Here is a 57,671-nt window from a genome sequence, read left to right as displayed (position 1 = left end):
CTTTTGAAAACTTAGCGAGACCAAGCCCCATCCGAGACAAATAAATGCGTTACAAAGTGATGTTACGGGACGTTCTCGTTTTTACGGGCGCCGGGACTTCAGCCGCCAAAACGCCAACCACAAAATGCCCGCCACGAAGACTCCGGCGGCGGAATTTCCCGGCTGCGAAGACTTTTGGCAGTTGCGGTCGGCCAAGAAGCGCCATTTGTCGGACGGCGCGGTCGGGAACGCGACAGGCTGCTTGCCCCGCCGCCGCCGCCGGTCTAGACAATGATGAAAGTTAACGGTCGCCACAGTCAGGATTGAAGGAAAAGCTTTCGCGTGGCGCCGTGGCGGCGATGTTTCGGCCGGCGGCGCCCGCGTCAAGACAAGCAAGCTGAAAGGGCAGCACGAAAGTTCCGCGAGCGCGCGATCAAGGGATGTGTAACGGGCGAGCCCGCGCCAAGCGGAGGGGCCCCGCAATGTGGAGGAGGCGAAGCTGGACATTCACGAATATCAGGCCAAGGAAATATTGGCCAACTTCGGCGTTGCGACGCCCAAGGGCGCTGTCGCCTATAGTCCCGAACAGGCCGTCTATTGCGCCACCGAGCTTGGCGGCTGGCATTGGGCGGTCAAGGCGCAAATCCATTCCGGCGGCCGCGGCAAGGCCGGCGGCGTCAAACTGTGCAAGACCTACAATGAAGTGCGCGCGGCCGCGACCGAGCTCTTGGGCGCGACCCTCGTCACCAATCAGACAGGCCCCGAGGGCAAAGTCGTCCAGCGGGTCTATATCGAGGTCGCCGAACCTTTCGATCGCGAGATCTATTTGGGCTTCGTGCTCGACCGCAAAGTGGAGCGCGTGCGGATCATCGCCTCGCGCTTCGGCGGCATGGAAATCGAGGAAATCGCCAAGGATCATCCCGAGGAGATCCTCCAGGTGGTGGTCGAACCGGCGGTCGGCCTGCAGGCTTTCGAGGCGCGCGAAATCGCATTCGGCCTCGGGCTCAATCTCAAGCAGGTCAGCCGCGCCGTCGCCACCATGCTCGGCTGCTATCGCGCCTTCCGCGATCTCGACGCGACCATGGTCGAGATCAATCCCCTGGTGCTGACGCCAGACGATCGCGTTCTGGCCCTCGACGCCAAGATGTCGTTCGACGACAACGCGCTGTTTCGCCGCGGCAATATCGCCGACATGCGCGACCACTCGCAGGAAGACCCGCGCGAGGTGCAGGCCGCCGAGCATAATCTCAATTATGTCGGCCTCGATGGCGACATCGGCTGCATCGTCAATGGCGCCGGCCTCGCGATGGCCACGATGGACATGATCAAATATGCCGGCGGCAATCCCGCCAACTTCCTCGACGTCGGCGGCGGTGCTTCGCCGGAGCGGGTCGCGGCGGCGTTCCGCCTGGTCTTGTCCGACCGCAACGTGAAGGCCATTCTGGTCAACGTGTTCGCCGGGATCAATCGATGCGATTGGGTAGCCGAGGGCGTCGTCCGCGCCTGCCGCGAAATCGACGTCGACGTTCCGCTCGTGGTGCGCCTCGCCGGCACCAATTTCGAAGCCGGCCGAGAGATCATCGCGAAAAGCGGCCTGCCGATCATCTCCGCCGACACGCTCGCCGAAGCCGCGTCGGCGGCGGTCGCGGCGGTGGCCACGGCGCCGAAGCGTCGCGCAGCCGCGACCTGATTGGCGACCTGAATTTGGAATGACCTAACCCGCGACGGCCGGGGCTCCCTCTTGCGCGCGATCAGTGGCGCCGCCCCGCCGTTTTGTTTTGGCGCATTTTCTTGACGCGAATCTCTCTAGCTTCGCCGGAAAATGCTCTCCGCGAGTAGCCGATATGAGCATATTAATCGATGAAAACAGCCGGATCCTGGTGCAGGGCTTCACCGGCGACAAAGGCACATTCCACGCCAAGGAAATGATCGCGTGCGGGACCAAGGTGGTCGGCGGCGTCACGCCCGGCAAGGGCGGCTCCACGCATCTCGGCCTGCCGGTGTTCAACACGGTGAAGGAGGCGGTGCGGGCAACCGACGCGACCGCCAGCATCACCTTCGTCGCGCCGCCCTATTGCGCCGACGCGATCATGGAGGCCGCCGATGCGGGGATCCAGCTCGTCTGCTCGATCACCGATGGGATTCCGGCGCAAGACATGATGCGCGTGAAGCGCTATCTGCTGCGCTATCAGCGCGGGCGCAGAACCTTGATGGTCGGGCCCAACTGCGCCGGCATCATCAGTCCCGGCAAGGCCATGCTCGGCATCATGCCCAGCAACATCTACATGCGGGGGGCCGTCGGAATCGTCTCCCGCTCGGGCACGCTCGGCTATGAAGCGGCGGCGCAGATGAAGGACCTTGGCATCGGCGTTTCGACCAGCGTCGGCATCGGCGGCGATCCGATCAATGGCAGCTCCTTCCTCGATCATTTGATTCTCTTCGAGCAGGATCCGGAGACGCAGGCGGTCATGATGATCGGCGAGATCGGCGGCCCGCAGGAAGCCGAGGCCGCGGCCTGGATCAAGGACAACATGACCAAACCCGTGGTCGGCTACGTCGCCGGCCTCACCGCGCCGAAGGGCCGGCGCATGGGCCACGCCGGCGCGATCATCTCGGCGACCGGCGACAGCGCCGCCGAGAAATCCGAAATCATGAAATCCTACGGACTAACGGTGGCGCCAAGCCCAAGCGAACTCGGCGCCACGATGGCGAAGGTCCTAGGCGCGGCGCGGCCACACTGAACGGCGGGCGACCGCTTTCTAAAAGACCTATTTCCAAGAGCCGCCGAGACAGGCTCGGCGCTCTGAAAATGCACAATGCCCGGACGCCTTTCGCTCAACGCGATCGGACGGCGCCCGGCCCCTCCAGGGTTCTTCGCACGACAAAGGCCAGCAGGCCGAAGCCACGCGAACGATCGTCGCGAGCGGCTTCACGCAAATGGTCTTGAGCGGGAGCTCCCTTGCGGATCGGATCGCGGCGGAATGCCCTCCCCGCGGCCGCGATCAAACCATGGATTTCGACATGATCAACGCCGACATGATGAATGGAACGGGAAGCCTGGCGGCGCGTCCCGGCGGGCGCCTCCCATGATAGAGCGCGATCTCACCACCCCTGCCGGACGGATCGCCGCCGAAGCTGGCGCCGACTCCGCATTGAGCGGCGATGAAGCCGCCGACATCCTCTTTCAACTTCTTCTCGACATCGCCCACCGTCTGCATCCGGAGATCGAGTCGGTGCTGGTCGGCGACGCCAAAGTCGCCGATTTAACGCCGGAGTTGCTCTCCCGGGTGTTCCAGGTCCATGGAATCTGGTTCCAGCTGCTGGCGATCGTCGAACAGCATTCGGCCATGCGCGAGCGGCGGCATGTCGAGCGCGAGCTCGGCGCCGAGGCGGTGCAAGGCACATTCTCCAATCTGGCGAGCCGGGCCGCGGAGCTCGGCATAAAGGCGCCGGAGCTTCGCGACAAGCTCGCCTCGATGCGCATCCGGCCTGTCATCACCGCCCATCCGACAGAGGCCAAGCGCGTCACCGTTCTCGAAAAGCACCGCCGGATCTATCGGCTTCTGGTCGAGTTGGAGCAGCCGCGGTGGACGGCGCGCGAACGCGCCGCCCTGATCGACCAGTTGCGCGACGAAATCGAACTGCTCTGGATGACCGGCGAACTGCGTCTCGAGAAGCCCTCGGTCGATCAGGAGGTCGCCTGGGGCCTGCATTTCTTCCACGAGACGCTGTTTGACGGCGTTCCCGAACTCTTGAAAAAGCTCGATCGGGCGCTCCAGCGGTTCTATCCCGGCGAACGTTTCCCGCTGACGCCATTCTTCCAATTCGGCTCCTGGATCGGCGGCGATCGGGACGGCAATCCCTTCGTCACCAACGAAGTCACGGCCCGCGCCCTCACCGAAAACGCGCTGGCCAGTTTGCGCTACTATGACGAGCGGCTCAGCCAGCTCCTCGAAAGAATGTCGATCACCGAACGCGCCCTCCCTCCGCCGGACGCCTTTCGGGCGACGCTCGCCCGCGCTTTGGCCGAGACCGGAGAGGGCGATGGGATCGCTCAACGCAATCCCGGCGAACCGTACCGGCAATTCCTGTCCTGCATGCTGCGCAAGCTCAAGACGACCATTCTTCGCGCCGACCATAATTGGTCCGGCGGCGCCGCCTACTACGCCAATGCCGATGAACTGATCGCCGACCTTGCCGTGATGGAGGAAGCGCTGGGCGAAAGCGGCAGCGCCGCCCTCGCCGGCGATCTCGTGCGGCCCGTCCGTTGGGCGGCGGAGGTCTTCCGCTTCCGCACCGTCCGGCTCGATCTGCGCGAGAACACGACGCGGCTGACCCAGACATTGCAGGCGCTGTGGCGCGCCACCGCCGGCAAGAATGGAGGCGAGCCGCCCGATCCCGAAGGCGAGGCATGGAAGGCCTGGATCATGGCCGAACTGGCCCGGCCGCGTCAGGGTCTTGGAGCCGATCCCGCGTTGCCGCCGGAAGCTTTGGAGACCTTTGGAATGTTCAAGCTCGCGCGCGATCAGCGCGAGGAATTCGACCGCGAAGCCTTCGGCAGCTTCATTTTGAGCATGACCCGCTCGGCCGCCGATGTTCTTGGCGCCTATCTTCTGGCCAAGGAGGCAGGGCTGTTCCGCGACGCCGCCGGGGTCGAGGCCTGCACCCTGCCGATCACGCCGCTCTTCGAGACCATCACCGATTTGCGCGCCGCCCCGGCCATCATGCGGGAATTGCTGGCGCTTCCCCTGGTGCGGCGCAGCGCCCGCGCCCAGGGCGGGGTGCAGGAAGTGATGATCGGCTATTCCGACTCCAACAAGGACGGCGGATTCCTGTCCTCGAATTGGGAATTGGCGAAGGCGCAAACCCGGCTGACCAAGATCGGCAACGAAAACGGCGTCGCCATCGCCTTTTTCCACGGCCGCGGCGGCTCCGTCAGCCGGGGCGGCTCGCCCACCGCGCAAGCGATCGCGGCGCAGCCGGCCGGCTCGATCCGCGGCGGGTTCCGGGTCACCGAACAAGGCGAGGTCGTATCGTTCAAATACGCCAATCGCGGCACTGCGGCCTATCAGATGGAAGTGCTGGCGGCCGGCGTGTTCGAACATGCGCTGATCTCCGAGCGCGAGGAGGCGCTGACGCCTCGGGCCGAGTTCGACGAGGCTATGGAGGCGCTGTCGGGCACGGCGCATGCTGCCTATGTCGGCCTGATTAGCCACCCGGGGCTTCTGGCCTATTTCCAGGCGGCGAGCCCGCTTGACGAAATCTCGCTGCTCAATATCGGCTCGCGCCCGGCGCGCCGCTTTGGCGCGCGCACCTTGAGCGATCTCAGAGCCATCCCTTGGGTCTTCGCCTGGTCGCAGAATCGGCATGTCATCACCGGATGGTATGGGGTCGGGAGCGGAATCGCGAGCTTCCTCGACGTGCGCAAGGAACGCGGGCTGGCGCTGCTGCGCCGCATGTTCGCGGAGTCGCGCCTGTTCCGACTGATCATCGGCGAGGTCGAAAAGACATTGTGTCTGGTCGATCTGGAGATCGCCCGCGACTATGCGAGCCTCGTCCCCGACGCCGAAGCGCGCGGCGCCATCTTCGGCATGATCGAGAACGAACTGGCGCTGACCCGCGACATGATCCTCCACATCAGTCAGGAGGGCCAGATCGCGGAGAGGTTCCCGGCCTACCGGTCCCGCCTCGAACATCGGCTGCCGACGATCAACAAAGTCAATCGCGAACAGGTCGAGTTGCTGCGCGGCTTTCGCGCGTCAACGAATGAACTGGCCAAGGAAGCCTATAAATCCAACCTGCTGCTGTCGATCAACTGCATTGCCAGCGGCCTTGGCGCCACCGGCTGAGACCGGCCGGGCCATCTGCAACAAGCACCCGAGAGAGAGGAACAAAGGCCATGAGCTTCACCATCATCGAACAGGCGACGCCGCGCCTCCATCGCTCCGAACTCGCCGTTCCGGGGTCGAATCCAGGCCTTTTCGAAAAAGCGGCGAGTTCAGCCGCCGACATTATCTTTCTCGACGTCGAGGACGCGGTCGCCCCCGATGACAAGGAGCAAGCCCGCAAGAACATCATCGCCGGGCTGAACGAAATCAACTGGGGCGCCAAGACCATGATGATCCGCATCAATGGTCTCGACACGCATTACATGTACCGCGACGTCGTCGATATCGTCGAGGCCTGCCCCCGGCTCGACATGATCCTCATTCCGAAAGTCGGCGTTCCAGCCGACGTTTACGCGCTCGACATGCTGGTGACCCAGATCGAGGCGGCGAAGAAGCGCGACAAGCGGATCGGCTTCGAGGTGCTGATCGAAACCGCGCTCGGAATGGCCAATGTCGAGGCCATCGCTCAATCGAGCCCAAGGCTCGAGGCTATGTCCTTCGGCGTCGCCGATTATGCCGCCTCGACGCGGGCGCGCACCACCGTGATCGGCGGCGTCAACGCCGATTACGGCGTGCTGACCGACAAGGATGCGAAGGGCGAGCGTCAATATTACTGGGCCGATCAGTGGCACGCGGCGCAGACCCGCATGCTGGTCGCCTGCCGCGCCTATGGCTTGCGCCCGATCGACGGGCCGTTCGGCGATTTCTCCGATGCCGATGGCTTCACCGCCGCGGCGAAGCGCGCCGCAGTGCTTGGTTATGAGGGAAAATGGGCGATCCATCCCTCGCAGATCGAACTCGCCAATGCCGTGTTCACGCCCTCCGAGGCGGAGGTTACGAAGGCCCGCCGGATCGTTGCGGCTATGGCGGATGCGGCGAAGGCCGGCAAAGGAGCCGTCTCGCTCGACGGCCGTTTGATCGACATCGCCAGCATTCGCATGGCCGAGGCCCTGCTGGCCAAGGCGGAATCGCTCGGCGTCGCTGGCTAAGACACGTCTCTCATTTAGGCGTTGAGCTTGACCCGGATCAATGCGGCGTTCCGCCATTGCCGTATCGATCCGCTCAAGCGGACCTTGTCCGCGCGCGGCTTGGGCATTCCTATATCGCCTTGTTTCAAAGGATAATCTGAACCGCAAGGGCCGCGCCATCGGAACCTTGCGTCTAGAGAATGTTCCGAACAGAACATGCTCCAACTCGTTGAATTTGAGCGATACCTTTTCGATCAGATGATTCCATCCGATCGGGAAGCGCTCTCGGTCAAGTCCAAGCTGCTCCAAGCGCTCCGGAACCTGCGGCGCGCGTTATCGCCCGCCAACAACGAGGATAATTCAATGGATTGGGATCATATCGAAGACAATTGGAAGCATTTTTCCGCCACGGTCAAAGAGAAATGGAACAAGCTGACCGAGGAAGAGATCGCCGATCTGAAGGGCAAACGCGAACATCTGGAAGCCAAGATCCATGAGATCTACGGCCACGCCAAGGACGAGGTCAAAAAGGACGTAGACGCCTGGTTGGGCGCTCTCAAGAAAAAATGACGGCGGCGGAGGCAACCTGCGCCCGTCTCTCCGGGGCGGAACGATAGTCGCCGCCTTTTCGCGGCGGCGCGGCATGACGCGGGCAGACTATCGGCTGGCGCGAAGACCAAACTCCTTCGCGCCAGCGGTGGGCCAAGTTCAGTATAGGACGTTGAACGGCGCCAGCCCGGCGAGCCGCTAAGCGACTTTTGCTGGGCATTGTGACGCCTTGCGGCCTATCCTTATTTGAGCGCCAAAGCTTTGCAATTGGCGACGACCGACGTCGTTGCCGGCGAATTCAACTTGGTGAAGACCACGCCTTCGGAGAGTTTCTCCTCGCCCTTGGCGGAAGACCCGGTATCATACACAAAATCGAAAGCATACTGCTTGTCGACCGGTCCGCCGGTTGGATTATTGACCCCAACCGGAACGACGACGAACCCGTTGATCTCAGCTTTTTCGCCTTTCGAAACCGTAACTTGTCCGGCGGCAGTAACGCCCAGAGCCTGCGCAAATCTCGGATCCGTGGTCACAAAGCGACGGTTCCATTCCCACACATTCCCGGCCTTTTGCTGCGGCGAGGATTGGTCCACATAAAGAAGCGCTGGATCGAAGAAGAAACCTTTCGCGGGCTTGGAATTATCCACCGACTGAATTTTGAAAATGGCGAATGCTTCGTCAGCCCCGGCGGTCACCGGGCCGCTCGAAGCATCATATCCTTTGCATAAGCCAATTTGGCTAAAGGAGATATTCGCAGCCGGCTCGGGACCCCGATCGCATCCAGAAAGGGAGATCGACAGCGTGACAAGCATCGGAATTGACACATAGAACAACCTTGACGTTTCCATGATACACTTTCTCATAAGACTTGGTTAACTAGCAGCGTCGCTGAACAGGACAGAACAGGGCCAGATCTCTCTATGCGGACCGGGGCCAGGCCTATCGGCTCGCCCATTCAGCCCCAGTTCTGCGATGGATCTTCCCGGCCGGCCGCCGATAATCGGAACCACCGCTGGACGCCAGCCTTCATTTTCCTCTTTGCCGGCTGGCCTCTCACTGAAACGTTCAAGCTCGCCCCAACGCGCCAAAAAAAGCGTGGCTCAGCTCAAGTCAAGAGGCCAATCGAGGCGACTTGGACTATTGTGGGCGGCTTCCAGCTTTTCTGGATCGCCAGACCGGCCCCGCGCTGACAAGCGAGGATCGAATTCAGGTCTCCTTCACGCCCACGACCATCGAATTTGGCCCGTCCAGGCTCTGCACCTGAGTCTTTGAAAAGCCAGCCTTCCGCATCCAGCCGATGCATTCCGCGCCGGTGTAATCATAGCCCGCCGGCGTTTCGACCAGCATGTTGAGGCTCATCAGAAGGCCGAAGGCGTTTTCGCGGCGCTCGTCGTCAATGATCGCGTCATAAGCGATGAGGACTCCGCCCTTCGGCAAGGCCGCGTAAGCCTTGGCGATCAGCGCCTCTTTCTGGTCTAGCCCCCAATCGTGCAGAATATGCCCCATGATCAGGACATCGACCTGCGGCAGCGGATCGACGAAGAAATTCCCAGCCTGAAATTTCAATCGGTCCGCGACTCCATTGGCCTCGACGTATTTCTCGAAAACCGGTCCGACCGCCGGCAGATCGAAACCAACGCCGGCAAGATGGCGGTGCGCCTGCACGATCGCGACGCCGAGCCCGCCCTCGGCGCAGCCAATATCCGCGAAGGACCGGTAATCGCCCCACGGAAATGCGGCGGCGAGAGCATGCGCCGTCGGCAGACTGACTCCCGTCATCGCGCGGAGGAACTCCTCCAGAACCTTGGGATCGGCGTAGATCGCCACAAATGGGTCCTCACCGCCGCTTTTGGCTTCATTCTGGGGCTTGCCGGTGCGCAGCGCCTCCGTCAATCCGCCCCAGAACGGATAAAGGCGGTTGTTGGCCATCTCCAGGAGGCCGCCGACATACGAGGGTTTGTTGCGATCCAGGAAGAGATCGGCGTCGGGCGCATTGGCGTAAAGGCCGTCGCGCCGATCGAGCATCCGCAGCGCCACCAGGGCGTCAAAGAAGTCGCGCGCACCGCGCTCGTTCAAGCCTAGTTTTGACCGAAGCGCCTCGAGGGTTTGCGGTCCCGAGGCAAGTTCGGTGAAAAGGCCAAGCTCGACCGCGCTAAGCAGCGTTTTGGAGCCCCAAAATCCCATGCCGAGTTGCAAGATCGCAGCCGGCGTCGCCGAATCCGTTGCCATTATTGATCCCCCCATATCGCTTGCAGCAACCGCCTTTCGACCCCGCCTGTGGCAGAGGCGCCGCGGCGCGAAATCGACTTTCGAACGCAGCGCCTTAGCGCTGCTTGCAGCGGCGATCAAGCGCCTTTATCCGCTTTGCAGGCCCGCCCTCATCAAGGACCGAACAGGCGCCGAGAATCCGCTCGCATCCAGGCTTCAAAACTGCAACAGAAATGCCATCGACGCCGCCTTGAAAAGCGAACCGAAAATGCGCTCCCTGGCAATTCCATTGGGTCTTTGCCTCGCCATACTTGTTCCGATCGCCGGACGCAGCGAGACAGCGCGTCCCTGGAGCGGAAGGATCAATGGCTATGACGCGTATGTTCCAGATCTGAACCAGCCGATCCGCGCCGCCGCGATCAATAATGGCGTCCCCTGGCTCCCTGACAGCGATCCTGATTGGCGCGCGGTGGCGATGCAGTTCAATTGCATTCAGCTCGATATCCCACTCGATTATTCGGCGCCGGACATCAGCGCGGACCGGATCATCGCCACGCTAAACATTGCCGCCAAGGACATAGCAGGCCATGCCGAGATTCAATATGTTCCCGTGATTCTGTTTGGCTTTTCCGCAGGCTCCGCCGCCGCCGCCATCACCGCATCGAGCCCGAAGCTCTCCAACCCCGATCCCGAGAAGCCGCCGCAACGCGTGCTGGCGGTCGTCGCGCTCCACGAGATCAGCCGGCCGCCCTATCTTCCGCCGCTGTCGACTCCCCATCTCGTGCTCTCGGATCCGGGCGATAAATATTCCGGCTTGCTGACCAATGTCGAGGACCTGACGCCCGCTATTTCCCACGACGCCTTCGCCCGCAATCGCGCCGCCGAAGGCGCGCCGCTGACGCTGATCAGTCAGCCCGGCCATTGGCATGGAGGATCAATTTTTGGCCTTCACAACAAGGTAGATTACAAATTCGCTCGTGTCTGGCTCGAGGAGGTCTTGAAGTTGCGTCTACCGGCTGAGGCGCCGACCAACGCCCCCGCGATGATGTCGAACTGGCGGCATCATCCCGGCTGGCTGGGAGCCTACGACGTCGTGATCAACGCCAACACGCAGCCGTGGGGCAATCAGGAGCGCATGAGCAATGTCGCGATTTCTCCGCGGGCTAGCTACGGCGATCGGCGTCCCTATATCTGGCTGCCCAGTGAATATTGCGCGAAAGTCTGGCGGACCTATGCCAGCACCGGAAGCATGCCCTCTCTCACCCCGGAGCAACCGACGGTTGCGGTCAACGCATTCGCCCGCACCTATCGGGCGGCGTTTTTCACCCTGCTGGCCCGTTCCTTCGGCGAAAGGCGGCTCCAAAAACTCTCCCCAATCTTCGGCGAGCGATTAAAGCCGACCCGCGATCAACCGATGCGCGTCGTCGCTGGCGCGAAACCGGCTCTCGGCTCCACACCCGATCGATGCCGCTTTGGCCCCTTTGGCCCCTTTGGCCCCTCCGGCGAACGATCGCTGATCGTGACCTTTGACCGCGCGATCGTTGCCGGGCAAGCCGCAATCGGAGCCGGATCGGCTGCCCTTCGCGGAGCGCCGATTTTCTGGTCCAACACGATGACGATCAACCTCGCCAATGTGGCTAAGGCGCAAACGCTTCAGGTCGTTTTGTCGAATATTACGCCGGCGGACGGCGGCCCGCCGATCGAAGCGACCGTGACCTCGCTTTGTCCATGAAGTCCAGGCGTTTTCCTTTACGGCAGGGATTCCCGCAGGGTCGACGCGCTATGGAACAAACGATAGGCGAAATACACGCAGATCGCGGCGACATAGATTTCCGACACCACCAAAGAGGCCACGATCCCATCGATCTGCCATAGCTTTCCAAACGCCCACGCCAGGATGAGCGAGAACGCGCCGCCGACAAGCGACCAACCCGCCAAGCCGACATGTTGATTTGTGGACAGCAACAACACGCGGGGGATATGGCTGAAGCCGCTGACCGCGGCATAGGCCAGCATCCATGCCATGAGACCCGGCACAAAGGCAATTTGACCATGTGTCCAGACTTGCAGCAGCCAGGGCGAAACGAAATAGAGCACAATGCTCAACGCCAATGCCTGAGCGGCGCCCAATAGAGCGGAGTGGCGATAGAGTTTTTCAACCGCTTGCGGGCCGCCCCGCCCAAACAGCCGAGCGAACTCCGGCCACAAGGCGTGACTGAACATTCCGGTCAATTGCACCGCGACGCGCGCCAAAGTCCGATAGGTTGTGAAGAGCGCAACCGTGGTCGTGCCCGCGAGCGCGCCAACCAAGAGCGTCACCCCTTGAAAACTGAGGGCGTTGACCAGCGGAAACGCCATAAAGGACACCGCAGGCCGGATCATGATCAACAATTCGGATTTCTGCGCCAGCCGGGTTCCCCAAATGAGACCATGATCGCCGCTTTGAGCGAGGATGACGCCAATGCCGGTGCCCATGGTGCGCGCCAACAGGCCGCAAATAGCCACGCCTGCAAAATTGCCGAATAAGACAAGGCCCAACAGGTAGCCGGCCCATTCGCCGAGGCGAACGGCATTGGCCAAGAGCGTGCCCATGGCGTAACGGCCCGTCGCCTTGAACGCCGCCTCATATAGACCTCCAAACATGGCGACCAGAATTTCCAACAGCAGCGCCGCCAAGGCGATCCGCTGATCTGTCGAGATGAAATCGGACAAGGGGACGAAGAGCGCCGCCGGAGTCATCAAGACCGCGAGGGATCCGCAGACGACCATCATGAAGACTTGCGCGGTCTGAAAAATCCGATTGGCTTCAGCAACGTCAGACCGCCCCATGGCCATTGTCATTTTATTGCCTGCGGCGTGCACCATGCCCACGTCCGCCATCGCTAAAAAGGAAGGCAATGCCGACAAAATCAGCCAGGACCCATAAGTAGCCGTATCCCAGTACAGCAGGAACATAGGTAAAGAAAAAATTTGTATTACGATGGTGACAGCTTGACCAAACGCATTGGCGCCAAAACCAGAAATTATCCTGCGCATCATCACCGAAGTCATCCTTCAAGCAGTACGGCATCCATCTCAAGTCGAAGACGCAACGACAAACCCTACATCTGTCCAACGACCCCGCCGCGGCTTCAGCCGGCGCGCTCCGGCGCTTTCAGCCGGGAACATGCGCGCAAGACCATGCGCCCAAGGGCATGACGCCAAAAAGGTGCGGACTTCTTAGATGGAATCATGCATCAAAAAATAGCGAAGAGAGCAAGCGCTGTTCCGCTTATAGCATCATGCGCCAGGCGCCAACCGAGGTCGAGAGCCCGTTGCCAAGACAGATAGAGGGAGAGCATTGCGAAAGGGCATTTATTTCGCCCTTAAGTCAAACGCGTGACGATCCGGGCACAATCAGGACGTTCGCGCGACCGCGTCGCTTCTGGGATCGTCCTCAAACCTCCACGGGCGTCGCGGCCATGGCGATCATCCTTTTCACCTCAGGGAGACAGGACCCGCAATTCGTCCCGGCCTTCAGCCGCGCCCCGATCGCATCGCTCGAATTTGCGCCATCTGCGATCGCCATCAGGATGGCGCGCGATTTGACACCGAAGCAGGCGCAGATCGTCGGGCTGGCGTCGAAATTGGCGGAGGCGCTCCTGCCGGCGAGGAGAAAGCGGCGCGCGGCGGCGTCGAGCCGCTCCAATCCCCAGGATTCGCTAAGACCGCTCCATGGCGGGATCTCGCCCTCCGGCCCAAGAAACAAAATCGTCTCCAGACGTCCTGCGACGATCCACGCCGCGCGAAAAGTCCCGCGCCTTGGATCGTTGTATCTGGCCTGTTCGGCGGGACGCAAATTTTCGCCGAGCGCCTCGACCAAAGCCGCGTAGGATTCATTCGTCGCGATCCGCGCGGCATAGCCGCCCTCGATCGCGCTCCACGCCCATGCCGAATCGCCGGGAAGCCGCAGTGTGTTGCGCGCAAGAATGAAGCCATGCGCCGCATAGGAAACCGACGCCAGCCTCGCAGGAACGGCCTTCGAATCCGGCTGCCCCGACACGGAATCGGTGAATCCATGAACCAGCGCGCCGATGCGCGCCGGCCCTGCTGTCGCATCGCTCCAGTGAATTGGCGCGAAGATGCGGCCGGGAACCTGCGCCTCGGTGACGGCGACGCGCAGGACGGCGCTTCCATATGCGGTCGCGACCCGCGCGAACCCGCCGTCAACCAGATCGAGCCGGCGCGCATCAGCAGGGTTCACCTCGACAAATGGATCGGGCGCATGGCCGGCGAGGCGAGGCGAGAGGCCGGTTCGCGTCATCGTATGCCATTGGTCGCGCACCCGCCCGGTGTTCAAAAGAAATGGAAATTCGACGGTTGGCGCGACAGCGAGCGCGGGCTCCTCGATCGCAGCGAAGCGGGCGCGGCGAAATGGCGTGAAGAAGCGCCCATCGCCGAAGAGCCGCGCCCGCCCGTGTGGGGCGCCCAAGGGGGCGGGCCATTGCAGCGGCGCCAGCGCATCGTAAGCAGCGTCGCTCAGTTCGGCGAGAGCGCCGATATCGAAGCTTCGGGCGCCGTCGTTTTCAAAGCCGGAAAGCGCGGCATGTTCGCGAAATATATCCGCCGGACCGGAATAATCGAACGCTTCGCCAAAGCCCATCCGCTTGGCGACTTCGGATGCCGCCCACCAGTCCGGCTTCGCTTCGCCAGCCAGGGGCAGGAAAGCCCGTTGACGCGAGATCCGCCGCTCGGAATTGGTGACCGTGCCATCCTTCTCTCCCCAGGCCGCCGCCGGCAGCAACACATGCGCGCCAGCTTCGATCGTATCGGTCGAGCGCACATTGTCCGAGACAACCAGGAGATCGAGCCGGGAAAGGGCTGCCCGCGCATCGTCGGCGCGCGGCAGGCTTACCGCCGGATTGGTGCCGATGACCCACAAGGCCTTGATGTCGCCGCGCGCAATGGCTTCGAACATGGGGACGGCTTTAAGTCCCTCCGTCCGCGCCATGCGCGGCGCGCCCCAAAAGCGCCCGACGCGGTTGATGTCTCCAGGTGAAAATCCCATATGGGCGGCAAGCTGATTGGCGAGGCCGCCGACTTCGCGCCCGCCCATGGCGTTCGGTTGCCCGGTCAGCGAAAAGGGTCCGGCGCCAATCTGGCCGATGCGGCCAGACGCAAGATGGCAGTTGACGATGGCCGCAACCTTGTCGACGCCCTGCCAGGATTGATTGACGCCCTGGCTATAGAGCGTCACGACCCGTTCGATCCGCAACCAAAGATCGAAAAACTCCGCGATGGCGCCTGTATCGACGCCGCATTTTCCGGCGGCGGTCGCGATATCAGGCGCGATGAGGCGCGCCTGGCTCAAGGCCGCGTCGAAATTCTCGGTATGGGCGCCGACAAAGGCGCGGTCGACGCCTTGGCTGTCGGCGAGATGGACGAGAAGGCCACAGAACAAAACGCCGTCCATGCCCGGCCGGATCGTCAGCGCGAGATCGGCGGTCTGCGTCGTCGCGGTCCCCCGCACGTCAATGCTGACGATGCGCGCCCCGCGCTTCTCGCGCGCCCGAACCATGCGCTGGTAGAGCACAGGGTGGCACCACGCCGCGTTCGATCCTACGAGCACGAGGAGATCGGCCTCGTCGAGGTCTTCATAACATCCCGGCACCGTATCCGACCCGAAGGCGAGGCGATGGCCGGCGACGGACGAGGCCATGCAGAGCCGCGAATTGGTGTCGACATTGGCCGAGCCGATGAAGCCTTTCATCAGCTTGTTGGCGACGTAATAATCCTCGGTCAGCAATTGGCCGGAAAGATAGAACGCCACAGCGTCCGGACCATGCCGGTCGATCACGCGCTTAAATCCATCCGCGACATGATCGAGGGCCGCGGCCCAGCTCGCCCGCTTGCCCTCGATCATCGGATGCAGAAGCCGCGTTTCAAGCCCTAGCGTCTCGCCGAGCGCGGAGCCCTTGGAGCAAAGCCGGCCGGCATTGGCTGGATGGCTTGCATCGCCAGCGATTGCCGCGCCGCCAAGCCCATCGGGCGTCGCGACGACGCCGCAGCCAACCCCGCAATATGGGCAAGTCGTGCGCACGCCCGGCGCCGGCGCGTGAACGTTCATCAATAGACGTCCGTCTGATAGCGGCCGCCTGCGCGCAGCTCCTTCAGGAAGGCCTTGGCGGCGGCGGCGTTCATGCCGCCATATTCGGCGCAGATCGTAAGAAGCGCCGCTTCGACATCGGCCGCCATGCGCTTGGCGTCGCCGCACACGTAGAAGTGCGCGCCTTGCGACAGCCACGACCAGAGCTCGGACGCCTCCTCGCGCATCTTGTCCTGCACATAGACTTTCCGCTCGCCATCGCGCGACCAGGCGAGGGAGATTTTGGCGAGCGTCCCTGCCGCCAGGAAGCCGGACATCTCGTCCTCGTAGAAATAGTCTGCGTCGCGCCGCTGATGGCCGAAGAACAGCCAGGCCGGTCCTTGCGCCTTGGTCGCCACGCGTTCTTGCAAAAAGGCCCGGAAGGGAGCGACGCCGGTGCCGGGGCCGACCATGATGATCGGGGTTTTTCCATCGGCCGGCGGCGCAAAGGCATGGGCGCGCTGGACATAGGCCTTCACCGGCGCGCCCGGCTGCAAGCCCGCGGCGAGAAAGGTCGAGGCGACGCCAAGGCGCTCGCGCCCAGCGATCGAGTAACGCACTTGATCGACGCAAAGCGACACCCTGCCGGGGTTGGCCTTCAGCGAGGAGGCAATCGAATAAAGGCGCGGCTGCAGCGGCTCTAGCGCTTCGACGAAGGCCTCGGGATCGGGCCGCAGCCCGGCGAATTTTTCCAGCGCCGCGAGCACGTCGAGCGTCGCGGCGTCGCCGTCCGGATCTTCGCCTTTCGCCAAGGCCTTCGCCTTCGCCCGACGCGGGCCGCCAGTGATGTAGGAGATGAGCGAGAACAGCATGTCGGGCGCGGCGCCCAGCGAAACATCCTCCATCAACACGCGGCGGAGAGTCTTATCCGCGACCGGGAAGTCCTCGGGCGCGCCGATCGCTGCGATCACGCGATCAACGAGCCCGGGATCGTTGCGCGGAAAAACTCCAAAACTGTCGCCCACTTCGTAATCGAGCCCCGCGCCCGAAATATCGAACTCAACATGGTAGGTCGCCTTTTCGGAGCCTTCCCGATTGAGCCTTTTTCGCGAAGCGAAGATCGCTTGCGCCGGGGCGTTTCGCGAGCGGCCGGGACGCTGGTCGGCGTCCCGCGATTGCGCCATCGCCTTGGTCTCGGCTTTGAGCTTGGCTTCATCGGGATCGATCGCGCCGCCGCCCATTTCCTCGACGAGGCCTTTCAACATCCGGGCGGTTTCCTTCGCCCCCGGCGCACAAAGGTTCAGACGGTCCTCGGCCTGCGCTGCGATCGCGTTCGCGTAATCCTCGCAATTATAGCCGCATTGGCCGCAGTCCTGTTGCGCCATCGCCGCCATCATGCGCCGCCGCATCGGCCGGTCCGCGGCGAGCTTCATCCGTTCGGGCAACGGCAGCGTCTGATCATGCCAAGGCGCCCCGTCATCGTCTGGCGCACTGAGAGGCGGCTCGCTCTCATTGGCGGGGACGGCCGTAGCCGGCGCTCCGTCAAGCGCGGTGAGCCCCGCAAAAAATCCGTTCAGCCAGCCGCGTTGCTCGGGGCTGAAAGGCGCGGTCTCCGGAATGATCGGCGCGATCGCGGAAGAGCGTGAAATGGCGTTCATGCGTTAAGCCCCTCCGCGAAAGCCTTGAGCGCCGCAACCTCGCGCCGCGCGGCGAACTCTTGAAAATTTTCCGCCGCGCTGGAGCGCTGCGCCTGATAGGCCGCGAGCAGGCGCAGGACCGCATTGGGCGCATCCTTGGCCTTCACATCGCGCAAGATCTCGCGCCCGATCGCGCCAGAGCCGCCATGGCCGCCTCCGACAACGATGTGATATCCGTCCACCGTATCGCCATCCTCGTTCACCGCGACGCGGGCGCCGATGAGTCCGATGTCGCCGATGTAGTGCTGCGCACAGGAATGGTGGCAGCCGGTGAGATGGATGTTGACCGGTTGGTCGAGCGCGATCCGCGATTCGCACCAGGCGGCAATCTCTTCGGCGTCGGCCTTCGTCGCGGCGGCGGAAAACTTGCACCCTTGCGAGCCGGTGCAGGCGACGAGCCCCGCGCGAATCGAGGAGGCCCGCCAACCGAGGCCGGCGGCTTCAATCGCCGCCTTGGCTGCGTCCAAATCTCGTTCGGAGACGCCGGAGATCAACAGATTCTGCCAGACGGTAAGGCGCAGATCGCCATCGCCGAATTCGCGCGCAATGGCCGCCAGCGCGCGCATCTGCGCGCAGCTCATCCGCCCGACCGGAAGGACCACGCCAAGGTAGAAAAGACCCGGCTGCCTCTGCGGATGCGCGCCGATATGCGCGTGTCGATCTTGCGCCGGGCGCGGCAGGATAAAGGATGCATCGACGCGGGTTAGCGGGCGGCCGAGGCGCTCCTCCACTTTGGCGAGAAAGCCGGCAAGGCCGCGTCCGTCGCTCGCATAGCGGTCGAGCACATATTTCAGCCGCGCCTTGTTGCGATTGGCGCGGTCCCCCTCGGCAATGAACTGACGCACGATCGCATCCGCGACATCGGTGGCCTCGCCGGGCCGCACGATGACGCCGGTCTCGCGCGCCAGATCCTTGTGGCCGGTGATGCCGCCGAGGATCAGCTTGAACCAGACGCCTGGCTCGACGCCGGCGCCCGCCGCGACCTCCACAGCCTGGAAGCCGATGTCATTGGTGTCTTCAAGCGTCGGGATCGCCCCGCCGCCGTCGAAGGCCACATTGAACTTGCGCGGCAGGCCTGTGAGCGCGCGCTGGTTGAGGATATGAAAATGCCATTCGCGCGCATACGGGCGGGTGTCGATCAATTCGGCGTGGCCGATGCCGGCGGTGGCGTCGCCAGTCACGTTGCGGATATTGTCGGCGCCGGCGCCGCGCGAAGTCAGGCCGAGATCCTGCAATCCCTCGACAATGCAGATCGAATCCTTCGCGCCGATCTCCCGGATTTGCAGATTGGCGCGCGTTGTCGCATGCGCATATCCGCCGCCGAACCGCTCCGCGAGATCGGCTACTCCCGCAAACTGCCAATGCGACAACACGCCATTGGGGATGCGCAGCCGGCACATGTAGCTGTCTTGCGCCGGCGCCACATAGAAAAGCCCATGATAGCGCCACCGGAAATTGTCGGCCGGCTTTGGAAACTCACTTCGCGCAGCCTGATCCCGCAGTCTCGGATAGGCGTCGAAGGGATGTTCCTCGCGTTTCCATTTTTCCTGGTCGGCGAGCTTCTTGCCGGCCTTCGTCGCCTCATCCTGGGCGAGAAAATGCGGCGCATCGGGCCCGATCGGCTTGGCCTCGGAGCCTGCAAGGCCAAGCGCCGATAAGCCTTGTTTCTTGCGCGCGGCGTCGAGGCCGAAAACGAAGCCTTCGAGATAGCGCTTCTGATCGGGGGTGAAATCGCCGTTCATGGGGCGCCTCACGCCGCTTGCGCGAGGGCGAGCGCCGGCCCGAACGCCAGGAGATCGCGCATGTGGGAAACATCGGCGCCGGAACGGATCAGATCGAGATACCAGAGCCCGTCCGCCGCATCGCCAAACAGCACCGCCCCGGCAAGCCGGCCTTCCCGCAGAACCAGCTTCTTGTAAATTCCAGCTCCCTCATCCTCGAGCATAAGACAATCGTTCGACTCATTTTCGATGAATTGCCCAGCCGAAAAGACGTTGACGCCGGAGACCTTGAGGTTGGTTGCAAGGGTCGAGCCCAAATAGCTCGCGGCAAGATCGCCGGCGAGGCGATGGGCCAGGATTTTCGCCTGCTCATAGGCCGGCTCGACCAATCCATAGACATTGCCTCGGTGTTCGGCGCATTCGCCAAGCGCGAAAATATCGGGGTCGCTGGAGGCGAGCCCGTCGTCGACGACGATCCCGCGATTGACCGCGAGCCCGGCGTCCTTGGCGAGCTGCGCCCGCGGCCGGATGCCGACCGCGCAGACCACGAAATCCGCATCAATGAGACGACCGTCGGAGAGAGCCACAGCCCGCGCTCGCTCCTCTCCAACCACCGCCGCCGCATCAGCGCCGAGCACCACATCGACGCCCTTCGCTTCGATGGCGCGCTTCAGCAAGGCGCCCGCCCTCGCGTCGAGCTGGCGCTCCATCAATTGATCCATGAGATGAATGAGCGTGACTTTCACGCCCGCCTTGGCCAGGCCATAGGCCGCCTCGATGCCGAGAAGGCCGCCGCCGATCACCGCGGCGCGCGCGCCGGGCGCCATCATGGCGCGCATCGCCTCGACATCGGCGAGGTCGCGGAAGGTCAGGACGCCGGGTAAGTTCATGCCGGGCTTTGGCAAACGGATTGGAGCCGAACCGGTCGCCAGCACAAGCTTCGAATAGGAAAGGCGCGCGCCGTTGGCGAGCGTCAGCCTCCCGCCCTCACGGTCGATGGATGTGACCGCCTGCCCCGTGAGCGTCGTCGCGCCGCGCGCGCTCCACCAGTCTTGCCCCTTCAGCTCGATCGCCGATTCGTCGATTTCGTCGGCGAGCAGCGACGACAGCAGAACCCTGTTGTAAGACAAGCGCGGCTCGTCGCCAATGACGACGACGCTGTAGCGGCTAGGCGCGCGCTGCGTCAGTTCATCGACAAAGCGCGTCGCGGCCATGCCGTTGCCGACAACGATCAGAGTTTCGCTCATGGAATAGCCCTCGCGGCAAGCATCAAGGCGAACGTTTGGTCGGCCGCATTGGGGAGAACTCCAATGCGCAAGGAATCGGTCCGGCTTGACGTGATCGGACATCTCCGCGTTCAACCGACTCGTCGGACTCTACGCCGCTTCGACAACCCGGTGGCGCTCGTAGAGGAATTTCAAGACAGTCTCCCTGGCGCGGATATAGGCCGGATCGGCGGCAAGCTCGACCCGCTCACGCGGCCGCTCCAGCGGCACATCCAGCACTTCGCCAATGCGCGCCGAAGGGCCATTGGTCATCATGACGATGCGGTCGGACAGCAGCACAGCCTCATCGACGTCATGGGTGATCATGATCGCCGTGTTGCCAAGCGCGGCGTGGATGCGCATGACGCTGTCCTGCAGATGGGCTCTCGTCAGAGCGTCGAGCGCGCCGAAAGGCTCGTCGAGAAGCAGCACCTTGGGCTCCATGGCGAGAGCGCGGGCGATGCCGACGCGCTGCTTCATGCCGCCGGAGATTTCGGCCGGCTGCTTGTCCTTGGCATGGGCCATTTGCACGAGATCGAGATTATGCATGGTCCATTGATGCCGTTCGGCCCTCGACTTGACCCCGGCGAAAACCTTGTCGACCGCGAGCCTCACATTGCCATACACAGTGAGCCAGGGGAGCAGGCTGTGGTTCTGAAACACGATCGCGCGGTCGGGTCCGGGGCTGTTGACTTCGCGGTCCTCGAGCAGGATCGCCCCAGTGGTCACGCGGGTGAGGCCGGCGACGAGATTGAGGAGAGTGGACTTGCCGCAGCCGGAATGGCCGATGATGGAGATGAACTCGCCGCGCTCGATCGCGAGGTCGATGTCGGTCAAGACCTCCGACGTCGCGCCGCCGCGCGAAAAGCTCTTCGCCACATGATCGATCTTGAGATAATGGCGGGCCATGATGGCTCCTCCTTAATTCGCGGGCGCGCCGCGGGTGACGATTGAGCCGACCGCGCCAACGAGGCGGTCCAGCGCGAAGCCGGTGAGGCCGATGTAGCCCAGCGCGACGATGATGTCGGGCAGGCGCGAGGAATTCCAGGCGTCCCAAATGAAGAACCCAATGCCGACGCCCCCTGTCAGCATCTCAGCCGCGACGATCGCGAGCCAGGCGAGGCCAATGCCGATCCGCAACCCGGTAAAAATATAGGGAGCGGCCGCCGGCACCATGATCTTGGCGAAGAATTCGAGCGGGCTGAGGCGGAGCACCAACGCGACATTGCGGTAGTCCTGCGGGATGTTGCGAATGCCGACCGCCGTGTTGATGATGATCGGCCAGATGCAGGTGATGAAAATGACGAAGATCGCCGACGGGTTGCTGTCGCGGAAGGCGGCGAGCGCGAGCGGCAGCCAGGCGAGCGGAGGCACCGTGCGCAGCACTTGAAAGATCGGGTCGAGTCCGCGCATCGCCCAGACCGACTGGCCAACCAACGTCCCCAAGAGAACGCCGACGATCGCCGCCAATCCGAAGCCGATCATCACCCGCTGGACGGAGACCAGCACGCGCCAGCCGAGGCCGAGATCTTGCGGGCCGTTGTCGAAGAAAGGATGCTTGATCAGATCGCCCGCTTGCGTCCATACCTCGGACGGTGCCGGCAAGGCGGCGCCCGGCCGGCCGCAGAGAATCTGCCAGGCGATGAGGATCAGCGCGAGCATGATCAGCGGCGGAACGACATTGCGCGCGAGCCGATTGAACAGCGACATTGTGCTGGTCCAAAGCGATGGTTTGTTGGACGAGAAGCGCGCTTGTTTCGACTTGCGCTTGACGCCATCTGGCGCGGCGCCCGCTTCCCGCCGCAATGCCGTGAGGGACATGGAGGTCTCCGTTGTATTGCGAACGAACGATTGGCCGCGCATCAGGCGATGCGCTTGATGGCGAGGCTCTTCAGATAGGCCCCCGGGTCGGCGGGATCGAAGACCTTGCCGTCGAAGAAGGTCTCCTTGCCGCGCGAGGACGTCGCGGGAATGTCCGCGGCGCCAAGCGTCTTGGCGGCCTCGCGCCACAGATCCTCGCGGTTCACCTTCTCGACCAGCGCCTTGACGTCGGTCGAGGGATCGAACTTGCCCCAGCGGATGTCCTCGACGACAAACCATGCGTCGTGACTCTTGTAGGGATAGGACGCGCCGTCTTCCCAAAACTTCATGTAGAGATCGGTGCCCTTGGCAAACCGGCCGTTGCCGTAGTTGATGTCACCCTTCAACCGGCCGAGCACGTCGGCGACCGGCACGTTAAACCATTGCCGCTTGCCGAGAATGGTCGCCATTTCCTCTTTGTTTTCGAGCTTGTCGCACCATTGCTGCGCCTTCATCACGGCAATGAGGAGCGCCTTGGCGGCTTTCGGATTTTTGTCGACCCAAGCCGCGCGCATGCCTAGGGCCTTCTCGGGATGGCGGCGCCAGATCTCGCCGGTCGTGCAGGCGGTAAAGCCAATCCCCTGGTTGACGAGCTGCTCGTTCCAAGGCTCGCCGACGCAGAAGGCGTCCATGTTGCCAATCTTCATGTTCGCCACCATCTGGGGCGGCGGCACGACGATGGTCGAGACGTCCTTATCGGGATCAATGCCGCCAGCGGCGAGCCAATAGCGGATCCACAGATCGTGGGTGCCGCCCGGGAAGGTCATCGCGATCTTGACGTCTTTGCCTTCGGCCTTTTTCTTGGCGAAAGCGGCCCGCAGCGGCGAGGAATCGAGGCCGACCTTGGTATCCTTATATTCATTGGCGACCGAGATGCCCTGGCTATCGCAATTGAGCCGCGCCAGGAGATACATCGGCACGGGGACGTTGTTCTGCGTGACCTTTCCGGTCGAGATCAGATAGGGCATCGGCGACAGGATATGCGCGCCATCGATGCCATTCGCCTCCGAGCCGAGAACAAGATTGTCGCGCGTCGCGCCCCATGACGCCTGCTTGGAGATCGACGCTTCGGTCAGGCCGACCTCATCAAGAAAGCCCTTCTCCTTGGCGACGATCAGCGGCGCCGCGTCGGTCAGCGCGATATAGCCCAGCACCACCTTCGGCGTCTCAGGTCCGGCCGCCTCCGCGAAAGCGCCGCCCGGGAATGCGCTCTGCGCGGCGGCCATCCATGCGGCCGCGCCGGCGAGGCTGGCCCCGGATGTGAGAAGCGTGCGACGCGTCAGACTCGTCGCGCCGGTCGAGGTTCTGGCCTTCATGCCTGGGCTCCATCAAAAAAAAACGCCGCTGGCGAACCCCCGTTTAAGCGAGGGTTTGTCAGCGGCGTTGCTGGATTTAGGCCCATCGTTGGACCCAAAACAGACTGCGCGAGGCAATCTTATGTGGCTACCTATACGCAAGATGGATGCCAGCCGGGAAAGCTGTGTATTGGCGTGGGAATGCAAAGGCAAAGCACCCAGCCCCACGGCGACAAGCCGCATATCCTCGCGCCATTTTGCCCTTAGCTGAACAACCTGCGCGCTTGTTGTGCAGCCAGAACGCGCCTAGAGCCCGATGACTTTGGACGGAATCGCAACGCGATCTCGTCCAAAGTCTTAAATCCGCCTCTCATCAAAGAGTTAGAGCATGATGTCGGCCGAAAACCGGTTTCCACTTTTCGGCATCATGCTCTAGCCGCGCGGCGCAATCCCCATTGCTTTCAGATAAGAAGGAAGATCGTCGGGCGTAAACTCCGGCCCATCGAAGACAAGCGGCGCGTCGATGGGGCCGGCGATCGCAGGACCAAGAATCGGCTGATAGACAGCGGCCGCTGTCGCCGCCAGGACCTGCGAATAGGCGACTTGGCCGGCCGCCGCCATCTGGGCGAAAAGCCAAAGCGCATGGGAGCGATGCGCAGCGATCGCCGCCGGATCGAGCCGCAGGCCGGTGGCCGTGGCGGCCGAGACGCGCGGCGGCGCCTGATGTTCGGGAGGCTGGCTCTCAAGGATCTGGTCGATTGTCTCGGCGCTCACGCCGGGCTCGGAGACGGAGGCCAGCAGGACCACCAAGGCCGTGCGGTTGGAGGGCTCGCTCGCCCATTGCGATGCCTCGCCAATGGCGTGGGCGAGCGCGCTGGCCTCGGCTGGACGCTCCAAAACCCATTCGGCCCGAAACGCCAGAACCTTCTCGGGGCAATTGCGCACGATGGCGGTCCCTGAATGGAGGATCGTCCCGACGCCGGCGGCCACCGCCAGCGAATTCCAGGGCGCGCCGACGCAAAATCCATCCACATGGCCCTCGCGCAGCGTTTCGACCATGAAAGGCGGCGGCGTCACGATGAGCCGCACGTCATTTTCGGGGTCTAAGCCGCCCGCCCGCATCCATAGCCGCAATTGATAGTGGTGACTGGAAAAGGGGAACACATGGCCAAACGTCAGCGCCGCCTCTCCCTTTTCCTTGCGCTTCCGGGCGATCCCGGCCAGCGCCTTCGCCGTGACGCGGGGGTCGGCCAGATCGCCTTCCGCGCTGCGCTGCAGGGAATCAAAAAGCGCCCGCGAAACCGTGATCGCATTGCCGTTGAGCCCAAGCGCCACCGGGGCCACAAGCTGCGTCTGCATCTGTCCGACGCCGATCGACGAGGCAATGGCGGCCGGCGCCAGCATATGCGCGGCGTCGAAATGGCCGAGCGCGAGCCTGTCCCGGATATTGGCCCAGGAGGTTTCGCGCACGAGGTCGAGCTCAAGCCCGCGCGCGGCCGCGAAACCCTGCGCCTTGGCGACGTGAAGCAGCGCCGCGTCGGTCAGAGGCACATAGCCGATGCGCAGCTTCATCGTCATCGCAAGAGCTCCGCGGCGGTAATGATGGAGCGCGCTATATCGGCAATCTTCTTGTTTTCGTTCATCGCCGTTTTGCGCATGAGGGCATAGGCTTGCTCTTCGGAAATCGCTTTGGCGCGCATGACCAGCATCTTGGCCCGGTCGATCGCCTTCCGGTCTTCGAGCTGCGACTTCGTCCGCTCCAACTCGTCCTTGAGCCGGGCGAAAGCGTTGAACCGGCTGATCGTCATGTCGAGGATCGGCTTGACCCGATCCTTGCGCAGGCCGTCGACGATATAGGCCGAGACCCCTGCATCAACCGCCGCGTCGATCATCGCCGCATCGGAGCGGTCGATGAACATCGCGACCGGCCGCGCAACGGTGCGGCTGACCTGGAACATCTGTTCGAGAACGTCGCGGCTCGGACTTTCAAGATCGATCAGGATCACGTCGGGATCGATGACGCGGATCCGATCCAGCAGATCAGCCGTATCGTCGATGCGCACGACGCCCGAATGCCCGGCCTCGCGCAGACCCTCTTCAAGAATGGCCGCGCGCAGCGGGTTCTTGTCAATGACGGCGATGCGCAGGTCTCGGTCCATTGACTCTCCGGCCGCGCTCAAGATCGTCTCCAGACGCGCCGCGTCCTGATCCCATTGTCGAGGCTCGCCGTCAGTCTATAGGACGGCCGTCGGCCTGGTCCAATCGCACAAGGGCGAGCTAGAACTTTATTTTCATTTGGCGCTCGCTCGGCGTCCAAACCTTGCCCGTTCGCCGCCGCCATGCTTTATGCTCCAGCCGTAAAATCGACGCCAGTCGATCAAGTTGGAGGACGTTCAATGAAGGTTTCGGTTTCGCCGATCATGGTGTCCCTTGCGCTCGCGATCGGGCTCTGCGCGCCAGCCTGGGCGCATCAGGAGAGCGCCGGCAAATTGAAGATCGCGCATCCTTGGGTCCGCGCCTCGGCGGAAGGGGCGCCTGAAACCTATGCCTGCATCATCGAAATCAGCAATGAAAGCGACGAGCCCGAAACGCTTCTTTCGGCCACGATCGAGGGCGCAGGCAAGGGCGTCCTGTATGAATTGACCGAGGCCAATGGCCATTTCACCTCGAAGCCGCTCGAACAAGGCCTCGTCATCAAGCCGCATGGGAAGATCGAGCTGACGCCGACTACCTATCAATTCAAATTCGGCAAGGTGACCAAAGCCTTGAAAGAGGACACCGAGGTCCTCGGAACGCTGGTCTTCGAGAAACTTCACAGCGTGCCGATCCATTTCATGGTCGAATCGGACGACACCGCGCCGAAGGAAGATGCGGATGCGTCCAAGGAAGACCATTCCGGACACCAGCACAAACACGGCGAGTGACAATTGACGGCGGCTATGACGAAAACGGCCGGCGGGACGGAGTTCGCCGGCGAGAAAGCCGAGCGGCTTTTTTCGGGGCAGCTCAGCGCCGAATATGAAATGCTGAAGCTGATCTGCCCCGCGGCGGCGGCGATGAGCGGGCGGGTCGGAGATTTCGTCGCGCATATGCCCGCCGCGCCCGCGCGGCCGCTGAACGCCGTCGAGATCGGATGCGGCACTGGGATCACCACCCTGGCGCTGCTGCAAGCGCGCGAGGATCTCGTCATCGCCGCGCTCGACAATGAACCCGGCATGCTGAGCCAGGCGCGCGACAATCTGTCCGCCTTCATCGACCAAGGACGGGTGCGCCTTATCGAGGCGGATGCTCTGGCCGGCCTGCGGGCGCTTCCGACCGGAAGCATCGATCTGGTTGCGTCGGCCTATGCGGCGCATAATTTTCTCGAACCCTACCGCGTCAAGGTTCTGGCCGAGATTTACCGCGTGCTGGCCCCCGGCGGCCTGTTCGTGAACGGCGACCGCTACGCTCTCGACAATACGGCCGAACAGACGCGGCTGACCCAGCAGGAGGCGCGCCACTATTTCAAGACTTTGTCGGCGATCAACCGCCACGATCTCCTGGAGCAATGGGTGATCCATCTGTTCAGCGATGAATCGGCCGATCACATCATGCGACTCGGGCCATCCCTGGCGGCGATGCGGGCCATCGGCTTCGATCCGATCGACGTGCGTTTCCGCGACGGCGTCAACACGCTGCTGACCGCCGCCAAACCTGACGCGTGAGCGGCGCGAACGCATTCTGCGGGATTTAGGGGCAGCTCTAACTCTTTGTTTTATTGGATTATCTTAAAGCGAACCGATGGCTGCTTCGCTTGAAAATGCTCTAATCGCAACTGGATCCGGTTTTTCCCCTGGACTATAAGAAAACTGGCTTTCATAAGCTCGGGTTTTCTTGGGGTTGATGCGGGCTCGCCCGGCGCAACGAAATTGCGCCTGAGACGAGCATTCCGCGCCAAGCTGAAGTCAGCAGCCAAGATCAGTGGCCAGAACCATCCGCCAAGACAAGGCATAGCATATGGATAAGATTTTCCCGGATGCGCGTTCGGCTTTAGCCGATATCGTCAAGGACGGCATGACCCTCATGGCCGGCGGGTTCGGCCTTTGCGGCATTCCGCAAATCTTGATCGACGCCCTTCGCGATTCCGGCGTCAAGGATTTGACCGTGATCTCCAACAATGCCGGCGTCGATGGCGCGGGCCTCGGGCTTCTGCTCGAGACGCGGCAGATCAAGAAAATGGTTTCGTCTTATGTCGGCGAGAACAAATTGTTCGAGCAGCTCTTTCTTTCCGGCGAACTTGAACTCGAATTCAATCCGCAAGGCACGCTGGCGGAGCGGATCAGGGCCGGAGGCGCCGGCATCCCGGCGTTTTTCACCAAGACCGGCGTCGGAACCGTGATCGCCGAGGGCAAGGAACTGCGGGACTTCGACGGCGCGACCTATGTCATGGAGCGCGCGCTGGTCGCCGATGTCGCGCTGGTCCACGCCTGGAAGGGCGATGCGGAAGGCAATCTCGTCTACCGCAAGACAGCGCGCAATTTCAATCCGATGATGGCCTCCGCCGGGAAGGTGACGGTGGCGCAGGTCGAGCATCTCGTCCCGGTCGGAGAAATCGACCCAGACGCGATTCACACGCCCGGCATTTTCGTGCAGCGCATCATCCATGCGCCGAACATCGTCAAATTGATCGAGAAACGCACGACCCGCCCGCGCGCCGCGGCTTGAGGAGCACAGCAACGATGGCCTGGACCAGGGATCAGATGGCGGCGCGGGCCGCCAAGGAATTGCGCGACGGGTTTTATGTCAATCTCGGGATCGGCATTCCGACGCTCGTCTCGAATTACATTCCCGTGGGAATGGACGTGCAATTGCAGAGCGAGAACGGGATGCTCGGCATGGGGCCGTTTCCTTTCGAGGGCGAAGAGGACGCCGATCTCATCAACGCCGGCAAACAGACCATCACGGAACTGCCGACGACCAGCTATTTCTCCTCCTCGGATAGTTTCGGAATGATTAGAGGCGGCCATATCGATCTCGCAATTCTTGGCGCGATGGAGGTCACCGAAAACGGCGATCTCGCCAATTGGATGATCCCCGGCAAGATGGTCAAAGGCATGGGCGGCGCGATGGATCTCGTCGCGGGCGTCAAGCGCGTCGTCGTCGTCATGGACCATACGGCGAAGGGGGCGCCCAAACTTCTGCATCATTGCACTTTGCCGCTCACCGGCACGGCTGTCGTCGACATGGTGATCACCGACCTTGCCGTGTTCACGATCGACAAAGAGGGCGGAACCGGCATGACCCTCGTCGAACTCGCCGATGACGTCACGATCGAAGAGATCAAGCAAAAGACCGAAGCCACCTTCAAGGTCGCGCCGGAGCTTGCGGCAAGGGCGGCCTGACGCCGGGCGACGGCGACTTGCTCTCTACGCCACCAGCGCGAAGACCAGGACATCGACCCGCTTGGCTTTGGCGCGAAGCAGCGCGCGCGCCGCGGCGTTGAGCGTCGCCCCCGTGGTCATGACGTCATCGACGAGAACGATGGCGCGGCCCTCCACCTGCCCCGCCATCTCATCTGGCACGCGAAACGCCCCTTGCAGATTAAGCGCCCGCTGCGGGCGAGACAGCCCGACCTGGGACGCTGTCGGCTTGACGCGAATGAGCACGAAAGGATCGGCGCTCACGCCGCTCGCCGCCGAGACGGCTTGCGCCAAAGCGTTGGCCTGGTTAAAGCGCCGCTCGATGAGCCGACGCGGATGCAGGGGAATTGGAACGAGAAGATCGGCATCGACCAGAAGCTCGGCGCCGGCGCGCGCCATCCAGGCCCCGAGCGGCTTGGCCAGCTCCATTCGATCGCTGTATTTCAGCTTGTGCAACAATTGCCGCACAGGGCCATCCTCGAACCCCGCCACTGCCCGGGCGCGAGCATAGACCGGAGGGTTGGCGACGGCTTCCGGCGAAAGGAGGCCCTCGGCGCCGAGATCGGCCGCGAATGGCGTCCCAAGGCGCTCGCAAAAGGGGCGCTCGATGAAGCGCACTTTCGCCCAGCAGGCGGCGCAGAGCGAACCAGCGACATCGGTGGCCTGCCGGCAATTGAGACAAGCGGGGGGGAAAACAAGATCGGCGGCGACGCGCCCGAAGCCCCGCAAAATCGGCATGAGCGTCGGCAAGGCCCGCGTCGCGAAGGCCACACGGAGCCGGCCCGGAAGTTCCCGCAAAGCGTTTTGCGCCCGCAGCATGCATTTCACCTTTGGCGCGTTCGCGCATATTTGCAGTTAGAAAGCATATCAGATCCCGCGAAACTGGTCTAAGGAGCGCCGTGGACAGAACACCGACAAACATCTTCGATCGCGCCCTGATCCGCCGCAGGCTCGCCCGCGCGCGCCGCGCCGGCCCGGCTGATTTCCTGACCCAATATGCCATCGAGGAGCTTTACGAGCGGCTTGCCGGGATCAAACGCGATTTTACGGCCGTCGTTGAACTTGGCGCATCCACCCCGGAACTGGCCGCGCGGCTCGCCGACGACGGCGCGCGCCTCGTCTTGCGCATCTCCCCGCTCGTCGAGGAGGCCGGTCCGCGCGCGCTCCTGCGCCTCGTCGGCGATGAGGAGGCCTTGCCGCTGGCGCCGGAGCGGTTCGATCTCGCCGCGTCGGCGCTGGCGCTCCATCAGGTCAATGATCTTCCGGGCGCCCTTATCCAGATTCGCCGCGCGCTCAAGCCGGACGGGCTGTTTCTCGGCTGCCTCCTTGGCGGCCGGAGCCTTGCCGAATTGCGGACGGCCCTTGGCGCGGCGGAGAGCGAGCTTTGCGGCGGGATCAGCCCCCGCGTCGCGCCTTTCGCCGATGTCCGCGATATGGGCGCCCTTTTGCAGCGCGCGGGCTTCGCCTTGCCGGTGGCCGACAGCGAGCCCCTGACCGTGCGCTACAAAGACATGTTCGGGCTCATGGCCGATTTGCGGGCGATGGGCGCGACCAATGCGCTCGAAGCGCGTTCGCGAAAACCCGCGCCGCGCGGTCTCTTTGCGCGCGCGGCGAAGCTCTATGCCGAGCGTTTTAGCGATCCCGATGGGCGCGTGCGGGCGACGTTCGAGCTGATCTTTCTGTCCGGCTGGGCGCCCCACGAAAGCCAACAAAAGCCTCTGGCTCCCGGTTCGGCCAAGATGCGGCTGGCCGATGCGCTTGGCGCAGGCAAGATTGCGCCCGGTCGCGACGCTTGAATCGCTGGCTACTGCGCAAGCTCCCAAGTGACGTCAACCTCGGCCTGCAAGATCTGGACGCCGGATTCCACCGGGATGGCGGCTGCGCCATCGCGTTGCGCGGCCCTCGCCATTCCCATCGGCGCCGGCGCCCGGCCCGAAAAAGCCGAATGAGGCGCGATGACGAGAACGCGCCCAAGTCTCAACGCGAGCGCACTGACGTAGGAATTCGCCTTCCTCAAGGCGTCGCGCATCGCCTCGCTGCGCAAGGCGTCATATCTCACTTCCTTTTGCTCGAAGTCGAAGGCGATGCCGCCAAAATTATTGGCGCCTTTTTCGATCCATTTTTGCGCCAGGGCGCCGGCTTTCTCGACCTGCCTGAGCCGGACGCTGATGTCGTTGCGAGCGCTGTAGCCGCGCAGCGTCCGCTTCGTCGCGCCGCGCGCGTCCTGGGTCTCGTCATAGACCGGATCGAGCGTGACCGACAAAGTGCGGATGTCCCGCGACCCGATCCCGTCCGCCTTGATCTCTTCGACCACCGCCTGCGCGGCGCGGGCGTTTTCGCTCATCGCCTCGGTTGCGGTCCGGCGCTCGGTTTCGACGCCAAGCGAGATGATCGCAATATCAGGGGCAACCTCGGCGCTCGCAAAACCGCTCGTCGTGATCGAAGGCACGGTGTTTTTCAAAAGGAACTCCGCTGCGCGGACCTGTTTCGAAGGCGCCCCAGCGGCTCCCAGCAAGACAAAAAGGCCGAGGCAGGCGGGCAAAGCGCGAAAGAGGAGGGTTGGCATTCTGCGTCCTTTGGCGGGCTGGAGAGACCGGCGATCAAACTGGCGGCGCCGCAAAAAGAACCGGTTGGGCTCCGCGGCTTTGCGCCGGCCTGCACACGACTTTCTGGAGAAATCTTCGGCGCCATGGTAAGAACGCCCGATGAACGCGTCCAGTCTCATCGAATCCCTTTCCCCGCTTGCCCAGCCCACTGGCGCCGCCTTGCCGTCGCTGGCCGGCGCAACCCGGCTCCAGCTCGCAGCGGCGCTGGCCGAGGCCGGCGTTCCCGAACGCGAAATTAGGATGCGCGTCGCCCAGCTCTGGCATTGGATCTATTTTCAGGGCGCGACCTCTTTCGACGCGATGCTGAACATCGCCAAGCCGCTTCGAGCGGCCCTCGCCGAGCGGTTCGCTCTGACCCGGCCACAGGTCGTCGCCGAGCAGATCTCCTCCGACGGCACGCGCAAATGGCTGGTTCGGCTCGATCCAGCAGGCGCGGGCGACAAGGGCGCCGAGGTCGAATGCGTCTATATTCCCGAAAGCGATCGGGGAACCTTGTGCATCTCGAGCCAGGTCGGCTGCACTTTGACCTGCTCGTTCTGCCACACGGGAACGCAAAAGCTTGTTCGCAACCTAACATCGCAGGAGATCATCGCCCAGTTGATCATCGCGCGTGAAAAGCTTGGCGATTTTCCAGGATTGACGCCGCCCTCCGACGGACTGCTGCCGACGGAGGGCTCGCGCTTCATCTCCAATATCGTCTTCATGGGCATGGGCGAGCCGCTCTACAATTTCGACAATGTGCGCGATGCGGTCGGAGTGTTTTCCGATGGCGACGGGCTGTCCATCTCGAAGCGGCGGATCACAGTGTCGAGCGCCGGCGTCGTCCCGCGCCTGGAGGATCTCGGCCGCGAGACCGGAGCGATGCTCGCGATTTCGCTCCACGCCGTGCGCGACGAATTGCGCGATCGGCTGGTGCCGCTCAACAAGAAATATCCGATCAAGGATCTGTTGCAGGCCTGCCGGACCTATCCCGGCGCGTCCAATGCGCGGCGCATCACCTTCGAATATGTGATGCTCAAAGACGTCAATGACTCCCCGGCGGAGGCGCGCGAATTGGTGCGGCTCCTCAAAGGCGTCCCGGCGAAAATCAACCTCATCCCGTTCAATCCCTGGCCCGGCGCGCCTTATGAATGCTCGAGCTGGGAAAGAATCGAGAAATTTTCCGACATTGTGTTCAACGCCGGCTATGCGAGCCCGGTCCGCACGCCGCGCGGGCGCGATATCCTCGCCGCCTGCGGTCAGTTGAAAAGCGAAACGCAAAAGCTCAGGGCCAGAGCGCTGCTTTCCGCCGAGGACTGAAAAGGCCGCCGCTTCGCCGTGCGCCCCACCCGGCGAGCGCCGCCAATCCCACCGAGATCACTGCGTTCCATCCGGCGAGCGAGAGGCCCAGAATGCGGATCGCGACGGCGTCGCAACGCACCACTTTGACGGTTTGCAGTTGCTTTAGGAAATCCTCGACCGAGCGCGTGTGATCGAGAACGCCCGTGCAATCCATGGGCCCCGGCCAAAACCCCCATTCGACCCCGGCATGATAGGCGCCAAACGCCGCGCTCGCCGCGAAAATCAGGGCAAGGCCCGCGAAAGCCGCCGGCAACAGGCTCGCTGGCCCCTTTGCGGCGAGGAACAGGGCGAGGCCGGCCAAAGCGATGCCCGCGTAATAGGGAATGCGCTCCTTGAGGCAGAGTTCGCAGGGCGCATAGCCCAGCGCCTCGAAAATAAGGGCCCCGACGATCGACCCCGAGGCGACCAGCAGGATGACGAGAGCGATGCGAACCGGGGTCAGATTCAACATGGCCGCGATCACAGCACGCGCGCGGCGAGCCAGAACCCCACGATGACCATGACCACGAGACCGAGCAGAAACCAGGCAAAATATTTGTCGAGAAGCGCTTTGATCGGCTCGCCATAATGCTTCAAGAGCAAGGCGAGCGCGAAAAAGCGCGCGCCGCGCGTCAGAATCGACAAGACGATGAAGACCGGCAGGCTATAGGCCAAAAGCCCGCTCGTGATGGTCACGATCTTGAAGGGGATTGGCGTCAAGCCCTTGAACAGAATGACCGCCCAGCCCCAATGCGCATAAAGCGTCTTCATTTCCTCGACGCGCGCGCCATAGCCGTAAATATTGATCAGCCACTTCCCCACGGTCTCGAACAGCAGCGCGCCGATCGCATAGCCAAGCAGCCCCCCGGCGACCGAGCCGACCGTGCAGATCAGCGCGTAATACCAAGCGCTCTTTGGCCGCGCGAGCGACATGGGAACGAGGATCGTGTCGGGCGGCACGGGAAAGAAAGAACTTTCGGCGAAGGCGATCGCGCCGAGCGCAAAAGGCGCGTGGCGGCTCTCCGCGAGGCTCAGGGTCCAACGATACAGCTTCTGAAACATGTTTCTTCGCTCGCCAGGGAAAGCCGGCGCGCGAACGCACGGCGAGGAGAGCGGGGCCGCCGGAGCCGATGGCCCGTTCGAACCCGCCGGAGTTTGAGGTTCCGTGTAGCGCTCTTTGGGGCGCAAAGTCCATATGATGGCGCAAGCGATAGGGCAAGGCGGCCAAGGTATGGTATGAGTTTGACGCGTTCTATTGCCGCCCGCGCGGCGAAAGGCGATGTGGGAAGACCCGCGTGCATTTTCTTCAGGCGATTGGGATAGGATTCATGCTCGGCCTTGGCGGCTTGGCGATTTCAGGCGACAACGCCGCGACGCGGACGGCGCCTGCTTGGCCGGATACGATGCTCGCGCGCGTCGAAGCGCTGGCTTTGCTGGAAACCCTCAACGCAAGCCTGCTCGCCTCGCATAGCGCGACAACGACGCTCGACAAATGGTGCGCCGATCACAAATTGGCGAGCGATCCGACAATTCGGGCAAGACTCGTCTCCGGCATGGAGAAGCCGGCGTCGGCCGAACAGCGCCAAAGGCTGCGGATCGGCGAAACCGAACTTGTCAAATATCGCCGCGTCGAGCTCGCTTGCGGCGACCATGTCCTTTCGGAGGCGGATAATTGGTACGTGCCCAGCCGGCTGAGCGCGGAAATGAATGCGATTCTCGAGACGACGGACACGCCATTCGGCCGCGCGGTGCTGGATTTAAAACCGATTCGGCAGACTTTCGCGGTCGAGATTTTTTGGAAGCCCCTCGCCGACGGCTGGGAGCTGGGCCCCCCGCCCGCCGACCGGCCCGGCGCGGCGCTGACCATTCCCTGGCGGCTTTTCGAGCATCGCGCTCTGGTTTATAGCGCCGATCTTCAGCCCTTTTCCGAAGTCAACGAGACCTATACGAGCGAAATCCTAGCGTTTGGACCGCCCTGAGTTCATCCGAGTATTTTCAAGCGACGCAGCAACCGGTCCGCGTTAAGAAAATGCGCGGCTCAGATCGTGACCTGTTCGCCGAGTTCGACGACGCGGTCCGAGGGGATCGAGAAGAATTCGGTCGGATTGGCCGATTGCCGGAACAGGGCGATGAACAGCTTGTCCTGCCACGTCGGCATGCCGGAATTCTGGGCCGGCTTGACGCTGCGTCTGCCAAGGAAGAATGACGTCGTCATGATGTCGAACTTCAGGCCGGCCTTGCGCAAGCTCGCCAGCGCCGCCGGGATCCGCGGACTCTCCATATAGCCATAGTGCAGGATCACGCTGGTGAAATCCTCGGAGAGCTTATGGATTTCAAACCGCTTGCTTGCCGGCACGCGCGGCATGTCCTCGGTCAGAACAGACATGATCAAGACCCGTTCATGCATGACCTTATTATGTTTCAGATTATGCATGAAGGCCGCAGGCGCGACCTCGGGCGTATTGGTCAGAAAGATCGCGGTTCCCGCCACCCGGATCGGCTTCGATCTCTCGAGCATGCGGATGAGATCCTGCATCGAGATCGAATCGCGGCGGGTCTTCTTGGCGAGGAGCGCAGCGCCGCGGACCCAGGTCCACATCACGATCATCGCGCAGCCGCCAAGAAGCAGCGGCACCCAGCCGCCATCGACGATCTTCATGAGATTGGCGGCGAGAAACGCCAAGTCGATCGCGAGAAAGCCGGAAACGAAGAGCGCCGCGAGCCAGACCGGCCAGCGCCAGAGCTTCCAGACCACGACAAAGGCGAGCGAAGTGGTCACGACCATCGTGCCGGTCACCGCTATGCCATAGGCGGAGGCCAAGGCGCTGGAGCTCTTGAACAAGAGCACGAGCGCCAGCACGCCGATCAGAAGCAGCCGATTGATGCGCGGCACGAAAATCTGGCCCTCCTGCGTCTCCGAAGTGTGGAGGATCAGCATTCGCGGCAAGAGGCCAAGCTGGATCGCCTGCCGCGCCAGGGAAAACGCGCCGGTGATGACGGCTTGGCTGGCGATGACCGTTGCGATCGTCGCCAGGATGACGAGGGGCAGCAGCGCCCATTGCGGCGCGAGCAGGAAGAACGGGTTTTCCATCGCCGCCGGGTTGGAGAGCACGAGGGCGCCTTGGCCGAGATAATTCAAGGTCAGAGCCGGAAGCACGAACGCCATCCAGGCGATTTGAATCGGTCTGCGGCCGAAATGCCCCATATCGGCATAGAGAGCTTCGGCGCCGGTCACGGCCAAGAATACAGAGCCGAGCACCACAAAACCGATCATCCCGTGGCCGAACAGAAAACGCAGCCCATAGAGCGGATCGAAGGCCAGAAGGATATTTGGGGCATCGCCGACATGGATGGCGCCGAGGACGCCGATCACAAGGAAAAACACGCTCATGACCGGGCCGAAGAAAGCCGCCACGCGGGCGGTGCCATGGCTCTGCACCCAAAAGATCGAAATGAGAATGACGATGGTGGCCGGCAGGACATAGGGCGTAAACACTGGCGTGACGAGCTCAAGCCCTTCGAGCGCCGACAGCACCGAGATCGCCGGCGTGATGATTGCGTCGCCTGAAAACAGCGCCGCCCCGGCGACGCCGAGGAAAAATACCGCCGCCGCCTTATGCCCGACCGCGGATTGGGCGAGCGCCATCAGGGACAACGTTCCGCCCTCGCCCTTGTTGTCGGCCCGCATCAGGAACAGCACATATTTGGCGGTCACTGTGAAGAACAGCGCCCAAAGCAGCAAGGACACGGTTCCGATGACGCCTACGTCGGTGACGCCGCCATCCTTGATATGATGCAGCGACTCCCGCAGCGCGTAGAGCGGGCTCGTTCCGATGTCGCCATAGACGACCCCGAGAGAGCCTAGCGCCATAGCGGCGAAACTGCTTTTTTGAGGGACGGCGGAAGGCGGGCCGGGCGGCTGTCCCGCCTGCGTGGATGCGTCCTGGCCTTGTTGCGCGATCTGCTGCGCCATTTGAAAGTCCTTCGAGAGGCGCTTCATGCTGCATAAGGCCGCGACGGCCGTTCGCCGTGCGGGCATATAGCCTCTTCTGGCATTGGAGAGAAGGGGCTTGGGAAAGAAGAAGCCCGGCCGCAAATGCGGAACGCTCCGCCGCCGGCGCTTTCGTCGGGGCCTTAAGAATGTTGATCGACTTTTCTGGCTCCGACTTGCTTCAACTCTTTGAGTCTGAGCGATTCCTATTCGATCAGATAGAGGCGTCTAATCAGGACGCGCTCTAAATGTTCAAGTTGAAACGACGATGCGCTTCATGCCTATGTTCGAGCGCCTGATCCCACTTTCGAAACCGGCCTTAAAAACACATGTCGAGCCTTGCCCCCGCCCTTCCGATCGACGATGTCCTGGGAGAGCTCAAGGAGCATCTTTTGGCCCATCCCAAGGCGGTGCTCGTCGCCCCCCCTGGAGCCGGCAAGACGACGCGCACGCCGCTGATCCTCAGGGATGAGCCCTGGGCGAAGGGACGCAAGATCATCGTTCTGGAGCCGCGTCGCCTCGCCGCGCGCGCCGCCGCCGAGCGCATGGCGGCGACGCTCGGCGAAAGGACCGGCGAAACGGTGGGCCTGCGCGTGCGCTCGCAATCGCTGGTATCGGCCAAGACCTCGATCGAGGTCGTCACCGAGGGCGTATTCGCCCGCATGATCATCGAGGATCCCGCGCTCGAAGGCGTCGCGGCGGTTCTTTTCGACGAATTCCACGAGCGCTCGCTCGACGCCGATCTCGGCCTCGCCCTCGCCCTCGACGCAGCCGCCGCATTCCGCGAGGATCTCCGGATCCTCGTCATGTCGGCGACGCTCGACGGCGCGCGGGTCGCGCGGCTCCTCGGCGATTCGCCGATCATTGTCAGCGAGGGCCGCGCTTATCCGGTGGCGACCAAATATCTTGGCCGCGATCCAGGCGAACGGATCGAGGCCGCCGTGGTTTCCGCCGCGATGCGGGCGATGGCCGAGGAACCCGGTTCGGCTCTTTGCTTTCTGCCGGGCCAAGGCGAAATCGCCCGGGCCGCCGCCCTGCTGGGCGAGCGCCTTGATGGCTCGGGGATCGAGATCGCGCCGCTTTATTCGGCGCTCGAACGGTCGGCCCAGGATCGCGCCATCGCGCCGGTCAAGCCGCCGCGCCGAAAAATCGTGCTCGCGACATCGATCGCCGAAACCTCCTTGACCATCGAGGGGGTGCGGATCGTCATTGATTCAGGGCTCGCCCGGATGCCGCGTTTCGAGCCCGATCGCGGCTTGACCCGGTTGGAGACCGTCCGGGCTTCGCGCGCCGCCGTCGATCAGCGCCGGGGCCGCGCCGGCCGCACCGAGCCAGGCGTCTGCTACCGCTTGTGGGAAGAAGCCGCGACAGGCGCTTTCGAGGCATTCTCAACGCCCGAAATCATGGCCGCGGACCTCTCAGGCCTCGTCCTTGATCTCGCTCTTTGGGGCGTCCGCGAGCCATCGAGCCTGCAGTGGCTCGATCCGCCGCCGCTTCCGGCGCTCAAGGAAGCCCGCGCGTTGTTGCGGGACATTGGCGCGCTCGACTCCGATGGCGCGCTCACCGATGCGGGACGGACCATCGCCGGCCTCGCCCTGCCGCCGCGCCTCGCCAAGATGATCGTCGCCGCGCCGGAGGGCGATGCATCGCTCGCCGCCGAAGTCGCGACCCTCCTTGTCGAGCGAGGGCTTGGCGGTGACAGCCCCGATCTCGCGGCGCGCCTGGAGCGTTTCCGGCGCGATCGCTCACCACGGGCCGAGGACGCCCGCCGCCTTGCCCAAAACTTCGCCAGGCGCGCCGGCGCGAAGCCGAAGCCATTGTCGCGCGCGTCGAAAGGGAGCCCGGAGTGCGGCAGGCTGCTGGCGCTCGCCTTCCCCGACCGGATCGCCAAGGCGCGGGGCAAACCGGGCGAATTTCTCATGGCCAATGGCCGCGCCGCCAGCATCGAGCCGCACGAAGCCCTGGCGCGCGAAGCTTTTCTCGCGATCGGGGAAGTCGCCGGCCGGGCCGCGTCGTCCCGAATTCTTGTCGCGGCGGCGCTCAGCGAGGAGGATGTCGAAGCGGTCGCCGGCGCCAAAATCGCGACTGAGACGGACGCCTGTTTCGATGCCGGGCGAGCGATGCTGAGGGGTCGGCGCCGCCGGCGGCTCGGCGCGCTGACCTTGAGCGAACAGAATTTGCCGGTCGCGCCCGGCCAAGACAGCGCCCGCGCCCTCGCCGAAGGGATCGCGGGCCTGGGGATCGATCGGCTTCCCTTCACCAAGCCGCTGACGCAATGGCGCGAGCGCGTGCTTTTCTTGCGTCGTTTCGAGGCGGACGACGCCTGGCCTGATCTCTCCGAGGAGGCCCTGGCGAGAACCGCGGCGGAATGGCTCGCGCCCTTTCTTCACGAGCGGACCAGTCTTGCGGCGATCGCGCCGGAGGACCTAGACAAAGCCTTGAAATGCCTCTTGCCTTGGGATCTGCGCCAGCGCCTGGAAGAAGAGGCCCCGACCCATTTCGAAACCCCGGCGGGCTCGCGCATCGCGCTCGACTATGGAGCGGACTCCGGTCCCTCGCTTTCGGTGCGCGTGCAGGAGTTGTTCGGGCTGGCGCGCCATCCAACGCTCGCCCGGGGAAGGTTTCCCCTGACGCTTGAGCTTCTGTCGCCGGCCTCGCGGCCGATTCAAATCACCAGCGATCTACCCGGCTTTTGGCGAGGCGTCTGGGCCTCTGTGAAAACCGAAATGAAAGGCCGCTATCCGCGCCATTTTTGGCCCGACGATCCCGCTAGCGCGATCGCCACGACCCGCGCCAAACCGCGCGGGACATAAGGGCGCGGACGCACTAGGACGTCGCCTGAAAATGCGCCTGTCTTTCAAACGAAGCAGACTTTGACCAAGCCGAGGCGCCATTTTTACCGGGGCGGCGGCGGACAGTTATCTTGCGTGTCATCCGGGTCAGGCCGATGTTCCAGGATTTCCCCTGGCTGGCAATCAAGAACCGCGCAAATCTTCGACAAGGTGTCAAAGCGGATCCCTCGCACCTTGCCGGATTTGAGCAATGACACATTTTGCTCGGTCAAATTGATGCGCTCCGCAAGCTCCCTGGAGCGCATCTTGCGCTTCGCCAGCATCACGTCGAGATTGACGATGATGGCCATGGTCAGACGAAACTCCTGTTCTCATCCTCAAGTCTCGCTGCCTCCTGCATCACAAGGGCGAAGGCGAGGAAAAGAAGCCCGACGATCAAGGAGGAAACCTCATCCGAGCCAATTCCGATGACGAGATGCCGCTGGCCCGCCGGATTGGCGCTCGTCATGACCAGGACAACAAGGGTTCGCACGACGATTCCGGCAACGGCGGCGGCGATCGCCAGGACGCCAAGACGCACAAGACGGCGCGGGGCCGCCGAATCGAAAATCTCCGCCTTGCCGAGCAAACAAAAGAGTCCGCGAGCTTCCCACATCGCGGCGACAAAGATCGCGACGGGAATGAGGCTCAGCAAATAAGGCAGGATCAACGAGTTGCCGGACGGCGCGAGCGCGATGCCTGGAACATCCCTCTGCAAATAAGCCGTCAGGGCGCTCTCGTTGCTCCATAGGTAGGCGCAGTAGGCGACGACGAGCGCCATGCCGCCAAAAGCTATCCATTCCGCCGCCCGCGAGATGAGACGCAGCTTCCTGCGCTTATCGCTGGCGCTTGCGCTTGTAGCGCGGTCAGGATGGAGATCGTGTTGCATAGGGAAAACCTTCTCATATTGATTGACTAAGTTATCGTAGCACGATAAATTTTTAACTCAAACAGGCAATTTCTGTGAGCAGAAAATATGGCTTTTCCCCTCCGTGTTCTCGTTCTTCTGGCGACCCTAGCGCTCTCCGGCTGCGGCGCGATTCCATTGGGATCGCTCGTTCAGTTGAGCCGAATCAACTTCGATACGACCGATCTTGCAGCATTGCGCAGCGCCTTGCGCCTGCCTGACGGGCTCAGGCCGCGTCCCGGCGGAGTCAAATTGGAAGTGCTGGTCAAGGTAAGCGGCGAGCCGGACCGGACAACCACGTTCCTTTTGACCGAGAAACGGGACCCCGCTGATATTTCGAGGCTGCCAGAAGCCCGCCGGCCAGGCTTTTCGACCTATGTCTACGCTCTGTCGGCCGGAGATGTCGGGCGGCTCGAAGTCATCCGTTCCACGCTTTTCAAATATCGTCAGGATGGCAAGAGCGCGTCCCTGGGCCTTGGAGTCGCGACGAAAGAATTTTGCATCGAGAAGCCATTTTCGGCCGGGCCTCTCCTGTCGACGACTTACTTGCTGACGTCGGAGACAGGCCGCTATGTGATCGTCACGAAAGATCTCGATCTGCGCAAGGAGCCGGCGATGGCCGAAGAGATCTCCAGGCTGCGATCATGTTAGCGCAGAAAACGTGATCGAAGCGGACTTCGTCGACTGTCCGCGCCTGGCGCGCAACGCGGACCAGTTCGAACCGGCCCATCGCCCGGGGAGGACTGCGCCGGAAGGCCAGCGCGGTCCTCCCCGGTTTTTTGATTCGGCATCATTGCTTCAAGGCGAATTGATCACGCTTTCCACCCCGTTATTTCAACGCATGATCTCATCCAAAAAGTCCGCGCCTTTTTTTTGGACCATCCTCTAATTCTTGACCGGCGCTACGCCGCGGCCGACGCCGGAATAGGCGAAGTCGCGCCCGGCCATGTCGGTCGGTTCGTAGATATTGCGCAGATCAACCATGATAGGCGCCTTGAGCAGCGTTTTGACGCGGTCGAGATCGAGCGCCCGGAACGCATCCCATTCGGTCACGATGACCAAGGCGTCCGCCTTGTCGCAGCAGGAATAGGGATCGTAAAAGAACGTGAGATCGTCGAGCACGAGGCGGGCCTGGTCCATGCCCTCGGGATCGAAGGCGTTGATGCGCGCGCCGCCATCTTGAAGCGCGGTAATGATCGAGATCGCGGGGGAATCGCGCATATCGTCGGTATTTGGCTTAAAAGTCAGGCCAAGAACGGCGATCGTCTTGCCGCGCACCGATCCGCCGCAGGCCGCGAAGACCTTGCGCGCCATGGCGCGTTTGCGCTGGTCATTGACCGCCGAAACCGTTTCCACGATCCGGATCGGCGCGCCGAAATCCTGCGCCGTCTTGATCAGCGCCTGCGTGTCCTTTGGAAAGCAGGAGCCGCCATAACCTGGTCCCGCGTGCAGGAATTTGGAGCCGATTCGCTTGTCGAGGCCGATGCCGCGCGCGACATCCTGCACATTGGCGCCAACCTGCTCGCAAAGATCGGCGATCTCATTGATGAAGGTGATCTTGGTCGCAAGGAATGCGTTGGCCGCGTATTTCGTCAGTTCCGAGGTGCGGCGGCTGGTGAAGACGAAGGGCGCTTGATTGAGATAAAGCGGCCGGTAGATTTCCGACATCACGGCTTCGGCGCGCTTGTCTTCGACGCCCAGCACGATGCGATCCGGCCGCTTGAAATCGTCGATCGCCGCGCCTTCGCGGAGGAACTCCGGATTGGAGACAACAGCGAAATCGGCGTCAGGGCGGGTTTCGCGAATGATTCGCTCGACCTCGTCGCCGGTGCCGACCGGAACCGTGGACTTGGTGACGACGACCGTGAAACCATCGAGGCCGGCCGCGATCGCGCGCGCCGCCTGATAAACAAAGGAAAGATCCGCGTGGCCATCGCCGCGACGCGACGGCGTGCCGACCGCGATGAAGACAGCCTGGGCGTCCCGCACCGCCGTGACCAGATCGGTCGAGAACGATAGCCGCCCGTGACGGACGTTATTGGCGACGAGATCTTGCAGACCAGGTTCGAAAATCGGCATTTTCCCGGCTTTCAACGCCTCGATTTTCTGCGCGTCCGTGTCGATACAGATGACGGTATGCCCGAAATCGGCGAGACAGGCCCCCGAAACAAGTCCCACGTAGCCTGAACCAACCATTGTAATATGCATCTCTAACCCCCAGAAGACGGGCGACCCCGACCAACGCGCGCAGCCTTAGCATGCTTGGAGCGAGGCTTGAAGCAACTCTGGGTTCTGTTGGCCCAAGGATGCCGCTTCTCTTTCTCGCCTCAGCGCGATCCTTTCTTGGCGGCGTCGCCAGACTGTCATTAAGCTGTCGCAGACCCTCCGGCGTCGATTCCGCCGACAGATCCCGATATGCTTTTCCTGCTTTCTTTTCGGAATGTGTCATCCGGCACAGGCGGGCGAGGAAAACTCAGCAGGATTGCGTTGGCAAGCCGCCGCCATCCTGATTAGATTTTTTTGATTCTGCGTCATTTTCCGCCCCAAACCGGAACGGCATTTCGAAATGACGCCTCATCTCCCAGAGATTCAAAAAAGAGGCCTCGGCATGAGCGAGATTTTAGCGCCGGACATTTGCATCGTCGGAGGCGGGGCGGGGGGCCTGTCGCTTGCGGAAGGCGCAGCCGCGTTCGGCCTTTCCGTCGTGCTGGTCGAAAAAGGCGCCATCGGCGGCGACCGGCTCGCCCATGCCATTCCCAGCCACGCATTGCTCGCCGCGAGCCGCTTTGCCGCGAGTTTGCGCGCCGCCCAGGATTTCGGCATCGAAATTCAAGAGGCCAGCCTTGATTATGCGGGCGTGCGCGCGCATGTCGGCGCGACCGTCGCGGCGCTCGCCCCCAATTATGCGCAGGAGCGCCTCGAAGCCCTCAATGTGACCGTCATTCGCGCGTCGGGACGGTTCACGCGCGCCGATACGCTGGCCGCTGGCGGCGCGACGATCAAGGCGCGCCATTTCGTCATCGCGACCGGAGCGCCAGCGAAACCCTTGGCGATTCCCGGCCTCGACCTGATCCGGCCCCTTAGCTACGGTTCGGCCTGCGCCTTGGAGAGCCCGCCGCGACGGCTCATCGTGGCCGGCGCGGATCCGCACGGGCTCGCCCTCGCGCAAGGGTTGCGCCGTCTCGGCAGCGAAGTCGTCATCCTGGCGCCAGAAAAGATTTTTGCGGGCGAGGATGACGAACTGGTCGCGCCGGTTCGAACCGAGTTCGCCCGCGAGGGGATCGCCATTCACGAGCATGTGAGGATTTTGAAGGTCGAGCCGCAGGGCGAGGGCCTTTGCGCGGTCATCGCACGGGCGGCGCCCAAGCCGCAAACGGAGACAAAGACGATCGAAGGGTCGCATCTGCTCATCGCCGCCGAGGGCGCCCCTCACGTCGAGGGGCTGGGCCTCAAAGCCGCGCGCGTGCGCTACGACGCCGCAGGAATTGCGGTCAGCCGGACTTTGCGCACGAGCAATCGGCGAATTTACGCGATTGGCGCAGTTGCGCGCGGCGCGGCGCCAGCCGGGACCGCCGAACATCAGGCAAGTCTCGCGCTTCGCCAAATTCGGCGCGGTCCGCTTGCGCCCCTGCTCGGCCTGCTGGCCGGGCGAATATGGCCGGGGGCGATCGCCAAGGTCTTTGCGGTTGATCCCGAAATCGCCGTCGCCGGCCTTTCCGAGGCCGAAGCGCGGGAGCGGCGCTTGAAGATCCACGTGCTGCGCTGGCCTTTCGCCGAGACCGACCGGGCCCGAATTGAGGCGAGGCCAGACGGACACGTCAAGCTTGTCACCTCCGCCCGCGGAAGAATTCTTGGCGCCGGAATTGTCGGACCGGCGGCGGGGGAGTTGATCAATCTCTGCACGCTCGCCATATCGAAAGGCATGAGCGCCGCCGATCTTGCCTCGATCATGGTTCCCTATCCGACGCTTTCCGAGGCGGCGCGGCGGGCCGCCATGGCGTCTTGGCCTTCCGTCGGCGCGGCATGGACGCGGTTTGTTCCCGGTCTTTGGCATAGGCTCGATTAAGGGGCGGCCATGAGCGATCTCGTCATTCCTCCGGGTGATCGCCTCGCCGCAGGGGGCGCGGCTGTTGCGGCAAAATGTCGCCGCCCGATCTTTTTTGGCTTGGCGACTCGGGTGCTTGTCCTCGTCACGACCTTCGTCATGGTCGCCGCGACCATGATTTATATCCCCGCCATTGCCGGTTACCGCGACAATTGGCTGCTGAACCGGCTCAGCGCTGGCTATACTGCCGCGCTCGTGCTGGAGGCCGCCCCGCGCGCCATGGCGCCGGAGTCCTTATCGCGCCAATTGCTGGATAGCGTCGGCGCAAGGATCATCGTGCTCAGCAAGCGCGGGACGAAGCGGATACTCGCCGCCTCCGAACTGCCGCCCGCCGTTGACGAAGTCTATGATCTGCGCCAACCGAGTTTCCTGGCCTCGCTCGCCGGCGCCATCCGGACCCTCGCCGCCCCGAAAGGACGCGTTCTCACAATCGTTGGCGATGCGCCGATGGGCGGCGAGGCCATCGCCATCACCATGGACGAGGCGCCGCTCAAAAGAGCGATGCGCGGCTATTCGGTTCGGCTCCTCGTGTTTACGCTTGTCATGTCAGCGATCGTGGCGAGCCTTGCGACGGTCGCGATCCATATCATGGTGCTTCGCCCGGTGCGGCGGCTCACCACCAGTCTGATGGCGTTCGGAGCGGACCCGGCGAACGCCTCCGGCGTCATCGCTCCCTCCGGCGCCAATCACGAGATCGGCCATGCCGAAGCGGCGCTGGCGATCATGCAAAACGCCCTCGCGCGCGAATTGAACCAGAAAAAGCATCTCGCCGCGCTCGGGCTGGCGGTGGCCAAGATCAATCACGACATGCGCAATATGCTGTCCGCGGCGCAGCTTTTGTCTGACCGCCTCGTCAACGTGACCGATCCGCTCGCCCAGCGTCTCGCGCCCAAGCTCGTCGCCACGCTCGATCGCGCGATCCGCTTCTGCCAAGCGACCCTTACCTATGGGCGCGCCATCGACGAGCCGCCGAAACTGGGCCGCTTCGCCTTGCGCCCTCTTGTCGACGAGGCGGTTGAGACCATCGGCCTCGACACCGGCATCCGGGTCGAGATTGTGAATGAAGTTCCCGAGGCGTTTGAAATCGTCGCCGACGCCGAACAGATTTTTCGCATCCTCATGAACCTCATCCGCAACGGGGTCGAAGCGATGCAAAGCGCTGGCGCAACGACCGGCTGGCCGGCGGAGGTCCGCATCACGGCCTCTCTCGATGAAGCCGCCGCCGTGATCGAAGTCGCCGATACTGGCCCAGGGGTTCCGCCCGCCGCGAGGTCGAAGCTGTTCGAAGCGTTTTTCACGTCGAGCCGCGCCGGCGGCTCGGGCCTTGGCCTCGTCATCGCCGCCGACCTTGTTCGCGCGCATGGCGGAAGCATCATGCTTGTCGCCAAGGACGAGGACGAGAGACCCGGGGCGAAGTTCCGCGTGACGCTGCCCCTGCGCGAGGCGAATGGCGGCGCGTGACGGCGAAGGGACTTAGCGTATGTGGAAAATGCTCTATTGCCATGACGATTGAGAGCCGTTAAGTCTCGCCCCGGCCATTGCGGTCATGTCTCGTGCGGCCCGGCCGACGACGCGACGCGCAAAGGCCGACACGGCAGGCGCCCGTAGCTCAGCTGGATAGAGCACTAGACTACGAATCTAGGGGTCAGGAGTTCGAATCTCTTCGGGCGCGCCAATTCTCCGCCGGAGCTCGCTGGAGCACTATCGAGAGGCAGAGCATCTTGCGATGCACTGCCAAAGGCAGAGGTGCTTTTTCTGCAGTGCCGAATGTCATGGAGCCTTGGCTACCGCGTCTGGCAGCCTATAACCGCCGTTCAACACGGATTCGCCGGGGCGATAGACGCGCATCAGGAAGTTCCAGCCTTCCGTCACATCCAGGCGGTTTGGTACGTCGCCGCATGCTTTGGCGCTGCCGAAAAAAGCCGTGAACGTCCCGTCCGGATTGAGCCTGGTGTTGAACTGATTGAGCACGCTGTTCGCGCTCTTCATATAGCCGTCCGATCCGTAGACCGTGATGGACCAGAAGCCCTGATTTCTCGGCACCGTGTAGGTGGCGGCGTGGCACTTATCAGCCGGAAGCCCACCATTGTAGTTGATGTAGACGGCGTCCTTGTTGGGAAACAGGCCCCACGCTCCGGCGCAGGCAAGATGGCGGGTCTTGTCGTTCGCGACGCCGCGCGGCCCCATCCACTCGTCGGGATACTTGTCGTACTTGGCGAGCTCCGCGTTGTATGCGGCGGTGCGCTCAGCCAGCGATGCCTTGTTCCATTTCGGCTCCGGAAAGGGATCGGCACTGGCGGCATTGATGACGAACTGATCCTGCAGCTTGTTCACAAACGCGATGTCTGCGGGATCGTCTGGGTTGCGCAAATGGATGCGCAGGATGAGGCCGAGATATTTGGTATCCCGCGGGAGCTGGTGGACGCCGGATGTGTAGATCACACCGGGCGCATAGTGATCGTTGTCGACCATGAGCACGGAAAAGTACCGGCCGTCCGGTATCTCCGGAACGGTCAATGTTGCCCCCTTCGATGTGTCCACCAGAGCCGACGAATAGAGCGTATCCTTGTTCATTCGGATAACGTTCTGCTTGTCGAGCGGTGTGACCGCACGGTAGTGGAACCACTTGTTCACGCCGCCGGACAGTGTGAGGCCGCCGGCAAAGGCGCGGTCCGTCTCGGCACGGCAATAGTTCGCCTGCGTCACGACATTGGTGTTGTCCTGCGCCGGCGCCGGGGCAATGGCGCCGATGATCATCGCGGCCGAAATCAGCAGCAGCAGCGGGATCTGGGAGGCTCGCATCATGGGTTCCTCTCGGGAATTATTTCACGCGTTCGAGCGGCGGCTGTGTCCATCGCCCATCCAGTGCTTCAGGCTTCGGCCAATAAAGCCTTAGCGTCGCCCAGAACGGGCCAGCCGGGATCGGCAGCCAGTTCGCCTCCAGGTCTTTCCCCGGGGATTCATGCTGGAGATAGAGCGTAATCTTGCCGTCGGCGTCCCGCTTCAGTCCCGGCAGCATCGGCGAATTGATCAGATAGCGATCGATGGCATTGTCGTAAAGCAGACTCGCCGGCAGATCGTAGACGGTAAGCGACCAGAACGAGTTGACCGGCGGCAGCTGATCCAGTGTGAAGCTCAACCTGTAGCTGTGGGCGCCCTCGAGCTTCTCGGCGCCAGCATCGATGAAGTAGGCCGGATAGAGGGCTTCCTCTTTCGAGTTGCCATATATGCCCAGCGCAGCGGCCGCCTTGCGGGCCATGTAGTCGTTCTTCATGAACTCGCGGGCGCCAAAGCCCTCACTGGCGGGTCGCTTGCCCGTGTCGATCTGTGTCGCCTTGAACTCCGCAAATTCTTTCCAAGCTTCGGCCATGCCCTCCTGGACTGCCTTCTGCAGATCAGGCGACATGGCGTTGAAATCGAACTTCTTGCCGGCGCCAATGCCGAGCCTTGCAAAGCGCACCATCAGCCCGGTTTCGGACGGGTGAGTAGGACAGAACTGAAGAACGAAATTCAGGATGTTGAAAAACTCCGGCGACGTGCGCTGCTGCTCCGGCGACAGAGGCTTGATGAACTCGATGGGGAGCGGCGCGGCAGGGGCCGGCTGCCCAAGGAACTGCGACAGCGGCTGGACTTTGTACCCCGCCTGAACCTTCTTGACGTTGTCGATATCGCCGGCATCGAAAAGCTGCGTCCGATACTGCACGAAGTCGAAGTCCGTTTCCGACCGGATGACGGCCTTGATGCCTTCCGGTTCCTCGCCATTCCAGCGAGGACCGGCCAGCAGGAAGTTTGCAGCGCCGTTGCCTGTGGCACGGCTGCCGACATAGGCAAAGTTGAACGTGTACATGTCGACGAATTGCAGCGAGTAGTATCGCGCTGTCTCGACTTCGGGCACGCTAATCACGAGCGGCTCGGCGCGCAAATCAGCCCCGAGCTGCGAATATGGCGTATCCGAATTGGGCGTCTGAATTGCCTTGTCGGCCGGCGTGAACACCCGCCCAACGTTGTTGACGGTGTTCCATGGCGCCTTGAAGTCCGGATTGTTCCGGTCGACAAAATACGAGTACTGGACACGATAGTTGTCCACGAGCGGGAGGCCGTAAATGGTGGCTTCCTTCGCGATGGCGCGGGCCTCTGCAGGGGAAGGTTCCTGTGCGATGGCAGCGTTCGCCATCAGCAGGGTCATTGCTGCAAGAACGATTCTGACCATGGTCCGCTAGCTCCCGCATCGTTACATCGTCTCGAACTGCCGGCCGCGGTCATGTCGACGAAGCGATCTTCAATCCGTCGTAGTGGCCGCAGCGAGCCTCGGACGCTATCGGTGACAATTGCAGGCCGAAGGTCAGAATATCATAGCGCCCCAGCGGAGACATAGTTATCGGTTTCATCTACGCTGGGGCGCCAAATGTTTCAATCGCTTGGTTGTTTGCCGCCGTATTAAATGTGCAATTGGTACGGCAATTAATAATACGGTAAATTTTAGCTGCCGAGCCGAGACATTACGACGGCTTGCCAAGGTTGGCTTAAAGGAAGCGAATCCGCTCGCCCATTTCAAATTTTACATCATCAGACCCTAGCTAGGGAAGTAGCTCTAACGCTGGCTTCCCGCATTTGATCCCCTTCAAGTCCGCTATGGACTTGACCGTCGCCGACGCTAGTTTTTGATGCGTCAATTCTGACGTCTGTTGGGAGGGAATAAATGACCGCACTTGATCGCCGCGCTGCCTTGAAAACAATTCTAAGCGGCGCCGCAGCCGCCACCCTCGGCCTGACCATGATGCCGGACCTAGCCGAAGCCTCGCCGCTAGCGATGGGGCTGGCGCCTTCTGCGAAGACAGAAGATTTTATCGAAAAGGCAGTCGTCGTTGTACGTGGCCGCCGCGTGCGCCGCCGGGTTTGCTGGTGGCGCAGGAGGCGTCGGGTGTGCGGCTGGCGCTGAAGCCCCGGCGTGGTTGGTGACAATTACGCCTTGCCACCAGCCTAGAGCATGATGCCGAAAAGTGGAAACCGGTTTTCGGACGACATCATGCTCTAACTCTTTGATGAGAGGCGGATTTAAGACTTTGGACGTGATCGCGTTGCGATTCCGTCCAAAATCATCCGGCTCCAGAGCATATTCCGAACAAATTGGTTCAATTTGTTCGGAATATGCTCGGACTCTTCAAACACGGGAGTGTGAGCTAAGTCGGCGCTCGCCTCAGTCGGCGGCTTGCTCACGCAGACTCTCACAGGAGACGCCTCGCTTTTCCCGCGCTTACGCCGCAACGCGGTCGCGTCGCGGCTCCTTGACTCGGAACCATGCGACGTAGAGCGCGGGGAGGACTATCAGGGTAAGAACCGTCGCCACGAATAATCCGCCCATGATCGCGAAAGCCATCGGCCCCCAGAACACCGTTGGGGCAATCGGAATGAATCCGAGAACCGTCGAAATCGCCGTCAGCATGATCGGGCGGAAGCGGGAGAGGGTCCCCTCGACGATGGCGTCCCATGTTTGCCTCCCCTCCGTCCGCTCGGTCTCGATCTGCTCAATGAGGATTACCGCATTGCGGGCGATCATTCCGAGCAGCGCCAGAATGCCGAGGATCGCGACGAAGCCAAGCGGCTTGCCAAAGATGAGCAGCGCGGCGACGATCCCGATCAGTCCCATCGGGACAATGCTGACGACCAGAAAGAGGCGGCTGAAGCTGTGCAGCTGCGCCATCAGGAAGGCGACCATGAGGAACAGCATCAGGGGAACCTTGGCGAAAACCGACGCCTGCGATTGCCCGCTTTCCTCCACTGTCCCGCCTACCTCGATGTGGTAGTTTTTCGGCAGGCCTTCATTCAGCTTCGCAATCGCCGGCGCCAGCGACTGGACCGCGCTTTCCGGCGACGCACCGGAAGCGACATCGGCCTGGACCGTCAAAGTCGGAACGCGCTGGCGGCGCCAGATCAGCGGAAATTCTTGCTCAAAATCGAAGGTTGCGACTTGGCTGAGCGGCGCCGTGCGCCCGTTGGGGAGCGGAAGCTGCAGGGCGCGCAAGGTCGACAGCGAGACGCGCTGTTCATCCTGCGCCCTTGCGATCACGTTGACGAGATAGATGTCGTCGCGCACCTGGGTGATCGGCGCCCCGGTCATCACCGTGTTCAGAACCTCGGCGAGCGCTTGCGAACTCAGGCCCAAGAGCCGGGCTTGATCCTGATCGATATTGATGCGGACCATGCGGGACGGCTCGATCCAGTCGAAATTGACCTCCCTGACATTGGCGTTCGCGCCAAGGACTTCGGCGAGGCGCAAGGCGATTGACCGCACCTGCGCGATGTCGGGACCGCCAACCCTATATTGCACCGGCCATCCGACAGGAGGCCCAAGCTCGAGCGGCGACACTCTGGCGACAACGCTCGGCAGTTGCTCCGCCAGCGCTCTTTCGAGCTTCGTCTGAAGCCGCTTGCGCGCGGCGACGTCTTTGGCGACGACGACCGCCTGGGCGAAGAAGTCGTTGGCCAGTTGGACGTCGAGCGGAAGATAGAAGCGGATCGCCCCGCGTCCGACATAGGCGCTCCAGCGTTCGACGTCGGGATCGCCCTTGAGGATTGCGTCGAGTGTGGCCGTCGCCGCGTCGCTGGCGTAGATCGAGGCATTTTGTGGCAGGGTGAGATCGACGACGAGTTCCGGCCGGTCGGAGGCCGGGAAAAATTGTCGCGGCACATAGGGCAGCGCCAGGAGAGCCGCAACGAAACACGCCAGCGTCGCAGCGATGGTGAGCCAACGCATTCGCATAGCCCCGACAAGGAGCCGTTGAAAGAGCCGCAACACCAGCCCTCGTTGATCCGTCGCCGCTGCCTTCGGCTTGGCGAGGAGCGCGACGCCAAGCAATGGCGCGAACAGAACGGCGACGAACCAGGAAACGATCAGCGCGATGGTCACGACGGCAAAGATCGAAAACGTGTATTCGCCCGCCGCGCTCCGCGCAAAGCCGATCGGCACGAAGCCCGCCGCCGTGACGAACGAGCCCGTCAGCATGGGGAAAGCCAAAGTCTTATAGGCGAAAGTCGCGGCCTCCTCCTTGCTCTCGCCCTGAGCAAGGCGCGAAGTCATCACATCGACGGTGGTCATGGCGTCATCGACGAGAAGGCCCAAGGCGATGATCAAAGCGCCCAGCGAAATGCGCTGGAGATCGATCCCGAGCCCTTCCATGATGGGGAAGACAATGGCCATCGTCAGCGGGATCGACAGCGCGACAACCGCGCCGGCGCGGATCCCAAGACTGACGAAACTCACCGCCATGATGATGGCGATCGCCTGCCACAGCGAGGTCATGAACTCGCCGATGGCGGTGTTGACCACCGCGGGTTGATCGGACACGAGCGTCGGCTCGATGCCGAGCGGCAGATCGGCGATGGCCGCGTCAATCCCCTGGCTGACGTTCCGGCCGAGCGCCAGAATGTCGCCGCCATTCCTCATGGCGATGGCGAGGCCAATTGCGGGCTGTCCATTGACGCGGAACATCGGCTGCGGCGGATCGGCATAAGCGCGGCGCACTTCGGCTATGTCGCGAAGCCGGATCAAGCGCCCGTTGGACAGGAAATTGACGGCGAGAATGTCCTGTTCAGACCGGAAGGCGCCCGACACCCGCAGCGAAAGCTTCTCGTTGCCGGTCTGTATGGAGCCCGAGGGGCTGACTGCGTTCTGCGCCTGCAATGCGGCGATCAAAGCCGCTCGGTCGATCCCGAGTCCGGCCAGGTGCTGGATCGAAAACTCGACGAAGATCTGCTCATCCTGAGCGCCGAGGATTTCGATCTTCGATACATCCGGAACCTGCAGCAATCGCGAGCGGATGTCCTCGACATAATCGCGAAGTTCGCGATGGGTGAATCCATCGGCGGTAAAGCCGTAAATCAACCCATAGGTGTCGCCAAAATCGTCGTTGAAGCGCGGACCAACGACGCCCGGCGGCAGGGTATGGCGGATGTCGCCGATCTTCTTGCGAACCTGATACCATATGTCAGGCACCTCGGCGGCGGTCGTCTCCCCTTTCAAATTGACGAAAATTGTCGTGACGCCGGGACTCGTGTAGCTGCGCAGGTAATCGAGGCCCTTGGTTTCTTGCAGTTTGCGTTCAAGCCTTTCCGTGATCTGCGCGAGCGTGTCGTCGAGGGTCGCGCCCGGCCAGGAAGCCTGCACGATCATCGTCCTGAAGGTAAAAGCGGGGTCCTCGCTGCGGCCGAGCCGGAAGTAGGAAGAAAGGCCTGCGACGGTCACCGCGATCATCATGAAGATGACGAACGATCGGTGTTTCAGCGCCCATTCGGAAAGATTGGGGCCGGTCACGAAGGCGATCCGATCAGGCGTATCTTTTGCCCGGGGTGGAGCGCCTGAACGCCGGCGGTCACGACGATCTCCCCACCGTCCAGGCCTTGCGAAATCACCACCGATCCGGGATCGAACCGCAACACCTCTACATTGCGCAGCGACACCGTCAGGCTCGAAGGATCGACGATCCAGACTGCAGGCTGGCGATCGATCGTCGTGAGGGCGCTGGCGGGAACCGAGATGCCTGCGGCCGAATCCAACTCCATGCGTCCCGTCACCGTCGCGCCAAGCCGCATGGCGCTCGGAGGATCGCTCAAGCTTACCCTCACCTTGAATGTCCGGGTGATGGGATCGGCCTGCGGATCGACCTGACGCACCCGCCCGGTCGCCGTGACCGAAGGATCGTCGGTCAGGGCTACGATGATTTTAGGGTCGGGAGGAGCCGACCGTATCACCTGGGCTGGCGCGTCGAACACGGCGTCCCATCCCACCTTCCGGGCGACCTGGAAGATCATTTGTCCAGCCTGCACCACTTCGCCGGACTCGGCGCCTCGGGCGGTGACAGTTCCTGCGGCGTTCGCCTTGAGTTGAGTGTAGCTCACGCGATCCTCGGCGATTTCCAACTGCGATTTGGCGTCATCGACCCGGGATTGCGTGGTGCGCAGCTCCTGCTGCGCCTGATCGAAAAGGACCTTGGTGGTAAATCCCCTCGCCAAAAGAGTTTCCTGGCGCTTAAACGTATTGCGCGCCTGCGCCAATTGCGCTTTTGCGGCCGAAAGTGCGGCCCGCGCCGATCGCAAGGCGTTCAACTCGTTCTGCGGGTCGAGTTTGGCCAGCACCTGATCCGGTTCGACATGGTCGCCGACGCCGACCAATCTTTCGATGATCCGTCCGCCGATGCGAAAGGCGAGAGCGGCTTCGTTTTCCGCTTGAATCTGTCCGGTCAGAACGACCAATTCGCCGATCTCGCTTTTCTCGGTGGTGACCGTGCGGACCGGGCGCGGCTCGGGAGCCTTGGCTTCCGTCTCCGCCTTGTCGCACCCAGCGAGCAAAGGAGCAAAAGCCGGTAAAAGAATCAGGGTGCGCGCCAAAACGCGCCACGCTTTCGGATAAGGGCTGCATACTGCCAAGGCGCCGTCCTTTAACCTGGATATGCTCACATATCCAATCGCGACTGGCGCCCGGCGCCTCAATCCCACAACGTGCGACTTTGTTGGACCTGCCCGACGACGCCCTTAATTGTTCATCATCGGTCGATTTCCCTCGCCTACGCGGGGAGCCCCGATGGCTGCCTTGCGCAAGGGGTCGCCGCCTCTCGTTGCGCAAAGCCCGCGGACAATCCTTACGCTGCTATTGGCTTGAAATTATTCTCCGGCAATCGCCGTTTGGCTCTAAAGGATTTCAGTCCGGGCCTCTGGCGGCGCTCCCAGGGGCCCGGAGACAATTAAAACGCCGTCATTGAGCGGGCTTGGCGCGTCTGCGTCTCTGTTCGGCGCGGAGTCGTCTCCGCCGAGCGCGGCGCTCCCACCAGGAATGAGGATGAGCGGGCCGGCTGCGGCGGCGCGAAGTCGCGGGAGGGGCGCCCTGCGCTTCAGGAGCGGCGGCGACGGCTTCGGATGCGCCTGCCGCAAACACCGCAGCTGCGCCTATCGCAAAAAGACCATCTAAGAAAGAGCGGCGAGACAACATTTTCATGAACCCTTTCAGCAGGAGCGATCCTGGCTCTACAAGCTATATTCGCATCGGTTAAGTCGGGCGCCTTCAGTTTCCCAAGCTTTACCGGCTCAAAAAAACGGAAAGGCCCATGCGTCGAGCCGCTTTACCCGAAATCGTGACCCTCTTAGGTTGATCGAACGAACGCCCGAGAATACAGATCGGATGCCGAGTGACATCCTTTGATCTGATCTGTCCACGACGACGCTTTTTCTGATCAGTGTTGGTGAGTTGTATTGGCATACTTCAAATGCTCGCAGGTAAACGAGTTACCGCCGGGCAAATGGAGTTTTGCATGATTGAGGCTAAAGTCAAGACAGCGTCGAAAGTCAGCGGGCTCACCGCACGATGATCCGCGGATCACTTCGCAGCCAGCGCTTCGCCGCGGCGTGGCGCTGGCGGCTCTCCTGCGGGAAGCGACGGGATCTGATTTATCTTGCGGCGCGGTCTATGTGATCATGACGATGCGCTTGACGCCCAGCGCCCGTCATTGCAGGAGCGCGCCGGTCCTTTCCGGGCGCAGCCGGTCACGCAATGCGAAAACCGCAAGCGGACGGTCATCGGCAGCCACGTAAAGAAGCGACTTGCCTTCCGCCTCGAATGTCTTTGGCAGCTCGCGCGCGGGCGAGCGATATAAGTTCGTCATCCTGCAGGAAGCGTCGGTTGCCGAACCGGATGCGGCGTCCATCAATTTGAGCTTCGACGCCGTGGCCCACGATGAAGCTCACTTCCTCATGCGGGATATGAGCAAGTCGCCGTTGTCGCGCGAGGCGCGCCACGGCGCGCTCTTCGTCGACGTCTTCGCTGCGCGCTTGTCGCAGGGCTCGAAAGGCGTCTCGGGCAAGGCGCGCAAGACCGCAGCCGATCAGCCTCGCGATCACATATTTGTGATCGCCAAAGCTCTGTACTTCCGGAAATGCGGGTGTTGGGATGCAAAATCACCCCTGGGTGGGCCCATAGTCAAGCTCCAGTTGTCTTTGTAGCGGGCGTTGGCGGACCACTTCAGTGGAGGCAGTTCACTCCTGCCTGACCCCTGACCGTGGCTCCAGGTGCGCTGATGTTCGCATTTCACGCCATATCGGAGCTCTCAGGTGGGAAACTCGACGGCATCCACCTGCTCTGGTCACCGCCTTTTCCGACCGGCCATGCGCTCGAAGGCTTCACCATTGAGCGGCGAGTGGCCGAACGCCCCGACGGCAGTCACTGTTTCAGCCTCGCCCCCGCCGATCTCGACCGCGCCCGGCGCCTGGGGGTCCTGCCGCTGCCGGACGCGACCGTCTGGGCCACGCCGAACAATCAAGTAGAGCCGCTTAAGGGCTCTTGGACCTTCCGTTGCGACCTCGTCCGGCGGCGCGACACGGTCGACATCGCCGCAAGCCAGGGCATCGCCGCCTTCGCCGCCCGCGCCGACGGCAAGGTCGTCGCGGCAAGGACTTTCAGCGGCGGCGCCTGCCGCCTCGCGGCAGCCGACATCGCGACGGTCTGGTTCGTCCTCAAGACAATCGACGCGCCGGTCAGGATTTGCGGCGACCTGCGTGACAAGGTCGTCTGGGACGGCGCGAAGACCATCGTATCGGGGCTGCAGATGCCCTTCCGCGCTGTCAACCCGTCGCTGGCCTCGGTAAATGATGAGCATCAGCAGGCGATCGCCCAAGCCACTCCGGAAGACATCGACGGGGCGTTCGACGACCTCTCGCGCTATGCCAATGCGGCGCTCCGGCGGCCGTTCGCCAATGCGGCCTGGCGCGTCTCGGTCAACGACCCCACCGCCGATGCGAGCGGCTGGGACACGCTGCCCTTCGGCCTGGTCACGGCCCTGTCGGCCTCGTCGCCGTTGCGCCGCGGGCTGGGGCTCGGCTTCATCGACCGCTTCGATCTGACCCCCGGCGAGGCCTATGACTACCGCATCCGGGGAAAGGTCCCGCGCGCCGACCGGGACGAGCAGCGGGTCGATTTCCATACCGCGCCGCGCGGCTACGCGCTGCCCTCGCGCTTCGCCCTCGGCGAGGTGGTGCTGCATGTCACGCCCGCGCCGATCGTCGAGGCCGATGCCGCGGCCTCGGACACGCTGACCGCGCTCCGGAAGCTGATCCGGTTCAAGCGGATCAGGGCCAGCCTGCCGACGCCGACCACGCGGGTGGTCCTCGACGGCCGCTCGGAGGGACCGCTCGACATCCTTGGCCTGCGCTCAAGCCTGCCCGTCGCGAGCCTGTCGGCAGCGCTCGGTCAGCGGACGCTGGTCGAGTTCAGCACGCCGGTCGACGAGATCATCCTGAAGGGCGACGGCGCCTTGGCCGGGCTGGTCGCCCGGCCGCTGGGGCCGGGGCTGGATCCGAAGGAGCCGGTCGAAATCACCGCGGCGGTCTATGGCTTGGTCTTCGCGCCTGGCGCGCCGCCTCCGCCGCCGACAGGAATCGACGTGGAGAATCTCGGGAGCTCGGCGCGGGCAAGCCGCCGGGGACAGCGCGACGATCACCTCGGCTTCGAGATCGCCTGGGATCCGCCCAGCACAGCCGATCCGTCAGCGCTGGCGCTGTGGCCAGCCGATGCCCAGTCGGCCCCGCCGACCGAGGTGGCGGGCTATGTCCTCGAGCGCGCCGTGGGCGCCGGTCCGTTCGAAGGCCTGCAGGGGTCGGACGGGCTCCACTTCGGAGCCCGCAATTCCGACCCGGCTGTTGATTTCCACTGAGATGTGACCCTGGAAGGCCAGAGTTTTTCACTGAGAACTGACCCATGTTTTGACCTCCCCCTGGCTGATTTGTCGGGGGATCCAGGAGTGATCGACATGGCGTTATTGAGCGTAATCCGGCGCTGGCATTTCCGGCAGGACGTCCCGATCCGGGAGATCGAGCGGCGGACGGGATTGTCCCGGAACACGATCCGCAAATACCTGCGGGCGGACGCGGTTGAGCCAAAGTTCAAGGTTCCCGATCGGCCAAGCAAATTGGACCCATTCGCCGAGAAGCTGGCGGGTTGGCTGCGGCAGGAAGCAGTCAAATCGCGCAAGCAGAA

Annotated in this window: 45 protein-coding genes, 1 tRNA gene and 1 pseudogene; 22 read left to right on the top strand and 25 right to left on the bottom strand. The window is 62.8% G+C overall.

Going from position 1 to position 57,671, the window contains the following annotated elements:
• Window positions 1-478 precede the first annotated feature (478 nt).
• The 5 genes from DL86_RS08915 to DL86_RS08895 all read left to right on the top strand — a co-directional run bounded on the left by DL86_RS08915 (window position 479) and on the right by DL86_RS08895 (window position 7,405).
• Window positions 479-1,669, top strand: coding sequence for a malate--CoA ligase subunit beta (locus DL86_RS08915; protein WP_036260605.1), 1,191 nt, complete (start codon window positions 479-481; stop codon window positions 1,667-1,669).
• A 154-nt stretch (window positions 1,670-1,823) separates the two neighbouring features.
• Complete coding sequence (sucD, locus tag DL86_RS08910) at window positions 1,824-2,720, top strand: succinate--CoA ligase subunit alpha (protein WP_036260468.1); 897 nt, start codon at window positions 1,824-1,826, stop codon at window positions 2,718-2,720.
• 345 nt (window positions 2,721-3,065) lie between these two features.
• Window positions 3,066-5,828 (top strand): phosphoenolpyruvate carboxylase, encoded by a 2,763-nt coding sequence (locus tag DL86_RS08905; RefSeq protein ID WP_036260467.1) that lies wholly within the window; start codon window positions 3,066-3,068, stop codon window positions 5,826-5,828.
• Between the two features lie 50 nt (window positions 5,829-5,878).
• Complete coding sequence (locus DL86_RS08900) at window positions 5,879-6,856, top strand: HpcH/HpaI aldolase/citrate lyase family protein (RefSeq protein WP_036260465.1); 978 nt, start codon at window positions 5,879-5,881, stop codon at window positions 6,854-6,856.
• A 342-nt stretch (window positions 6,857-7,198) separates the two neighbouring features.
• Complete coding sequence (locus tag DL86_RS08895) at window positions 7,199-7,405, top strand: CsbD family protein (RefSeq protein WP_036260604.1); 207 nt, start codon at window positions 7,199-7,201, stop codon at window positions 7,403-7,405.
• Between the two features lie 221 nt (window positions 7,406-7,626).
• On the opposite strand, the gene DL86_RS08890 is transcribed toward DL86_RS08895, so the two are convergent.
• Both DL86_RS08890 and DL86_RS08880 read right to left on the bottom strand, forming a co-directional pair.
• Window positions 7,627-8,196: a hypothetical protein gene (locus DL86_RS08890; protein WP_036260463.1), complete on the bottom strand. Its 570-nt coding sequence runs from the start codon at window positions 8,194-8,196 to the stop codon at window positions 7,627-7,629.
• Window positions 8,197-8,590: 394 nt separating this feature from the next.
• Window positions 8,591-9,613: a methyltransferase gene (locus DL86_RS08880; RefSeq protein ID WP_036260460.1), complete on the bottom strand. Its 1,023-nt coding sequence runs from the start codon at window positions 9,611-9,613 to the stop codon at window positions 8,591-8,593.
• A gap of 247 nt (window positions 9,614-9,860) precedes the next feature.
• Here DL86_RS08880 and DL86_RS08875 point away from each other — a divergent pair, with 247 nt between their 5' ends.
• A complete protein-coding gene (locus DL86_RS08875) occupies window positions 9,861-11,324 on the top strand; it encodes a hypothetical protein (RefSeq protein WP_156964552.1) in 1,464 nt (487 codons plus the stop codon).
• 17 nt (window positions 11,325-11,341) lie between these two features.
• Here the strand turns inward: DL86_RS08875 and DL86_RS08870 are convergent, their stop codons facing one another.
• The 10 genes from DL86_RS08870 to DL86_RS08825 all read right to left on the bottom strand — a co-directional run bounded on the left by DL86_RS08870 (window position 11,342) and on the right by DL86_RS08825 (window position 25,653).
• Window positions 11,342-12,457: a lipopolysaccharide biosynthesis protein gene (locus DL86_RS08870; protein ID WP_156964551.1), complete on the bottom strand. Its 1,116-nt coding sequence runs from the start codon at window positions 12,455-12,457 to the stop codon at window positions 11,342-11,344.
• Window positions 12,458-13,028: 571 nt separating this feature from the next.
• Window positions 13,029-15,698, bottom strand: coding sequence for a nitrate reductase (locus DL86_RS08865; protein ID WP_036260454.1), 2,670 nt, complete (start codon window positions 15,696-15,698; stop codon window positions 13,029-13,031).
• Entirely contained in the window at window positions 15,698-17,314 is a 1,617-nt protein-coding gene (locus DL86_RS08860) for a sulfite reductase subunit alpha (RefSeq protein ID WP_036260452.1), read from the bottom strand. Before DL86_RS08860 ends, DL86_RS08865 begins: the two co-directional genes overlap by 1 nt.
• On the bottom strand, window positions 17,311-19,095 hold the full coding sequence (locus tag DL86_RS08855) for a NirA family protein (RefSeq protein ID WP_036260451.1): 1,785 nt from the start codon (window positions 19,093-19,095) through the stop codon (window positions 17,311-17,313). Before DL86_RS08855 ends, DL86_RS08860 begins: the two co-directional genes overlap by 4 nt.
• 8 nt (window positions 19,096-19,103) lie before the next feature.
• Entirely contained in the window at window positions 19,104-20,321 is a 1,218-nt protein-coding gene (locus tag DL86_RS08850) for an NAD(P)/FAD-dependent oxidoreductase (RefSeq protein WP_051953045.1), read from the bottom strand.
• Window positions 20,322-20,450: 129 nt separating this feature from the next.
• Window positions 20,451-21,248, bottom strand: a complete 798-nt coding sequence (locus DL86_RS08845; protein ID WP_036260449.1) for an ABC transporter ATP-binding protein — start codon at window positions 21,246-21,248, stop codon at window positions 20,451-20,453.
• A 12-nt stretch (window positions 21,249-21,260) separates the two neighbouring features.
• Complete coding sequence (gene ntrB / locus DL86_RS08840; protein ID WP_036260601.1) at window positions 21,261-22,160, bottom strand: nitrate ABC transporter permease; 900 nt, start codon at window positions 22,158-22,160, stop codon at window positions 21,261-21,263.
• A gap of 41 nt (window positions 22,161-22,201) precedes the next feature.
• Window positions 22,202-23,515, bottom strand: a complete 1,314-nt coding sequence (locus DL86_RS08835; RefSeq protein WP_036260447.1) for a CmpA/NrtA family ABC transporter substrate-binding protein — start codon at window positions 23,513-23,515, stop codon at window positions 22,202-22,204.
• A gap of 411 nt (window positions 23,516-23,926) precedes the next feature.
• Window positions 23,927-25,072 (bottom strand): CmpA/NrtA family ABC transporter substrate-binding protein, encoded by a 1,146-nt coding sequence (locus DL86_RS08830; protein ID WP_036260445.1) that lies wholly within the window; start codon window positions 25,070-25,072, stop codon window positions 23,927-23,929.
• Window positions 25,069-25,653, bottom strand: coding sequence for an ANTAR domain-containing response regulator (locus DL86_RS08825; protein ID WP_036260443.1), 585 nt, complete (start codon window positions 25,651-25,653; stop codon window positions 25,069-25,071). The genes DL86_RS08830 and DL86_RS08825 overlap by 4 nt, the downstream gene beginning before the upstream one ends.
• A 237-nt stretch (window positions 25,654-25,890) precedes the next feature.
• Here DL86_RS08825 and DL86_RS08820 point away from each other — a divergent pair, with 237 nt between their 5' ends.
• The 4 genes from DL86_RS08820 (at window position 25,891) to DL86_RS08805 (ending at window position 28,875) form a co-directional block, all read left to right on the top strand.
• The gene (locus DL86_RS08820) at window positions 25,891-26,418 is read left to right on the top strand and encodes a copper chaperone PCu(A)C (RefSeq protein WP_051953043.1); all 528 of its coding nucleotides are present in this window, start codon (window positions 25,891-25,893) and stop codon (window positions 26,416-26,418) included.
• A gap of 15 nt (window positions 26,419-26,433) precedes the next feature.
• Window positions 26,434-27,198 carry a class I SAM-dependent methyltransferase gene (locus DL86_RS08815; RefSeq protein ID WP_051953041.1) on the top strand — a complete coding sequence of 255 codons (765 nt, stop codon included), beginning with the start codon at window positions 26,434-26,436 and terminating at the stop codon, window positions 27,196-27,198.
• A 292-nt stretch (window positions 27,199-27,490) separates the two neighbouring features.
• Entirely contained in the window at window positions 27,491-28,198 is a 708-nt protein-coding gene (locus tag DL86_RS08810; protein WP_036260442.1) for a CoA transferase subunit A, read from the top strand.
• A 14-nt stretch (window positions 28,199-28,212) separates the two neighbouring features.
• Complete coding sequence (locus DL86_RS08805) at window positions 28,213-28,875, top strand: 3-oxoacid CoA-transferase subunit B (protein WP_036260440.1); 663 nt, start codon at window positions 28,213-28,215, stop codon at window positions 28,873-28,875.
• Between the two features lie 24 nt (window positions 28,876-28,899).
• Here DL86_RS08805 and DL86_RS08800 read toward each other — a convergent pair whose 3' ends face one another.
• On the bottom strand, window positions 28,900-29,631 hold the full coding sequence (locus DL86_RS08800; protein ID WP_156964558.1) for a ComF family protein: 732 nt from the start codon (window positions 29,629-29,631) through the stop codon (window positions 28,900-28,902).
• 161 nt (window positions 29,632-29,792) lie between these two features.
• Here DL86_RS08800 and DL86_RS08795 point away from each other — a divergent pair, with 161 nt between their 5' ends.
• The gene (locus DL86_RS08795) at window positions 29,793-30,689 is read left to right on the top strand and encodes a methyltransferase domain-containing protein (protein ID WP_036260438.1); all 897 of its coding nucleotides are present in this window, start codon (window positions 29,793-29,795) and stop codon (window positions 30,687-30,689) included.
• Window positions 30,690-30,697: 8 nt separating this feature from the next.
• Here DL86_RS08795 and DL86_RS08790 read toward each other — a convergent pair whose 3' ends face one another.
• Complete coding sequence (locus DL86_RS08790) at window positions 30,698-31,459, bottom strand: SIMPL domain-containing protein (RefSeq protein ID WP_036260436.1); 762 nt, start codon at window positions 31,457-31,459, stop codon at window positions 30,698-30,700.
• A 139-nt stretch (window positions 31,460-31,598) separates the two neighbouring features.
• Between DL86_RS08790 and rlmN the strand changes: the two genes are divergently transcribed.
• Entirely contained in the window at window positions 31,599-32,798 is a 1,200-nt protein-coding gene (rlmN, locus tag DL86_RS08785) for a dual-specificity RNA methyltransferase RlmN (RefSeq protein WP_036260435.1), read from the top strand.
• On the opposite strand, the gene DL86_RS08780 is transcribed toward rlmN, so the two are convergent.
• Both DL86_RS08780 and DL86_RS08775 read right to left on the bottom strand, forming a co-directional pair.
• Window positions 32,764-33,291, bottom strand: coding sequence for a disulfide bond formation protein B (locus DL86_RS08780; protein WP_036260596.1), 528 nt, complete (start codon window positions 33,289-33,291; stop codon window positions 32,764-32,766). The two genes, rlmN and DL86_RS08780, sit on opposite strands and share 35 nt — an antisense overlap.
• A gap of 8 nt (window positions 33,292-33,299) precedes the next feature.
• Window positions 33,300-33,881 (bottom strand): YqaA family protein, encoded by a 582-nt coding sequence (locus DL86_RS08775; RefSeq protein WP_036260433.1) that lies wholly within the window; start codon window positions 33,879-33,881, stop codon window positions 33,300-33,302.
• A gap of 233 nt (window positions 33,882-34,114) precedes the next feature.
• Between DL86_RS08775 and DL86_RS08770 the strand changes: the two genes are divergently transcribed.
• Entirely contained in the window at window positions 34,115-34,798 is a 684-nt protein-coding gene (locus tag DL86_RS08770) for a hypothetical protein (protein WP_245276314.1), read from the top strand.
• A gap of 59 nt (window positions 34,799-34,857) precedes the next feature.
• Here the strand turns inward: DL86_RS08770 and DL86_RS08765 are convergent, their stop codons facing one another.
• Window positions 34,858-36,792, bottom strand: coding sequence for a potassium transporter Kup (locus DL86_RS08765; RefSeq protein ID WP_156964550.1), 1,935 nt, complete (start codon window positions 36,790-36,792; stop codon window positions 34,858-34,860).
• 347 nt (window positions 36,793-37,139) lie between these two features.
• On the opposite strand from DL86_RS08765, the gene hrpB reads away from it, so the two are divergent.
• On the top strand, window positions 37,140-39,623 hold the full coding sequence (gene hrpB / locus DL86_RS08760) for an ATP-dependent helicase HrpB (RefSeq protein WP_036260427.1): 2,484 nt from the start codon (window positions 37,140-37,142) through the stop codon (window positions 39,621-39,623).
• A gap of 83 nt (window positions 39,624-39,706) precedes the next feature.
• Here the strand turns inward: hrpB and DL86_RS08755 are convergent, their stop codons facing one another.
• Both DL86_RS08755 and DL86_RS08750 read right to left on the bottom strand, forming a co-directional pair.
• Window positions 39,707-39,952, bottom strand: coding sequence for a helix-turn-helix domain-containing protein (locus DL86_RS08755; protein ID WP_036260425.1), 246 nt, complete (start codon window positions 39,950-39,952; stop codon window positions 39,707-39,709).
• A gap of 2 nt (window positions 39,953-39,954) precedes the next feature.
• Window positions 39,955-40,530 carry a DUF2975 domain-containing protein gene (locus tag DL86_RS08750; RefSeq protein WP_036260423.1) on the bottom strand — a complete coding sequence of 192 codons (576 nt, stop codon included), beginning with the start codon at window positions 40,528-40,530 and terminating at the stop codon, window positions 39,955-39,957.
• Window positions 40,531-40,617: 87 nt separating this feature from the next.
• Between DL86_RS08750 and DL86_RS08745 the strand changes: the two genes are divergently transcribed.
• The gene (locus tag DL86_RS08745) at window positions 40,618-41,199 is read left to right on the top strand and encodes a hypothetical protein (protein ID WP_036260421.1); all 582 of its coding nucleotides are present in this window, start codon (window positions 40,618-40,620) and stop codon (window positions 41,197-41,199) included.
• Between the two features lie 234 nt (window positions 41,200-41,433).
• On the opposite strand, the gene DL86_RS08735 is transcribed toward DL86_RS08745, so the two are convergent.
• Window positions 41,434-42,756 carry a UDP-glucose dehydrogenase family protein gene (locus DL86_RS08735; RefSeq protein ID WP_036260414.1) on the bottom strand — a complete coding sequence of 441 codons (1,323 nt, stop codon included), beginning with the start codon at window positions 42,754-42,756 and terminating at the stop codon, window positions 41,434-41,436.
• A gap of 400 nt (window positions 42,757-43,156) precedes the next feature.
• Between DL86_RS08735 and DL86_RS08730 the strand changes: the two genes are divergently transcribed.
• The 3 genes from DL86_RS08730 to DL86_RS08720 all read left to right on the top strand — a co-directional run bounded on the left by DL86_RS08730 (window position 43,157) and on the right by DL86_RS08720 (window position 46,328).
• Complete coding sequence (locus tag DL86_RS08730) at window positions 43,157-44,614, top strand: dihydrolipoyl dehydrogenase family protein (protein WP_036260594.1); 1,458 nt, start codon at window positions 43,157-43,159, stop codon at window positions 44,612-44,614.
• A gap of 9 nt (window positions 44,615-44,623) precedes the next feature.
• On the top strand, window positions 44,624-46,114 hold the full coding sequence (locus DL86_RS08725) for an ATP-binding protein (RefSeq protein WP_051953037.1): 1,491 nt from the start codon (window positions 44,624-44,626) through the stop codon (window positions 46,112-46,114).
• A 137-nt stretch (window positions 46,115-46,251) separates the two neighbouring features.
• A tRNA-Arg gene (locus DL86_RS08720) sits at window positions 46,252-46,328 on the top strand.
• Window positions 46,329-46,423: 95 nt separating this feature from the next.
• Here DL86_RS08720 and DL86_RS08715 read toward each other — a convergent pair.
• Both DL86_RS08715 and DL86_RS08710 read right to left on the bottom strand, forming a co-directional pair.
• Complete coding sequence (locus DL86_RS08715; RefSeq protein ID WP_202899182.1) at window positions 46,424-47,458, bottom strand: DUF1254 domain-containing protein; 1,035 nt, start codon at window positions 47,456-47,458, stop codon at window positions 46,424-46,426.
• Window positions 47,459-47,474: 16 nt separating this feature from the next.
• Window positions 47,475-48,863, bottom strand: coding sequence for a DUF1254 domain-containing protein (locus DL86_RS08710; RefSeq protein WP_036260411.1), 1,389 nt, complete (start codon window positions 48,861-48,863; stop codon window positions 47,475-47,477).
• A 489-nt stretch (window positions 48,864-49,352) separates the two neighbouring features.
• Between DL86_RS08710 and DL86_RS19215 the strand changes: the two genes are divergently transcribed.
• Entirely contained in the window at window positions 49,353-49,592 is a 240-nt protein-coding gene (locus DL86_RS19215; protein ID WP_084572801.1) for a twin-arginine translocation signal domain-containing protein, read from the top strand.
• A 315-nt stretch (window positions 49,593-49,907) separates the two neighbouring features.
• Here the strand turns inward: DL86_RS19215 and DL86_RS08705 are convergent, their stop codons facing one another.
• The 3 genes from DL86_RS08705 to DL86_RS20335 form a co-directional block, all read right to left on the bottom strand.
• Window positions 49,908-52,964 (bottom strand): efflux RND transporter permease subunit, encoded by a 3,057-nt coding sequence (locus DL86_RS08705; RefSeq protein WP_036260408.1) that lies wholly within the window; start codon window positions 52,962-52,964, stop codon window positions 49,908-49,910.
• Window positions 52,961-54,076 carry an efflux RND transporter periplasmic adaptor subunit gene (locus DL86_RS08700; protein ID WP_245276313.1) on the bottom strand — a complete coding sequence of 372 codons (1,116 nt, stop codon included), beginning with the start codon at window positions 54,074-54,076 and terminating at the stop codon, window positions 52,961-52,963. Before DL86_RS08700 ends, DL86_RS08705 begins: the two co-directional genes overlap by 4 nt.
• A 1,070-nt stretch (window positions 54,077-55,146) precedes the next feature.
• Entirely contained in the window at window positions 55,147-55,305 is a 159-nt protein-coding gene (locus DL86_RS20335; RefSeq protein ID WP_156964549.1) for a hypothetical protein, read from the bottom strand.
• A gap of 46 nt (window positions 55,306-55,351) precedes the next feature.
• Between DL86_RS20335 and DL86_RS08690 the strand changes: the two genes are divergently transcribed.
• The 3 genes and pseudogenes from DL86_RS08690 to DL86_RS08680 all read left to right on the top strand — a co-directional run.
• Window positions 55,352-55,642, top strand: a complete 291-nt coding sequence (locus DL86_RS08690) for a hypothetical protein (protein WP_156964548.1) — start codon at window positions 55,352-55,354, stop codon at window positions 55,640-55,642.
• A 74-nt stretch (window positions 55,643-55,716) separates the two neighbouring features.
• Window positions 55,717-57,348 carry a hypothetical protein gene (locus tag DL86_RS08685; RefSeq protein WP_036260399.1) on the top strand — a complete coding sequence of 544 codons (1,632 nt, stop codon included), beginning with the start codon at window positions 55,717-55,719 and terminating at the stop codon, window positions 57,346-57,348.
• A 96-nt stretch (window positions 57,349-57,444) separates the two neighbouring features.
• Window positions 57,445-57,671, top strand: a pseudogene (locus DL86_RS08680) (IS21 family transposase); the annotation flags it as partial.

It is taken from the genome of Methylocapsa aurea (genome assembly GCF_000746085.1).
In the GTDB taxonomy this organism is placed as follows: domain Bacteria; phylum Pseudomonadota; class Alphaproteobacteria; order Rhizobiales; family Beijerinckiaceae; genus Methylocapsa; species Methylocapsa aurea.
The sequence above is the reverse complement of the archived record's forward strand: the minus strand, read 5'-3'. Positions and strand labels throughout refer to the sequence as shown.

Excerpts from the sequence above, each read along its gene's own strand:
- DL86_RS08895 (WP_036260604.1), top strand. The coding sequence starts at position 7,199 with ATGGATTGGGATCATATCGAAGACAATTGGAAGCATTTTTCCGCCACG.
- DL86_RS08890 (WP_036260463.1), bottom strand. The coding sequence starts at position 8,196 with ATGCTTGTCACGCTGTCGATCTCCCTTTCTGGATGCGATCGGGGTCCC.
- rlmN (WP_036260435.1), top strand. The coding sequence starts at position 31,599 with ATGAACGCGTCCAGTCTCATCGAATCCCTTTCCCCGCTTGCCCAGCCC.
- DL86_RS08710 (WP_036260411.1), bottom strand. The coding sequence starts at position 48,863 with ATGGTCAGAATCGTTCTTGCAGCAATGACCCTGCTGATGGCGAACGCT.
- DL86_RS20335 (WP_156964549.1), bottom strand. The coding sequence starts at position 55,305 with ATGACGAACTTATATCGCTCGCCCGCGCGCGAGCTGCCAAAGACATTC.
- DL86_RS08780 (WP_036260596.1), bottom strand. The coding sequence starts at position 33,291 with ATGTTGAATCTGACCCCGGTTCGCATCGCTCTCGTCATCCTGCTGGTC.
- DL86_RS08900 (WP_036260465.1), top strand. The coding sequence starts at position 5,879 with ATGAGCTTCACCATCATCGAACAGGCGACGCCGCGCCTCCATCGCTCC.
- DL86_RS08870 (WP_156964551.1), bottom strand. The coding sequence starts at position 12,457 with ATGGTGCACGCCGCAGGCAATAAAATGACAATGGCCATGGGGCGGTCT.
- DL86_RS08835 (WP_036260447.1), bottom strand. The coding sequence starts at position 23,515 with ATGAAGGCCAGAACCTCGACCGGCGCGACGAGTCTGACGCGTCGCACG.
- DL86_RS08850 (WP_051953045.1), bottom strand. The coding sequence starts at position 20,321 with ATGAGCGAAACTCTGATCGTTGTCGGCAACGGCATGGCCGCGACGCGC.
- DL86_RS08750 (WP_036260423.1), bottom strand. The coding sequence starts at position 40,530 with ATGCAACACGATCTCCATCCTGACCGCGCTACAAGCGCAAGCGCCAGC.
- DL86_RS08855 (WP_036260451.1), bottom strand. The coding sequence starts at position 19,095 with ATGAACGGCGATTTCACCCCCGATCAGAAGCGCTATCTCGAAGGCTTC.
- ntrB (WP_036260601.1), bottom strand. The coding sequence starts at position 22,160 with ATGTCCCTCACGGCATTGCGGCGGGAAGCGGGCGCCGCGCCAGATGGC.
- DL86_RS08730 (WP_036260594.1), top strand. The coding sequence starts at position 43,157 with ATGAGCGAGATTTTAGCGCCGGACATTTGCATCGTCGGAGGCGGGGCG.
- DL86_RS08830 (WP_036260445.1), bottom strand. The coding sequence starts at position 25,072 with ATGACGATGAAGCTGCGCATCGGCTATGTGCCTCTGACCGACGCGGCG.
- DL86_RS08765 (WP_156964550.1), bottom strand. The coding sequence starts at position 36,792 with ATGGCGCAGCAGATCGCGCAACAAGGCCAGGACGCATCCACGCAGGCG.
- DL86_RS08725 (WP_051953037.1), top strand. The coding sequence starts at position 44,624 with ATGAGCGATCTCGTCATTCCTCCGGGTGATCGCCTCGCCGCAGGGGGC.
- DL86_RS08845 (WP_036260449.1), bottom strand. The coding sequence starts at position 21,248 with ATGGCCCGCCATTATCTCAAGATCGATCATGTGGCGAAGAGCTTTTCG.
- DL86_RS08905 (WP_036260467.1), top strand. The coding sequence starts at position 3,066 with ATGATAGAGCGCGATCTCACCACCCCTGCCGGACGGATCGCCGCCGAA.
- DL86_RS08805 (WP_036260440.1), top strand. The coding sequence starts at position 28,213 with ATGGCCTGGACCAGGGATCAGATGGCGGCGCGGGCCGCCAAGGAATTG.
- DL86_RS08815 (WP_051953041.1), top strand. The coding sequence starts at position 26,434 with ATGACGAAAACGGCCGGCGGGACGGAGTTCGCCGGCGAGAAAGCCGAG.
- DL86_RS08820 (WP_051953043.1), top strand. The coding sequence starts at position 25,891 with ATGAAGGTTTCGGTTTCGCCGATCATGGTGTCCCTTGCGCTCGCGATC.
- DL86_RS08735 (WP_036260414.1), bottom strand. The coding sequence starts at position 42,756 with ATGCATATTACAATGGTTGGTTCAGGCTACGTGGGACTTGTTTCGGGG.
- DL86_RS08865 (WP_036260454.1), bottom strand. The coding sequence starts at position 15,698 with ATGAACGTTCACGCGCCGGCGCCGGGCGTGCGCACGACTTGCCCATAT.
- hrpB (WP_036260427.1), top strand. The coding sequence starts at position 37,140 with ATGTCGAGCCTTGCCCCCGCCCTTCCGATCGACGATGTCCTGGGAGAG.
- DL86_RS19215 (WP_084572801.1), top strand. The coding sequence starts at position 49,353 with ATGACCGCACTTGATCGCCGCGCTGCCTTGAAAACAATTCTAAGCGGC.
- DL86_RS08685 (WP_036260399.1), top strand. The coding sequence starts at position 55,717 with ATGTTCGCATTTCACGCCATATCGGAGCTCTCAGGTGGGAAACTCGAC.
- DL86_RS08875 (WP_156964552.1), top strand. The coding sequence starts at position 9,861 with ATGCGCTCCCTGGCAATTCCATTGGGTCTTTGCCTCGCCATACTTGTT.
- DL86_RS08880 (WP_036260460.1), bottom strand. The coding sequence starts at position 9,613 with ATGGCAACGGATTCGGCGACGCCGGCTGCGATCTTGCAACTCGGCATG.
- DL86_RS08810 (WP_036260442.1), top strand. The coding sequence starts at position 27,491 with ATGGATAAGATTTTCCCGGATGCGCGTTCGGCTTTAGCCGATATCGTC.
- DL86_RS08800 (WP_156964558.1), bottom strand. The coding sequence starts at position 29,631 with ATGCCGATTTTGCGGGGCTTCGGGCGCGTCGCCGCCGATCTTGTTTTC.
- sucD (WP_036260468.1), top strand. The coding sequence starts at position 1,824 with ATGAGCATATTAATCGATGAAAACAGCCGGATCCTGGTGCAGGGCTTC.
- DL86_RS08790 (WP_036260436.1), bottom strand. The coding sequence starts at position 31,459 with ATGCCAACCCTCCTCTTTCGCGCTTTGCCCGCCTGCCTCGGCCTTTTT.
- DL86_RS08775 (WP_036260433.1), bottom strand. The coding sequence starts at position 33,881 with ATGTTTCAGAAGCTGTATCGTTGGACCCTGAGCCTCGCGGAGAGCCGC.
- DL86_RS08745 (WP_036260421.1), top strand. The coding sequence starts at position 40,618 with ATGGCTTTTCCCCTCCGTGTTCTCGTTCTTCTGGCGACCCTAGCGCTC.
- DL86_RS08715 (WP_202899182.1), bottom strand. The coding sequence starts at position 47,458 with ATGATGCGAGCCTCCCAGATCCCGCTGCTGCTGCTGATTTCGGCCGCG.
- DL86_RS08825 (WP_036260443.1), bottom strand. The coding sequence starts at position 25,653 with ATGGACCGAGACCTGCGCATCGCCGTCATTGACAAGAACCCGCTGCGC.
- DL86_RS08755 (WP_036260425.1), bottom strand. The coding sequence starts at position 39,952 with ATGGCCATCATCGTCAATCTCGACGTGATGCTGGCGAAGCGCAAGATG.
- DL86_RS08860 (WP_036260452.1), bottom strand. The coding sequence starts at position 17,314 with ATGAACGCCATTTCACGCTCTTCCGCGATCGCGCCGATCATTCCGGAG.